Origin of the sequence: Paenibacillus sp. FSL H7-689 (assembly GCF_000517905.1) — a bacterium.
GTDB classification, from domain to species: Bacteria; Bacillota; Bacilli; order Paenibacillales; family Paenibacillaceae; genus Paenibacillus; species Paenibacillus amylolyticus.
The window spans coordinates 1-57,671 of record NZ_ASPU01000005.1; the positions used below are offsets into that span (position 1 = coordinate 1).

The 57,671-nt window shown below is 47.4% G+C and carries 43 protein-coding genes and 1 riboswitch; of the genes, 27 read left to right on the top strand and 16 right to left on the bottom strand.

Going from position 1 to position 57,671, the window contains the following annotated elements; translation table 11 throughout:
• The 6 genes from thiE to C170_RS02795 form a co-directional block, all read right to left on the bottom strand.
• On the bottom strand, positions 1-592 hold a 592-nt coding region (thiE, locus tag C170_RS02770; RefSeq protein ID WP_036606145.1), incomplete at its 3' end, for a thiamine phosphate synthase.
• A complete protein-coding gene (gene thiD / locus C170_RS02775; protein WP_036606146.1) occupies positions 592-1,404 on the bottom strand; it encodes a bifunctional hydroxymethylpyrimidine kinase/phosphomethylpyrimidine kinase in 813 nt (270 codons plus the stop codon). The genes thiE and thiD, both read right to left, overlap by 1 nt.
• Positions 1,401-2,213 carry a hydroxyethylthiazole kinase gene (gene thiM, locus C170_RS02780; protein ID WP_036606147.1) on the bottom strand — a complete coding sequence of 271 codons (813 nt, stop codon included), beginning with the start codon at positions 2,211-2,213 and terminating at the stop codon, positions 1,401-1,403. Before thiM ends, thiD begins: the two co-directional genes overlap by 4 nt.
• A gap of 926 nt (positions 2,214-3,139) precedes the next feature.
• On the bottom strand, positions 3,140-4,213 hold the full coding sequence (locus C170_RS02785; protein WP_036606148.1) for an ABC transporter substrate-binding protein: 1,074 nt from the start codon (positions 4,211-4,213) through the stop codon (positions 3,140-3,142).
• A 167-nt stretch (positions 4,214-4,380) separates the two neighbouring features.
• Entirely contained in the window at positions 4,381-5,208 is an 828-nt protein-coding gene (locus C170_RS02790; protein WP_235200704.1) for an ABC transporter permease, read from the bottom strand.
• Positions 5,198-5,962, bottom strand: a complete 765-nt coding sequence (locus C170_RS02795; protein WP_036606149.1) for an ABC transporter ATP-binding protein — start codon at positions 5,960-5,962, stop codon at positions 5,198-5,200. The genes C170_RS02790 and C170_RS02795 overlap by 11 nt, the downstream gene beginning before the upstream one ends.
• Before the next feature lie 158 nt (positions 5,963-6,120).
• A riboswitch (TPP riboswitch) is annotated at positions 6,121-6,223 on the bottom strand.
• Between the two features lie 217 nt (positions 6,224-6,440).
• Between C170_RS02795 and C170_RS02800 the strand changes: the two genes are divergently transcribed.
• Together C170_RS02800 and C170_RS02805 are read left to right on the top strand one after the other, a co-directional pair.
• Positions 6,441-7,316 carry a radical SAM/SPASM domain-containing protein gene (locus C170_RS02800; protein WP_036606150.1) on the top strand — a complete coding sequence of 292 codons (876 nt, stop codon included), beginning with the start codon at positions 6,441-6,443 and terminating at the stop codon, positions 7,314-7,316.
• 347 nt (positions 7,317-7,663) lie between these two features.
• Positions 7,664-8,332, top strand: a complete 669-nt coding sequence (locus C170_RS02805; RefSeq protein ID WP_036606151.1) for a pectate lyase — start codon at positions 7,664-7,666, stop codon at positions 8,330-8,332.
• A gap of 181 nt (positions 8,333-8,513) precedes the next feature.
• Here C170_RS02805 and C170_RS02810 read toward each other — a convergent pair whose 3' ends face one another.
• Complete coding sequence (locus C170_RS02810) at positions 8,514-9,467, bottom strand: copper amine oxidase N-terminal domain-containing protein (protein ID WP_051446960.1); 954 nt, start codon at positions 9,465-9,467, stop codon at positions 8,514-8,516.
• 506 nt (positions 9,468-9,973) lie between these two features.
• On the opposite strand from C170_RS02810, the gene C170_RS02815 reads away from it, so the two are divergent.
• The 10 genes from C170_RS02815 (at position 9,974) to C170_RS29910 (ending at position 24,046) form a co-directional block, all read left to right on the top strand.
• Entirely contained in the window at positions 9,974-10,567 is a 594-nt protein-coding gene (locus C170_RS02815) for an ECF transporter S component (protein WP_036606152.1), read from the top strand.
• Positions 10,568-12,139 (top strand): ABC transporter ATP-binding protein, encoded by a 1,572-nt coding sequence (locus tag C170_RS02820; RefSeq protein WP_036606153.1) that lies wholly within the window; start codon positions 10,568-10,570, stop codon positions 12,137-12,139.
• Positions 12,114-12,908 (top strand): energy-coupling factor transporter transmembrane component T family protein, encoded by a 795-nt coding sequence (locus tag C170_RS02825; RefSeq protein WP_036606154.1) that lies wholly within the window; start codon positions 12,114-12,116, stop codon positions 12,906-12,908. Before C170_RS02820 ends, C170_RS02825 begins: the two co-directional genes overlap by 26 nt.
• A gap of 101 nt (positions 12,909-13,009) precedes the next feature.
• The gene (locus C170_RS02830; RefSeq protein WP_036606155.1) at positions 13,010-15,313 is read left to right on the top strand and encodes an outer membrane protein assembly factor BamB family protein; all 2,304 of its coding nucleotides are present in this window, start codon (positions 13,010-13,012) and stop codon (positions 15,311-15,313) included.
• Between the two features lie 131 nt (positions 15,314-15,444).
• Positions 15,445-16,254: a methionine ABC transporter ATP-binding protein gene (locus C170_RS02835; RefSeq protein ID WP_051446961.1), complete on the top strand. Its 810-nt coding sequence runs from the start codon at positions 15,445-15,447 to the stop codon at positions 16,252-16,254.
• Positions 16,251-16,922: a methionine ABC transporter permease gene (locus C170_RS02840; RefSeq protein ID WP_036606156.1), complete on the top strand. Its 672-nt coding sequence runs from the start codon at positions 16,251-16,253 to the stop codon at positions 16,920-16,922. Before C170_RS02835 ends, C170_RS02840 begins: the two co-directional genes overlap by 4 nt.
• A gap of 46 nt (positions 16,923-16,968) precedes the next feature.
• On the top strand, positions 16,969-17,826 hold the full coding sequence (locus C170_RS02845; RefSeq protein ID WP_081745836.1) for a MetQ/NlpA family ABC transporter substrate-binding protein: 858 nt from the start codon (positions 16,969-16,971) through the stop codon (positions 17,824-17,826).
• Positions 17,827-18,250: 424 nt separating this feature from the next.
• Positions 18,251-20,248, top strand: a complete 1,998-nt coding sequence (locus tag C170_RS02850) for a methyl-accepting chemotaxis protein (protein ID WP_081745825.1) — start codon at positions 18,251-18,253, stop codon at positions 20,246-20,248.
• Between the two features lie 71 nt (positions 20,249-20,319).
• Positions 20,320-20,625 (top strand): PAS domain-containing protein, encoded by a 306-nt coding sequence (locus C170_RS02855; RefSeq protein ID WP_036606158.1) that lies wholly within the window; start codon positions 20,320-20,322, stop codon positions 20,623-20,625.
• Between the two features lie 178 nt (positions 20,626-20,803).
• Complete coding sequence (locus tag C170_RS29910; protein ID WP_051446962.1) at positions 20,804-24,046, top strand: hybrid sensor histidine kinase/response regulator; 3,243 nt, start codon at positions 20,804-20,806, stop codon at positions 24,044-24,046.
• Between the two features lie 21 nt (positions 24,047-24,067).
• On the opposite strand, the gene C170_RS02865 is transcribed toward C170_RS29910, so the two are convergent.
• Together C170_RS02865 and C170_RS02870 are read right to left on the bottom strand one after the other, a co-directional pair.
• Complete coding sequence (locus C170_RS02865; RefSeq protein WP_036606159.1) at positions 24,068-24,742, bottom strand: response regulator transcription factor; 675 nt, start codon at positions 24,740-24,742, stop codon at positions 24,068-24,070.
• A gap of 134 nt (positions 24,743-24,876) precedes the next feature.
• Complete coding sequence (locus tag C170_RS02870; RefSeq protein ID WP_036606160.1) at positions 24,877-25,740, bottom strand: helix-turn-helix transcriptional regulator; 864 nt, start codon at positions 25,738-25,740, stop codon at positions 24,877-24,879.
• A gap of 137 nt (positions 25,741-25,877) precedes the next feature.
• On the opposite strand from C170_RS02870, the gene fabF reads away from it, so the two are divergent.
• On the top strand, positions 25,878-27,116 hold the full coding sequence (gene fabF, locus C170_RS02875; protein WP_036606161.1) for a beta-ketoacyl-ACP synthase II: 1,239 nt from the start codon (positions 25,878-25,880) through the stop codon (positions 27,114-27,116).
• 110 nt (positions 27,117-27,226) lie between these two features.
• Here fabF and C170_RS02880 read toward each other — a convergent pair whose 3' ends face one another.
• Complete coding sequence (locus C170_RS02880; protein ID WP_036606491.1) at positions 27,227-28,456, bottom strand: nitrate/nitrite transporter; 1,230 nt, start codon at positions 28,454-28,456, stop codon at positions 27,227-27,229.
• Between the two features lie 425 nt (positions 28,457-28,881).
• On the opposite strand from C170_RS02880, the gene nirB reads away from it, so the two are divergent.
• The 8 genes from nirB (at position 28,882) to C170_RS02920 (ending at position 45,635) form a co-directional block, all read left to right on the top strand.
• Positions 28,882-30,996: a nitrite reductase large subunit NirB gene (gene nirB, locus C170_RS02885; RefSeq protein ID WP_036606162.1), complete on the top strand. Its 2,115-nt coding sequence runs from the start codon at positions 28,882-28,884 to the stop codon at positions 30,994-30,996.
• Between the two features lie 21 nt (positions 30,997-31,017).
• Positions 31,018-33,150: an assimilatory nitrate reductase catalytic subunit NasC gene (nasC, locus tag C170_RS02890; RefSeq protein ID WP_051446991.1), complete on the top strand. Its 2,133-nt coding sequence runs from the start codon at positions 31,018-31,020 to the stop codon at positions 33,148-33,150.
• A gap of 331 nt (positions 33,151-33,481) precedes the next feature.
• Entirely contained in the window at positions 33,482-33,901 is a 420-nt protein-coding gene (locus tag C170_RS02895) for a hypothetical protein (protein WP_036606163.1), read from the top strand.
• Positions 33,902-33,925: 24 nt separating this feature from the next.
• Entirely contained in the window at positions 33,926-38,896 is a 4,971-nt protein-coding gene (locus tag C170_RS02900; protein WP_036606164.1) for a DUF4132 domain-containing protein, read from the top strand.
• 661 nt (positions 38,897-39,557) lie between these two features.
• Positions 39,558-42,269 carry a beta-glucosidase gene (locus tag C170_RS02905; RefSeq protein ID WP_036606165.1) on the top strand — a complete coding sequence of 904 codons (2,712 nt, stop codon included), beginning with the start codon at positions 39,558-39,560 and terminating at the stop codon, positions 42,267-42,269.
• A gap of 142 nt (positions 42,270-42,411) precedes the next feature.
• Positions 42,412-43,983 carry a glycoside hydrolase family 30 protein gene (locus tag C170_RS02910; protein WP_036606166.1) on the top strand — a complete coding sequence of 524 codons (1,572 nt, stop codon included), beginning with the start codon at positions 42,412-42,414 and terminating at the stop codon, positions 43,981-43,983.
• A gap of 154 nt (positions 43,984-44,137) precedes the next feature.
• Entirely contained in the window at positions 44,138-44,602 is a 465-nt protein-coding gene (locus C170_RS02915) for an acetyltransferase (RefSeq protein WP_036606167.1), read from the top strand.
• Positions 44,603-44,648: 46 nt separating this feature from the next.
• On the top strand, positions 44,649-45,635 hold the full coding sequence (locus C170_RS02920) for a WXG100 family type VII secretion target (RefSeq protein ID WP_036606168.1): 987 nt from the start codon (positions 44,649-44,651) through the stop codon (positions 45,633-45,635).
• Positions 45,636-45,899: 264 nt separating this feature from the next.
• On the opposite strand, the gene C170_RS02925 is transcribed toward C170_RS02920, so the two are convergent.
• The 4 genes from C170_RS02925 to C170_RS02945 all read right to left on the bottom strand — a co-directional run bounded on the left by C170_RS02925 (position 45,900) and on the right by C170_RS02945 (position 48,624).
• Positions 45,900-46,688 carry a formate/nitrite transporter family protein gene (locus tag C170_RS02925; RefSeq protein ID WP_036606169.1) on the bottom strand — a complete coding sequence of 263 codons (789 nt, stop codon included), beginning with the start codon at positions 46,686-46,688 and terminating at the stop codon, positions 45,900-45,902.
• A gap of 75 nt (positions 46,689-46,763) precedes the next feature.
• Positions 46,764-46,985 carry a hypothetical protein gene (locus C170_RS02930; RefSeq protein ID WP_155985012.1) on the bottom strand — a complete coding sequence of 74 codons (222 nt, stop codon included), beginning with the start codon at positions 46,983-46,985 and terminating at the stop codon, positions 46,764-46,766.
• 36 nt (positions 46,986-47,021) lie between these two features.
• Complete coding sequence (locus C170_RS02935; protein ID WP_081745826.1) at positions 47,022-47,240, bottom strand: bacteriocin immunity protein; 219 nt, start codon at positions 47,238-47,240, stop codon at positions 47,022-47,024.
• A gap of 394 nt (positions 47,241-47,634) precedes the next feature.
• Positions 47,635-48,624: a quinone oxidoreductase family protein gene (locus C170_RS02945; protein ID WP_036606173.1), complete on the bottom strand. Its 990-nt coding sequence runs from the start codon at positions 48,622-48,624 to the stop codon at positions 47,635-47,637.
• Positions 48,625-48,805: 181 nt separating this feature from the next.
• On the opposite strand from C170_RS02945, the gene C170_RS02950 reads away from it, so the two are divergent.
• From C170_RS02950 to C170_RS02965, 4 genes are all read left to right on the top strand, one after another.
• Complete coding sequence (locus C170_RS02950; RefSeq protein WP_036606174.1) at positions 48,806-49,666, top strand: LysR family transcriptional regulator; 861 nt, start codon at positions 48,806-48,808, stop codon at positions 49,664-49,666.
• Between the two features lie 53 nt (positions 49,667-49,719).
• Positions 49,720-50,820 carry a threonine aldolase family protein gene (locus tag C170_RS02955; protein WP_036606175.1) on the top strand — a complete coding sequence of 367 codons (1,101 nt, stop codon included), beginning with the start codon at positions 49,720-49,722 and terminating at the stop codon, positions 50,818-50,820.
• Between the two features lie 113 nt (positions 50,821-50,933).
• Entirely contained in the window at positions 50,934-51,404 is a 471-nt protein-coding gene (locus C170_RS02960; protein ID WP_036606176.1) for an SMI1/KNR4 family protein, read from the top strand.
• A gap of 31 nt (positions 51,405-51,435) precedes the next feature.
• Complete coding sequence (locus tag C170_RS02965; RefSeq protein ID WP_036606496.1) at positions 51,436-52,314, top strand: LysR substrate-binding domain-containing protein; 879 nt, start codon at positions 51,436-51,438, stop codon at positions 52,312-52,314.
• Here the strand turns inward: C170_RS02965 and C170_RS02970 are convergent.
• Both C170_RS02970 and C170_RS02975 read right to left on the bottom strand, forming a co-directional pair.
• Positions 52,311-53,300, bottom strand: a complete 990-nt coding sequence (locus tag C170_RS02970) for an aldo/keto reductase family protein (protein ID WP_036606177.1) — start codon at positions 53,298-53,300, stop codon at positions 52,311-52,313. The two genes, C170_RS02965 and C170_RS02970, sit on opposite strands and share 4 nt — an antisense overlap.
• Before the next feature lie 105 nt (positions 53,301-53,405).
• Positions 53,406-54,440, bottom strand: a complete 1,035-nt coding sequence (locus tag C170_RS02975; protein WP_036606178.1) for a PocR ligand-binding domain-containing protein — start codon at positions 54,438-54,440, stop codon at positions 53,406-53,408.
• 305 nt (positions 54,441-54,745) lie between these two features.
• Here C170_RS02975 and C170_RS02980 point away from each other — a divergent pair, with 305 nt between their 5' ends.
• Positions 54,746-55,888, top strand: coding sequence for a glycerol dehydrogenase (locus tag C170_RS02980; RefSeq protein ID WP_036606179.1), 1,143 nt, complete (start codon positions 54,746-54,748; stop codon positions 55,886-55,888).
• Entirely contained in the window at positions 55,888-57,657 is a 1,770-nt protein-coding gene (gene dhaK / locus C170_RS30340) for a dihydroxyacetone kinase subunit DhaK (RefSeq protein WP_036606180.1), read from the top strand. Before C170_RS02980 ends, dhaK begins: the two co-directional genes overlap by 1 nt.
• Positions 57,658-57,671 lie beyond the last annotated feature (14 nt).

A 57,671-nucleotide genomic window follows, 5' to 3' on the forward strand; every position in this document is an offset into this window, starting at 1 on the left:
CGGAGATGACGGCTACTCCGTCGGCTCCAGCCGCCATCACGGCGGCCGTGGTATCGGGCGTAATGCCGCCGATACCCACAATCGGAACTGCGATGCCTGCGGCGCGCAGTTCCGCCACCACTGCGGGGCCCAGCACAGCGTGGGCATCCGCTTTGGAGGGCGTCGGGTACATGGGCCCGACGCCAAGGTAGTTGGCGCCCGCCTGCAACGCACGGCGCGCCTCATCCACGGAGTGGGCGGATACGCCAAGCATCCGCCCATCTCCAATGCGGGCGCGTACTAGCGCCGCGTCCGCATCATCCTGGCCGACATGCACGCCGTCGGCCTCCACCGCTACAGCCAGCTCCACATCATCGTTCACGATGAACGGGACCCCGTGCTGGCTGCACACCTCGCGAAGCCGCATCGCAAGTGTGATGCGAGCTTCGCCAACCAGGGCGCCAGTTCCCTTTTCACGGAACTGGAACAGCGTGATGCCGCCAGCAATGGCCTGGCGCAATACTTCCATAGGGTCTTGCTTTGTATTGACGCTGCCCATCACTAAATACACCTGCATCGCGCGTTGTACCGCTTCTGCATTCCAAGGGTGCATCACTGCTCACCCCGCTGTCTGCGCTGATACGCAAAATGATTTGTCGGCCCATGTCCGGCCCCAATCCCCAGCTCATCTTCGATGGCTGCCTGAATGAATGCTCGCGCGGTCGTAACGGCAGCCAGAACAGGTGAACCCTTGGCTAACTCTGCGGTGATGGCAGCAGAGTATGTGCACCCCGTTCCATGTGTATGACGTGTTACCACACGAACATTTTCCAGGTAATGAAAAGACTGCCCATCGTAGAGCACATCCACGATCATGCCACTTCCTTCATCATGACCACCTTTGACCAAAGCATACGTTGAGCCCATCTGTACAATCCGTCTTGCGGCTTCTTCCCGCTGGCTCAGATTGGTGATAGACATCCCGGTAAGCAGTTCCGCTTCCGGAATATTGGGTGTTGTGATCAGGGCATGGGGCAACAGATCCGTAACCAACGCCTTTACAGCTTCCTGCTGGAGAAGGGGGGCGCCACCTTTGGCTACCATCACAGGGTCGATGACCAGATTCGACCAACGGTATTGCTGCCATTTCTCAGCGACTAGCCGAATAATCTCAGCACTATATAACATGCCAGTCTTCGTTGCGGTTGGTTGAAAGTCTTCGCCGGTCGAGTCCAATTGCTGGGCAATGCCATCGTAAGGGATGGGAAAAACGCCCTGCACACCTGTTGTATTTTGGGCAGCAATAGCGGTGATAACGGTCATGCCGTATGCGCCAAGCTCCTGGAATGTTTTTAGATCGGCCTGAATTCCTGCGCCGCCCCCGTTATCGGAGCCTGCAATGGTTAGCGCTTGAGCAATACTCATACTGCACCTCCACGGATCTGACAGATCTGTGAGCGTTCTGCCAAGAGGTCGGGTGTTACTTGTGCCAATTGATTCAACAATTCAATCTGGAAGCTGCCCGGCCCCTGATGAGTTGTCCGCTCTGCCGCCAGTTCAGCTGCTACACCATAAAACGCGAGCGCTTCAACAACACTGCCTAGAAGATCGGCTCCTGATTCCGCTATGGCTGTAAAAGCACCAATCACCGAACTGAGTAGACAGCCAGCACCTGTGACCTGAGTGAGCAGGGCATGACCATTACTCGTGAGGAATGTGGATTGTCCATCAGTAATAATATCTTCTTTTCCGGTAATGACCACGATACAGCCAAGTTTATGCGCTGCCCGCTCCGCAATGCCGATTCGGTCGCCCTCACCTGACCCTGCGTCCACACCTTTAATACTCCAACTCTCACCGATGACATTGGCGACCTCCGCCACATTGCCGCGCAGTACCGTGAGACGAAGTTCACGAACGAGCATTTGCACGGTTTCCGTGCGATAAGTGGTTGCGCCAGCTCCAACCGGATCAAGCACCACAGGCACGTGATGCGCATTAGCCGATTGGCCTGCCAGACGGATTGCCTGAACGACTTTGTCATCGAGTGTACCGATGTTGAGTACCACGGCTCCTGACATCTTGGCGACATCAGCGACCTCTTCATGAGCATAGGCCATAAAAGGGGACGCACCGAGTGCAAGCAGACCATTGGCTGTGAAGGGAGCCACGACAAGGTTAGTGATATTGTGTACCAGCGGATTTTGCGTACGAACACGTTCCAGATAAGACATATAATTTCCTCCTTGTTTTGAAGTAACCCGATCGGCGGAAGTCCGATATCTGGAGTCACTCAACAGAATAATAGGATATGAGTTGCCTTGTTGAGTTGGGGCGCAGAGTCTAACAACAGCCAGATGCATTAATGCGGGAAAAGCAGAAACGTAAAATCTAAATCAATTTCATAACTCACTAAAATGGATTTTTGGAACTGGATATAGACAAATTGAATCATTCTGATCGATATCTAGCGAAACAATAAAAAACGAAACGATACAAAATACAGAAAGTGAACAGAGTGAATTTCTCCAAACTCAGGCAAGAGATAGTGTGATGGATGTTAGCATCCAACCGGTGTCTTGAAGAGGTCCAGGCTGGTCGATACCCAACTGATTGGGGCATGATCGGGCACGACTGGTCAGACGATGTTTCTAAAGAACACAGGACGTCTTATTTGGCTGTCAGGTCCTCCTTTTGAAATGTAAGGAACATCAGACACGTTATTCCCAGAATCTCCTGACCAAAACGCTGCAAACAGCTATTTATTCTGATATAACATGTTTCAGGTTCTTTAGATTTCTGCAACCGCTCCAAATCCCTGAATAGGACGCCTCAGATTCGTTAGCGGTCGTAGCATGCTCTGTTTCGATCAAGTTAAGGAGCGTTTCAGCTCCCAGTAGGCTTGAAGATAAGCGCTAATTACATTACCAAATACATATCAACAAGCCACCCAAACGCATATCAAGCTGCCCAATTGCACATCAAGCCACTTAGGATTGTTATAAATTCTGATCCTCCGATGCTTGCTTCAGGCCAATTCCATTCCACAAACCTTTATGCATCCGATCCTCACGTTCTTGCTAACTTTACTTTTAATCACATTGCTTTCATTCCCTTTATGTTCAATCACTTTTCCTTTATTCGCGTTGCTCTCCTTTATTTACTCTCCTTGCAGAGTAATAAAAGCATCCTCGGCTTTCACCGATTCAGGAATCAAATCCTGTTCAACGAGCCATGCACGTACATTTTCCCACGATTCCATTTCCTGCCGACCAAATGGTTGGCCTTCTTCATTCATGAGTGGTAGCAGAATTGCCAGGCTTTTGGTTTCGATCTCCGGGTCAAGCGGTGATGTTTCATTCTCATGAGCGAGCAGAATACTCAAGGCTTCTTCTGGATGCTCAGTCACATATTTCTGTCCTTCCTGGACCGCTTTGACGAACCGGGTAAGTTGGTCTTTTTTTGCTTCAATGCCAGCTTCACTTGCAGTCAGGACCAATTCATAATAATCAGGCACACCATAATCGACGGGGTTAATCGATTTCATGGCATGTCCTTCTTTCTCCAAAATCAATTGTTCATGGTTAATAAAACCACCCATAATCGCATCCGCCTGTCCGGAAGCCAGCGAAGGAATCAGATCGAACCCAACGTCGACCAGATTTATGTTGTCGGGATTGCCGCCATCCTTACTGATCATCGTGCGTACCATCGCTTCGTACAGAGGAATGGAGGAATAACCAACAGTCTTTTCTTCAAGATCTTTGGGTGAACTTACGTTGCCATTCGCTTCGGTCAACAGATGCACAAGCGGGTGCCGAACAACAGCAGCAATGGAACGTACAGGAATGTTCTCGCCACGCGCGAGCAAGATTTGGGGCTGGTAGCTTAGGGCCAGATCAATTTTTCCGGCAGCAACAAGTTTGAGCGAATCATTGGTATCCGCAGGCATCTGAATTTCGACATCCAGACCTTGGTCTGCAAAGTATCCTTTTTCCTGAGCCACATAGATGAAGGAGTGTACTGCATTCGGGTACCAGTCGAGCATGATAGACAGTTTATCTTTGGCCTCTGATGTTGGTTCGGTTGCAGACGGATCTGTTTGCTGTGCATTAGTTGCAGAGTCTGTTGTTGGCGTGTTTTTGCTAGTATTCGTGGTGCTGCATCCGCTAATGATCAGGAAAAGGCTAATTAGCATGATGGGAAGCAAGGAGTATATACCTTTGTTATTCATAAATGAAGTTCCTCATTTCATCGTTTTGATTTGTAGAAAATGGACAGCAGCATGTTAACGATAATGTGACAGTGAACTGATTGAAGATGCTGCTGAAATTGTGCATAAGATATGTTTTGTTTTGAAGATTGTAACTACTGTATTTACATCTAATTTCTGTCTAAGTATTATCCAACCTTTCTTTTGCCTCCATGACGATGACGCCGTATGCTAAATCGTTTCTCCAGCCAGGTAATCAGTACAAACAAAACGATCCCAAGCAGGGATAACAGCAAAATGGCGGCAAACATCGCATCCGTGTTCATGTTGCTGGACATACGACGGCTGAAGTACCCTAGACCTTTGCTACCACCGAGCCATTCGCCAATCGTTGCCCCAACCACGCAGTACACCACAGACATCTTTAGCCCCGAGAAAAAAGAGGGAAGTGCCAGCGGAACCTGGAGTTTGCAAAAAATATCCCACTTGTTGGCGCCCATGGTGAGCAGTAGTTCACGCTGCTCCGGATCGCCTTGGCGGAGTCCATCGTAGGTACTGACCACAATGGGGAAGAATGCGATTAAAAATACCACCGCGACTTTGCTCCACAACGTGTAACCAAACCACAAGATAAATACGGGGGACAAGGCGATCAGCGGGATGGTCTGACTAATTACAATGAAGGGATACAATGCCTTTTCAATCGATCGGTTCATATGCATGCCTGTTGCCAGCGTAATTCCAGTCACTATGGACAAGACAAAACCAACAACAACCTCCATAAAGGTAGCAGGCAGATGGATGGTCAACAGCAGACGGCGATGCTTAACCAGTGAGCTTACGATGGCCGTGGGTGCAGGAATGATGAAGGAGGGCACCCATCCCATACGCACAATCACTTCCCAGATCGCCAGTAATAAGAACATGAGCATAATGAACAGACCATATTGGGAAAACGACCTCGAGAGCCACTTTGAACACCACGTCCAGACGCTAACCTCAGCTCTATCGTGCATGCAATTGTTCCTCCAGTTGTTGCCTCATCTGCACGAGAGCCGGTTCGTAGATCATGTCCGAATGCCTTGGGCGTGGTAAAGGAACCGTCATCTCCTGCAACTGCTGACCTTGCCCTCCTGGAGTTAACAGAATGATACGGTCACTTAACAGCAGGGCTTCTTCGATGTCATGTGTAATGAACATCACGGTTTGGCCAAAGCTCTCCCACAGCTCCAGCAACCAGCGATGCATTTCTCGTTTGGTTAATGCGTCGAGTGCACCGAAGGGTTCATCCAGCAACATGAGCTGCCCGCCTGTAAGCAAGGTACGAAGCAATGCCACCCGCTGCCGCATGCCGCCGGACAATTCATCTGGATAGGCCTGTTCATAACCCGACAGGCCGAACCTTGCCAATCCAGCTAGGATGTTGGCACGTAACTTGTCCTTGTCCTGTCGGCCTGGTGCAAACTCGGAAGGAAGCATGCAGTTCTCCATGACGGTTCGCCAGGATAACAGCAGATCTTTCTGTGGCATATAGGCGACTCGTCCGAGCCGTTGTCCTTGCGGGACATCAGCTATATCGATGGTGCCAACCGTTGGTTCATGCAAGCCTGCGAGCAGCTTGAAGAGCGTGCTTTTACCTGATCCGCTGGAGCCGATGAGCGAGACAAATTCTCCTTGTTGAACCTGAAGCGACACATTGGAGAGCACAGGGGAATCCTTTTTTTCGGGAAAAGCAAAGCTTACGTTGTGAATGGTTACATGGTTATACATCTGATCCTCACCCCCTTGATGTCAGACTGCTGCAATAACAACGGCATCCTATACTCTGCAAAAGGAACAAAAAAGACCCACCCATTTCCGGAGAAATGAGTGGGTCTGTAAGTTAAATCCGCAATTTATCTTCACATACATGAAAAAATTCCGCTTACTAAAAGGCCGCTCCACTTCCCTCCGCTGGTATGATCCAGATCAGGTTCAAAGGGTCCGAATAGTCATATTCGTCTCAGCCGCAAGGCTCCCCTAGTGCAAAAGTTCAAGATATGCAGTTGTGTGTTCAGCATATATCACTTGAACATGAACTGTAAAGAGGCAGCGTGATAGAATTCTTGAGATGAACTTGGAGTCAGACCCGAACAACTGAACAATTTACCTGGGCTCCCTAACCCGATATAATAGTGGTGGCGCATATTGGCCGGATCACAAATGCAGGCGGGATTGTTCTCCCTCCGAAGCAGAATGGGGACCCGAGTTGAAAACGTTCAAAAAAGTATATATTGAGATCACGAGTATCTGCAATCTGGCATGCAGCTTCTGTCCGCAGACACAGCGTGCCAAAGGATTCATTGATCCTGAAGTCTTCAACAATATACTGGATCAAGTTAAACCACACACCAATCATATTTATCTACATGTCAAAGGTGAACCCTTGTTGCATCCCAAAATAGATCTGTTGCTCGATTCCGCACATGAGAAGGGACTCAAGGTGAACATTACAACGAATGGTACACTGCTGCCCAAGACTCAGCATAAATTGCTTGGCAAACCGGCGCTGCGGCAGATGAATTTCTCCCTGCACAGCTTCGATGGGCATGAAGGTTCAACAGATCGTGACGGATACCTGCGTCATATTTTGTCCTTTGTACACGAGGCCGTTAAGCACAATGTCATCATCTCATTCCGACTTTGGAATCTGACGCAGGATAACTTCACAAATGCTCAGATGAATCGAAATCGGGAGACCCTTGAAGTATTGGAACGTGAATTCAATCTCGACTTCCGCATTGAGGAAAAAGTAGTTCCAGGCAGTGGGGTCAAAATTGCCCCGAATGTATACCTGAATCAGGACCATGAGTTCCAGTGGCCAAGTCTGGATGCGCCTGAAGATGACGGTAAAGGCTTTTGCCATGCACTTCGCGGTCAGGCAGCTGTGCTTGTAGATGGAACGGTGGTTCCATGCTGTCTCGATGGCGAGGGTGTGATTAACCTGGGTAATGTGCACGAGAAGTCATTCTCGGAGATTATTGAGGGTGAGCGAGCGAACAATCTGGTATATGGCTTCTCCAAACGCGAAGCTGTAGAAGAGTTGTGTAGAAAGTGCGGTTATCGTCAGAGATTTGGAGCCTGATATTTTATATCAGCAAGCCAGAAGACATTCAAGATCACACATTTGGAGACAAATGTAGTGGTCTTTTTTTGTTATTGGGGATTAAGTGAGGGGTACATACGTTACAAATGAGCATACCAGAGGTTGATATCAGCATATTGTTTGAGAAACCTGATATGCAAAAAATGCCGATATGACAGGGATTGTGCGTTGTCATGATATATCTGATCTAATGATTATTCTAGTTACCTCCCTTATTTGGTAAGATTAGGTTGTAGATCGGACAGAGGTGCACCTCTGACGATCTTCCAGTACAAGCCCAGGCTGTACACTACCAAAAAACGAGAGAATAAGGGAGGAATAAAGTTATGAAAAAAATGTTGACGTTGTTACTGTCCGCTGGTTTGGTTGCTTCTATATTTGGTGCAGTTCCGGCTGCGGCTGCGCCTACGGTTGTAAATTCAACCATTGTGGTTCCAAAGGGCACGACCTATGATGGTCAAGGCAAAACATTTGTAGCTAATCCTTCCACACTGGGCGACGGATCTCAAGCAGAAAATCAGAAGCCAGTCTTCCGTCTGGAGGCAGGGGCCACGCTCAAAAACGTAAACATTGGATCACCAGCTGCTGATGGTGTTCACTGTTATGGCAACTGTAATATATCGAATGTGGTCTGGCAGGACGTGGGCGAGGATGCACTGACATTGAAGTCTGCCGGAACGGTTAACATTACCGGTGGGGCAGCGTATAAGGCTTATGATAAAGTGTTCCAGATGAATGCAGCTGGAACAATTAACATCAAAAATTTCCGTGCAGATGATATTGGCAAACTGGTTCGCCAAAATGGTGGAACTTCCTTCGCAGTTAACATGACGCTGGATAACTCCAACATTTCCAATGTGAAAGATTCGATTATGCGTACAGACAGCAGCACATCACAAGGGAAAATTACGAATACCCGTTATTCCAAAGTACCAACGTTGTTCAAGGGGTTTGCTTCAGGGAAAACGAGCCAGTCTGGGAACACGCAATATTAGACAGAAGATTGAATCGCTGGAGTTGGTAAAAGTTTAAGCTCTGCTTGTAATTTGAAGTTAAAATATAACGCCAAAAAGAGCGTTCCAAGGTCATTGTTACAATGACTTTGTGGGACGCTCTTTGTAATGCAGATGTCATAGTATAGTTCTGCTGAGCAATGTTTTATAGAGGATGCTCAAATTATTGCTCTCCCGGAACTTCAACGATGACTTTGCCTTTCTCGGGGACAACAGAACCGGTATCAATAGAGCCCAATTTGTTCATGATTTCGTAAGAGGTTTCTTCAAGCATGCGAGAGTACTTAAATGATACGAGTGTTTGACCTGCTACGGAAGGACGAGTCCCTGCTTCAGCAACGGCTTTGTTTTTAATAAAGAACAGGTCACCGATGGTTCCGGCATTTTTGCTGATGTTAGCCTGCCATTGTAGCAGTGCACTTCCATTTTTAAGGATATAATAACTGATCAGATCGTTATCCTCAACAACGAAGAAACGATCTTTTTTACCTTGCTCAAAGATGTATTCAATGGATGAATCCACCGGACCCAAAGGATTGCGAATGTCCAGACTTGCTTGTCCCAGTTCAGAGAAGCGTGGCAGATGCAGTGCGGCTTCACGCGCCACAGTCAGATCGGAACTGTTATATTCTTTTACAATCGTAGCGTCGGTAGTGTAAATGTAGGCTTCCTTGGCCTTCTGGTTCCACTGCACCTTGGCACCAAAAGCTTCACCGATGGCACGGAGCGGAAGCATCGCTTTACCATTCACCAGAATCGGCGCTGAGGATAATGTCGCATTCTGACCGTTTTTCTTCATTGTTTTGCTGTTAGGTGTAAGGACATACTTATCGCTGCCTGTGCTAATGCTGATCTCTTTTGTTTTGTTATTGTAACCAAACGTATAGTTGCCGAGGAATTGAAGCTCCGTCAATGCCACGTACGTAATACCCTGCCGTATGACAACATCATATTGAGCTTGAACATTGTTAATATAAGCTGTCGGTTTAGGTTTAGTTGTTGCGGCTTCCGCCACAGTGGATGAGAGTAAGGCAGGTGCCGTGCCTGCGGTGAGTATCGAAGCGGCAAGGACCATTTTCCATGTTTTAAGTTGCCAAACAGAATTGTAATCTTTCATCACTATCAATCTCCCTTCTAAATGTTTAAGACGGACTACATAACCTAAATGTTTCATATTATGGAAAGTGAACCATCAGATTCTTTCCCCTGTTACCCCAAATGAAGTATGATGCTTTTTCTAGGGATTGCCACAAATACCCATCTGATGTACATTAGAAGCAATGAAATAAGTGAACCGGGAGCTCAATGAAGTTGGGCTGAGAGAGTGGCCTTGTGCCGCTGACCGTACATCTGATCTGGGTAATGCCAGCGTAGAGAACATGGATTTGCGATATGTAAGGGTGAATTGTGGGAATGAACGTGGATGAACAACAGACCTCTTTGAACTGTGGTGGTGTATCTGCCAGGGCGGAGGGGTGCTGGTTGATATTCCGTATTTCCGACATCCATCCAATACATCATTGTGAAGATTGTCCACTGTACGTAAGGCCTGCCCGGAACCGGGGAGGCTTTTTCGTTTAATTTGATAACCCCCACAGGGAACAAAGGAAGGACGTAGAGAACATGGCAACAACAGCAGGCAACAAGCGATTGAAACTAACGGATATTCTGGTAACCATCGTGATCGCAGTAGTGTTTGGGGTAATTTACAAGATATGGGGACCTACATATGACTTGATGAAACCATTTGGTGTTCATGCGGAGCAGATGATCTACGGCATGTGGTTTATGGCGGGCACGTTTGCTTTTGTTATCATTCGTAAACCAGGCGTGGCTATTCTTGCCGAAGTTGCGGCATCAACGGTAAGTGCTTTTCTGGGTAGTGAATGGGGCATGTCCACACTTGTATACGGTCTGTTGCAAGGATTGGGAGCCGAGATATTCTTCGCCGCATTTTTGTATCGCAAAACCAATCTGTTTGTCACCTGTCTTGCAGCCATAGGAGCCGCAGCGACTTCGCTTTTGCTGGATTACCAGTACGGGTATATTGATTCACTCTCGGCCTGGAACTACACGTTATTTATCGGATTCCGCTTCATTGGAAGCATCTTGATTGCTGGAGTGTTCGCTTATTATCTCGCCAAAGCATTGGAACTGACTGGTGTAACGCGTTCGCTCAGACCGGTATCCAAACAAGATTATGAGGCGCTGGATTAGATGAACGGGGAAGAGAATTCGCAAGCGGTAAGTGTGACTAATCTAAGATGCAAGTTCCCGGGAGAGAAAGCCTTGGTATTTCAAGGCTTGTCTCTTTCTGTGCGTCAAGGAGAGAAAGTGCTGTTGCTTGGCCCGAGTGGCTCCGGTAAATCAACGTTATTGCAAATTCTGAGCGGTCTGATACCACGTTCGGTTGAGATTCCGATGAAATGTGATGATATTCAGGTTCCCGCCAAAGCAGGAGTGGTCTTTCAAGATCCGGATACCCAGTTCTGTATGTCCTTTACGGATGAAGAGATCGCATTTGTTCTGGAAAACCGAAATATTCCGCGTGAAGAGATGCCTGCTCTGATTGAATATTATCTGAAACAAGTGGGGTTATCCTTTGAACAGAATCGTGTATTGATCCAGTCCATGTCTCAGGGGATGAAGCAGCGTCTTGCGATTGCTTCGATGCTTGCCATGGACCCGGAGGTATTGTTTTTGGATGAACCCACTGCACTGCTGGATGATGAGGGGACTTCCCAGGTGTGGGATACCGTCAAACGAATCGCCAGTGACAAAACGACCATCATCGTTGAACACAAAATAAACGAGATTGTGGATATGGTCGACCGCATCATTGTGTTATCACCTGAAGGAAAGATTGTGGCGGATGGGCCAGCACAGCAGGTATTTACGGATGAACGGGGCAAGCTGAAGGCTTATGGAATCTGGTATCCAGGCATATGGGAGGAGCAAGAGCAGGCAGCTAGGCAAGAAGAGGGAAGTGCTTCTGGAGAGATTCAAGTGTGTGTGGATCACGGCATCTCAAGTTTGGAAGCACAGCGATCGTCTGGCTTATCCGATACACCGGGTATATCCCTCATATCTCACGTCTCATCCTTATCGCCTTTATCACCCGCCTACCAGCCTGCACTGGACTTGCAACAGTTCACCGGATGGCGTGGGAAAACACCTTTCATTCAGGTGGAGCAGGCCAAGGTATGGCATGGAGACTGGATTGGTATTGTCGGAGCTAATGGAGCTGGCAAGAGTTCATTGTTGTTATCTCTGATGAATATCCTGAAAACAACAGGTCATTATGAGGTGGAAGGTCAGCCTTCTGGCAAAACGGAGCAGCTTGCAGATCGAATTGCGTTTGTATTTCAGAACCCGGAGTTTCAATTTGTGACCAACACGGTCGCGGAAGAAGTAGAATTCTCATTGCTGGGGGGCAGGCTGACAACGGAAGAAAGACTTGTCAGGACTGATCATATGTTGAATCAATTTGGGCTAATAGACCTGTCCGAGCGCCATCCCTACCAATTATCGATGGGGCAGAAACGACGCTTGAGCGTTGCCTCTGCACTGGTGAGAGAGCAGCGAATATTGCTGTTGGATGAACCTACTTTTGGACAGGATGCACGCAATACGTTTGCCATGTTAGCACAGCTGGAGCAATTGCGGAGAGAGGGAACAGCTATTGTTATGGTTACCCATGATCGTGAAATTGTAAAAAGATATTGCACCCGAATCTGGACGGTAGATGAGGGGAGGTTATCTGATGCAACTGTCGTTTCCTCACCGTGAAACCTGGCTTCATAACGTCAATGCGGGATTAAAGATGATCATTCTGACGATGATGTTTGTCATCGTTATCCTCATTCACAATCTGAATGTAATGGCCAACGTTGCGTTGGCGATGATACTGTTACTGTGCTGGACAGGTCATCCGTGGTACAGATTGATGCTGTACGCATCACCATTCATTCTGGTGTTTATCTCCACGTCTACAGGCATGATGATGTTTGGTAAGGGCGAGACCACATGGTATAAGTGGGGACTGATCCATATAACCGAAGAGAGTTTCTATCGCGGTCTGCACTTGGGTTTTCGCTCGCTGACTATGGCCGCGGCTGGGTTGCTTTTTGGTCTTACGACAAAACCAGTACGGCTGTTTTATTCCCTGATGCAGCAATGGAAGCTTCCCGCAAAATATGCCTATAGCTTTCTGGCCGCGATGCGCATGATCCCCATTTTGCTGGATGAATTCCAGACGCTCCGTTATGCGATTCGTATTCGTGGAACACAGCAACGCGGCTCTCGCTGGAATGTGTATCGTACACTCAAGCGTTACGCTATTCCGCTGCTGGCACAGAGTATTCGCCGTGCACAGCGAATGGCGGTAGCGATGGAAGCGAAAGGGTTCACAGATGGCGCGAGCCGAACGTATTACATTCAGATTGGCTATTCGAGAGCTGATCTGTGGTTTGTATTTTATTATATGCTCACCTTAACAGCTGCTTATTACATCGGGGTTACCTTTCCTTATCATGCTACGATGGTGGATGTAAGGTAATACGGGCAGATAGATAGAAATATATTGAGGTAAACGGTAACTTTTTCCTTTTTACTGCGTCTCTATTGGAAATAACTTCTAATGAATGGGGATGAACGAGAGTGAAGACGGGTCCTGACTGGCAGAGAACGGGGTACAAATGGATTACCATGACTGGATTATCAGCTGTGCTGTTGACGGGCTGGATGCTGCTGGATTCCAAAATGGTCGCCCTTGAAGGACAAGCTTTGGCTACAACGCCACAAGCATTGGGGGCAAGTTCCCAAGTCTTAACTGCAAAGTTAGCTTACAAACAAGGAGACACCGTTACGCTTATGAATGACATCCCTCTGTTCAAAAACAGAAGGGACGGCAGTGTGGCTGCTGACAAGCTGGGGATTGAATACTATACAACAAAAAACGAAAAGTATACGTTGGCCTCGGTTCGAGGTGAGTGGGTGCAGCTTAAGTCAACCGAGCATGGAGACTTTTGGCTGCCAAGTTGGTATGCCCTGAAGGAGAGCAGAAGCATGACGGAAACAGCTCCCCAAAGCTTCACACTCCAATCAGGCAGCAAGCTGTATCTGGCTCCGGATAGTTCTACAACTTGGTCTTTTGAGAAAGCGCTAACAGATAAGGCTGTTATTGTTGCAAAGTGGAAAGGCTGGTATGGGGTCTCCATTGCCCCACGAGTCTGGAATAAAGAATCCTCCACGTATCGGCCAGGACTCTTCTGGATCAAGGCACAGGCTATAGAACAGCGGATGAATGTGGCGGATGGTTGGTTCCAACAGGATGCATCGCTGCCAACTTCGGTTATACGCCATCTGACAGATATTAAGCTGAACAAGGCAACCACCTCCAAACAAGTGGCTGGGTGGTTAGGCGAGCCGGATTGGAAAGAGAGTTCAAGCAATCTAAATTTCACGGGTTATTCAATGAGTATTGGACAGACCTGGAGATATGAGCGGGAAGATGCGCAATTTCTGGTCACATTCAACAAGAATGGCAGACTGGTCAGAACACGCTGGAATTTAGCACAGGATAATCGAAATGCTGTCGTTTCCGATTGGAACATCAGTCGGGCGGATGAATATGGGTTCACAACAAAAATCTATGGCACAACACTGCCAACGACAATCCCTTGGAAACCGGTATGGACCAACCAGGGGGATATTAACTACACTTTTTTACAAGCAGCCACGGATGATGTACTCCTGATGAAAGGGGATGACGGTGGATTTAGCGGGGATTACTACGAAGGTTCCATATATGCTCTTGACCGACATTCGGGCCAGAAATTATGGGGGATTAATGGGGGCTTTGGAAGACAGCAGGCAGAGGTGGATGCAGAGCGCAAATACGTTACAATCTACACCGATTATGACCCTGATAAGAAAAAATACGTGGATCGTATTCGTCATCTGAACTTGAAGAACGGAAAGGTCATGTGGACGTACACTCCTAAGCAAAATTTTAGACTAAATGGCATCACCGCTGCTAAGAACGTTGTGGTTGTGGATAACCCGGTTGTTGAGAGCTCAAGCAACAGTTGGTTAACGGTTCTGGACAGTGCAAACGGAAAAACATTGTGGACGCGAAAACTGGCTACGGGTTATGAAATATTGAACAAGAGTGCAGATGACCCCTATGTGTTGTATTGGGAAAAGAATAAGCTGGTTGCAGTCGATCCGCAATCGGGCCGAACCGTATGGAGCTTGAAGGGCAAACGATCCACCATAGAACAATTTTGGAATGATCCATATACTGGTGGAATTGAACGTCTTGATCCCTTTGCAACCACGAATGCTGAAAGATGGCTATCACTAGATAATCAGTGGCTTCTGCTTGATCTGAACACGGGGAAAAAGCTTGCCCAATTCCCTGCTCGGGTAGGACAGAGATTTGAGGAGCTGAATGATGGCATGCTGTTGATCCGTGAGAACAAGAATGGCAATCATTACGGAGAATATGAAGATTTTACAACCACCCTGTATGATGCCAAGACAGGCACAACACGCTGGACGCACAAGGGCAAGATTGAACGAGGACTGGTGGAAGAGGATCAGATGTATGTGATTAAGAATGGCTACCTGGCGGCTGTGGATTATAAAACGGGGGAGACGCGTTGGAATGCCAAAGATACGATTGCAACACTAAGGCATCCGACGAATCAGGGAAGTTATCTGGTCATTGATGATCAGTTGCTGTTGCCCATGGACGAGAATCTGCTCGTAATGAACAAAAAGAATGGAGCACTGTTAGGTCGTGTACATGACGTTGTGATGGGAAACCCGGAGCACCGGGACCGGGATGCGAAGAATGGAATGATTAACCGGATCGGTAATGAAGTCTATGTGGGTTCGTCCAACGGACGTTTTCGTGTATATGAAGCCAGCCGCCTGCAGGAGGCAATCTCACCTTAAAAGCTTGTCTCGTAAGGGATGTTGATTTATTATAAATGAACAGGCTTGCTCGCGCTCCGGTTATCGGCTGTGCGGGCTTTCTTCATGTGTTCTTGAAGAACCATGCATGATCATTCACGGGAGGACTCTCCATGATCTCATTATATGGTGTAAGCAAACGTTATATCGAGCGCGGTTCCCGTGCAGATCAGGGATTCGAAGCATTAAGCTCGGTGTCCCTCGAAGTGGGACAAGGAGAAATACATGGCATCATCGGATCAAGTGGTGCAGGCAAATCCACACTTCTGCGGATGCTCAACGGATTGGAAAAGCCGGATGATGGTGAGGTTGTTGTGAATGGGCAGCACCTGACCCAGATGAATGAACAGAGTCTGCGTCAGGCACGAAGATCCATTGGCATGATCTTTCAACACTTCAATCTTGTCAGTAACCGAACGGTGAGTGGCAATGTCTGCATGCCATTGGAGCTTGCGGGTACGCCCCGTGCGCAGCGAGTTGAACGTGGACTTGAGGTGTTGCGGTTTGTTGGACTGGAAGACAAGGCGGGTCAATATCCTGCTCAGCTTAGCGGAGGACAGAAGCAGCGTGTGGCGATTGCACGAGCGCTGGCCAGTCGTCCGGATGTGCTGCTCTGTGATGAACCGACCTCTTCGCTTGATCCACAGACCACGAACGGTATCCTGGATGTGCTGCGTCATATCAATGAAACGCTGGGCGTGACCATTGTTGTAGTGACGCATGAGATGGAAGTGGCTCGCAGACTATGTCACAGGATATCCGTCATGAAGGATGGGCGACTCGTTCGTACGTTGTCTAAAGCGGAAGTGAGCAGTATCCCTGCTCCGCAGCCTGATCTGCTGACCTCCTTGCTTGCGGGGGACGAATACGGGATGACAGGTTCGTCTCTGTTCCGTCAGGCAGAACAGGAGGACAAGTCATGAAGTTACCTGAGTCTGTGCTGAAATATCAGCATGAGATATGGCAGGCGATCGGAGAGACTTTTGTCATGGTGGGCATCTCCATTGCGGCAGCTGTTCTGATTGGGTTACCTCTGGGTACTCTGTTGTACTTATTTCGGAGAGGACAACGGTATCAGAACCAAACGCTGTCCTTTGTACTCGGAAGTATCGTTAACATCGTTCGTTCGTTTCCATTCTTACTACTGGTTGTATTCATGATTCCATTCACTCGGATTGTTGTGGGAACATCCATAGGTACACTGGCGGCAACCGTGCCACTCTCGGTTATTGCGATTGCCTACTACGCCAGACTGGTGGAACAAGCGTTGCTGGATGTACCGAGGGGAGTGGTTGAAGCTGCTGCTTCCATGGGGGCATCAACGATGCAACTTGTGGTGAAATTCTTGTACGTGGAGGCACGATCTGGTCTTGTACTGGGACTCACGACAGCTACGATTAGCTTCATCTCTTACTCGACGGTGATGGGTATTGTAGGTGGCGGCGGGGTTGGCGATTTTGCCATTCGCTACGGTTATCAGCGCTTCGAAACGGAGATTATGGTATTTACGATCATCATTATGATTATCCTGGTACAGATGATCCAATTCACAGGTAGCAGACTGTCCCACTGGCTGGATCGCAGATCCTGAACGGTTGGACCGTGCATTATTACGAATAACCAATACAGATTATACGATGAGGGGTAGACATGAAATGAAAGTGAAAATGATGCTTATGTTGCTTGCAGTAATGCTGGTTGTAGCTGCTTGTGGCAAAAAAGAAGAAACACCTGCGGCTGAAGGAACAAAAGAAGATACACAAGCTGCACAAGAAGTTACGCTGAAGGTAGCCACGTTGATTCCACCGATGACAGATGTGCTCGATATTGTTAAACCGCTATTGAAGGAAGATGGCGTTAACCTGGAAGTTGTTGTGTTATCAGATAACGTACAGCCGAATACGGCACTGGCGAACAAGGAAGTGGATGCAAATTTCTTCCAACACGTGCCTTACATGACCCAGTATAATGAAGCGAACAATGCTAATCTGGTGGCTGTACAGCCTATCTATAATGCCATTTATGGCGGCTACTCCAAAAAGTACAAAACGATTGAGGAATTGCCAGAAGGTGCAACGATTGCAATTGCAAACGATCCTTCCAACATTGGTCGCTCTCTTGTGATGCTGGAGCAGAACGGATTGATTAAGCTGAAAGAGGGCGTAGGTTTTAACGCCACACAGGCAGACATCACCGAGAATACAAAGAACTTCAAGTTTGAGGAAGTGGATTTGTTGATGCTGGCTCGCATGATGGATGATGCTGATCTGGTAGCCATGACTCCGGCATATGCCAGTCCGCTTGGTCTTACACCGAAAAAGGATGCATTGTTAACCGAGAAGGATGATTCCCATTTTGCGATCACCATGGTTGCCCGTGAGGATAACAAGGACTCCGAAGCGATCCAGAAGCTGGCCAAACGCATGGCGGGTCCAGAGGTCAAAGCCTTCTTCGAAGAGAAATATGCAGATATCGCGATCCCGGCATTTAAATAGAGAATACGTTGGTCCAATGTAAATAACCTTTAGATCTGAGCGATAACGCTTGGATCTTTTTTTTGTCGTCCGCGTGCTTATTAACAAGTATTTAGAAAGTTAACAATTTGGTCATATCCCCGGAACACTTTATTTAATAGTTTTTTCGTATAATTTGTTTGAAAATAGTTCTTTTGGATTATAAATTAAGAGATTTGTTCGAGTTTTGTAGTGTAAAGAGTGTTTTTCACAAGAAGTGAGACCTAGTTTTTTGAAAAGATGGTTTACAATCTATGAGAGCTATACAAGAGCTATATAAGTTGTATGAATCATTCAGCGATTGGAAGGTTGTTCTGTCATCGGAGTGGCAAGTGTAAATAATCACTAGTTCAACTTATAAGTAGATCAAGTAAAACTAAAATTAATCTGGAAGAGGTAGAGAAATTTGTCCCGAAAAAATAGCAAATCGACCTGGTTCAACAAGATGCATAAGAACTTTAAGACCAAGCTGGTGGTGTCCTTTATTGCTTTCCTGGCCATTCCTTCGTTCAGTATTGGAGTTTTATCGTATAACAGTGCAAAAGATGAAGTGGAGAAGCAAATTTTACATAGTGCGATGGAAAATGTGAACCTTGCCAGTGCAACGATAGATCTTTCAGTCAATGCCAAGCGGAATCACATTGAATATTATGCGAATACACTTGCAGAGCAATTACGACAAGAAGATGCCGAGGTTCGGGTTGTGAACGAATTGAAGGGGTATGCTGCGCAGAACACAGATATCATCACCATAGGTGTAGGCACAGAGGCAGGAGTGTATCTGATGTCCTCTGATGCGGAGATGCCTGAAGATTACGATCCGCGAACAAGACCATGGTACACAGAAGCGATGGGTACTCCAGAGCAGGTCATTGTTACAGACCCTTATATTTCCGCCGAGACAAACGAAATCACCATCACCATCGCCAAGGCATTGAATGGCCGATCTGGTGTAGTCCAGCTGGATCTGAATCTGTCGAATATCAGTACCTTGGTAAGTGGAATTAACGTGGGAGAACAGGGATATCTGATCCTATTGGATGCCAGCGAAAAGTATATCTACCATCCCACGGTAGAACCCGGAACAGATGCAACAGAGGATTTTTGGAAACCGGTGTATGCGAATGAATCGGGCAATTTCAAATATACCGTTGATCAAACGGATAAAGTGATGTATTACGCCACGAATGCATCCACGGGATGGAAGGTCGCTGGCACCATGTTCTCTTCTGAGGTAGACGATGCGGCAGCACCAATTCTAAAACGAATGATTATTGTTATTGTCTCCTGCCTCGTCGTTGGTATTGTGATTATCTGGCTTGTGATGCGATCCATCATTAGACCCATTCGTCAGTTGAAGGATCAGGCGATCCAGGTGAGTGAAGGGGATCTAACCCAAACCATTACTAGCACAAGCCATGATGAGATTGGTGAACTGAGTGATGCCTTTGGCAAAATGCAGCACAATCTGCGTGTGCTGATTCAAAATGTGGAGAACAGCGCTAGTCAGGTAGTCATCTCATCGGATGAAATGACTCAGAGTGCGGAATCAACCAGTGCAGCCAGTGAGCAGGTAGCGCTAGCCATTCAGGAAATTGCGAGTGGTGCGGAGAAACAGACCGAAGGTATTGAACATAACCATCAGGCCATGAATGAAATTACAATTGGGATAACACGAATCGCCGAACGTTCCATACAAGTTGCTGATTTGGCGAAACATACAACCGTACAAGCAGAAGAAGGCGGCAACACCGTCAAGCAGACGGTGAGTCAGATGCAATCGATTCAAGAGACGGTAGCACAGACAAACCAATTGATTCAAGCGTTATATGAACGATCACACCAAATTTCAGCGATCACGGAGTTAATCGGAAATATAGCCAAACAGACAAACCTGCTCGCGCTGAACGCATCCATTGAAGCTGCTCGTGCAGGTACACATGGCAATGGATTCGCTGTTGTAGCAGCAGAGGTTCGCAAGTTGGCAGAGCAATCCGGGCAGTCCGTCAATGAAATCACCGTGCTGACTACGGCGGTACAGGAAGATATGGCTGCTTCCGTTCGCATGATGGAGAAGGTGACTTCAGAGGTTGGAGAGGGCATGGACATCTCTACAGAAGCGATTCGGAAGTTTGAACGTATTCTGGATAGCATGCGGGAAACGACACCTCAGATTGAAGAGATTGCTGCCACGTCGCAAGAGATCACAGCAGGTGTACAGGAAGTATCTGCTGTATCCAATGAGTTGGCAGGAATTGCGTCAGGCAACGCCGCAACTTCCGAAGAAGTGGCCGCTTCCTCAGAGGAGCAACTGGCAGCGATGGAGCAGATTTCTTCCTCGGCTCGTGGCTTGTCTACCCTGGCTGAAGAGCTGCAGCGCCTGATTAGACAGTTTAAGTATTAAACGGGATCGTAGAAGAGATTATCACACAGGGACAGCATCACATCATGTTTCATTAGAGGGAGTGGACAACCATGCAACTGGAACTCAAAGCCTTCTTACTGCTAACGGATGCGGTCATGATTACAGATGAGGAGGGTGTGATTCTGGATGTGAATTCCGTTTATGTAACCAAAACAGGATTCTCACGGGAGAGCACCATAGGTCAGCCTGCCCGATTGCTAATGGATACCCACTGGAGAGGCAATCAGACCTGGTCCGGCGTTGCCAAACTGATGAAGGTTGATCAGGAAGTGTGGGAAGCCCAAGTTACAATTACATCGGTTCATTTGGATGATTCTCTTTTTTATATCAGCATATTTAATGATGAATTTTCATGAAAAAAAACGTTGTTTGGTGATAAGGGGATGTTAGCTGAAAGCAGTAATTATTTTCAAAAAAATGGTCAATATCGTCAATTGAATAAGGGAGCACGGCATACTATGATTTGTGTACTGAGGAACTGCGACCATGAATCTGACAACATTCATTGAATGCATGAAATCCTGAAGTCGTAATGTGGACGGTGACCATTTGCTACGCGATCTTGTATTAAATTTCACGCTAATTTTGATCTTTGTTTTCCTAATTCATCACTATTTGAACCATACAAATGCTACCCGTTCAACATCCATCACGACTCGGATCATTATTGGTATTACGCTGAGCATGTTGGGCACGGCGCTCTATTATTTCTCTATTGTGCTTGAGGATGGTACATTGTTGAATTTCCGGGCCATTGTGTATCTGCTTGCTGCTTATTTTGGTGGGAGTGGCTCTGCTTTCGTTACTTTTGCATTCATGTGGATGTTTCGGATTAATATGGGGCGTAATCCCTTGTTGGAGAACTGGCAGTATGCGTTGACAGAGTTATTATTTGTTGTAGCCATATGTCTGATCTTTAAGTATATCAGGGGATTTATACAGAAGTGGTTGTCCGGAGCGTTGCTGTTGATTACTGTGTATGAGTTTTCTGCACTAAAGACCAATTCCCCTTCTCTGCTAATGATGGGGCAGATTCTCTTTTTTCAATGTATCTGCCTGCTCTCCGTTATATTATTCCTGTATTATCTGAACCAAAATCATCGATATAGGAGATTGGTCATTCAGAGGGATCAGGAAATGCTAGAGATGCTTCGTATGCAGCCGGGTTTTACTTTTAAAATCCGAAAACAGAACGGAAAATTCGAGTATCTTGTGCTTGAGGGAGAGATGCTCTCCCGACTGGGCTTGGATATGAGTAGTCTGAAGCAAGATTACAAACTGGGCACATTGGATATTTTACCTCAGGAAAAGGTAGAATTTCTGCGAAAGCAGTTTAACCGGGCATGGGAAGGGGAATCTTTTTTTTACGAGATTGAGCATGGAGGTTACTATTCGCTGGTGAACGTTCGCCCTCTGCGAGAAGAGGGTGTGGTGAAATATGTCGTGGGATATGGACTTGATATTACGGAGCACAGAGCGGTTAAACGAAGGATTCAAGAAAGTGAAGAGCGATATCGAACACTTGAGCGAGTGTCGGCAGACTGGTTTGTCGGTTTGGATAACAACAGATGTATTGTGTCAGTGAATCAGAAATTTCTGGATGTTCTCGGTCTCGGCAGGCAGGAAGTGATTGGGCGTCAGCTTGAAGAATTGTTGTTCATTGAGCAGCTGGAGACCTGGTTGTTCGTTTTCCAAAAAGCCTTACATCACAAAATAGCACAGGATACGGAACTGAGTTTTATTGTTGGAGAAGGTCATGAGCAGCATGTTCGGGTTCACCTATCCCCTGTTAAAGTATTAAACTCGAGTGAGAAAATTAAGGCAGTTATTCATGACATTTCGGATCACTATAGACGTGTTAAGGCTGACAAAGCAAGCCAGGCAAAGAGTGAGTTTCTCGCATTCATGAGCCACGAGATTCGTACCCCACTGAGCGGTATTATCAACTTTTCGTTGTTGCTTCAACGGACAGATCTATCTCCACAACAAAAGGATTATTTGAGTAAAATCAATGCGTCCTCCCAAACCTTGCTTGCCCTCGTAAATGATATTCTTGATTTTTCGAAAATTGAGGCAGGCAAGCTGATGTTGGAGAAGGTCTCTTTTTCACCAGAGGATGTGATCAAACGTGTGGCAGATCAGATCGGTGTGGCCATCGGGCACAAAGATATCGAAGTGATTTTTACAACCGATCCCGATCTGCCATTAACGGTGATTGGTGATCCGTTCCGACTTGAACAGGTCTTATTGAATCTGCTCAGTAATGCGATTAAATTTACGGAGCATGGATATGTAACGTTGCAGGCAGAGGTTCTTTCATTGGAGGCGGAGCGAGTTCATGTCCGTTTTGAGGTACAGGACACGGGAATCGGAATGTCACCCGAACAATTGGAACGGCTCTTTGTCCCGTTTACTCAAGCGGAACCCTCGACGTATCGAACATATGGTGGCTCTGGTCTTGGGCTGGTCATCTGTTACCTTCTGGTCACCTCTTTGGGAGGAAGCTTGCGGGTGGATAGCGTGCTGGGAGAGTACAGTCTGTTTTCATTCGACTTGATATTTGAACTTGCAGATTCGGAAGAAGAAGAGAGTTTCTCCCTGCAGACACACCCTCTCCTATATGGTGCGAATGATGTGGTTATCATTGAAGATGATGAACGGATGGGCGCAAATCTGAAGCAGCTGCTCTATTCATTCGGGATGAATCCGACGCTGTATACTTCCTTGAACCAGATGATGGAAAGTGATTGGTATGTCCATCATGTAGATGGGACAAGTTCGATGTTGATCATGTTGGATATGGATATAGAAGACACAGTCAACGGTTCGTTATGGGACAGTTTCATGAAGCGAATAAATCGAACCAAATTTCAAATGGTGGGTTATACCCATGCTTTTAGTGAAAATGCCCTGTGGAGTGAGGAGAGATCCTTTCGCCCGGATCTCATGATGATCAAACCGATTACGCGTCTGGGATTGTTCGAAGTATTACTTGCACTTCAGGGTGAAGGGCCATTGGAGAAAAAGCGGATGATAGAAGGTGATGAATCCTACTTGCTTAAATCCAAAGGGCACATTCTGATCGCTGAAGATCATGAAATCAATCAACTGGTCATTCGGGCCATGCTGGAACATACCGGATTCAAGGTGACATTGGCAGACAGTGGCACAGAGGTTTTGAAGAAATTGGACGAACAAACATGGGAACTGATTCTGATGGATCTCTATATGCCAGATATGAACGGAATTGATGCAGCGCGACACATTCGCAAGATGAGGAAATATGATCGTACACCCATTATCGCGCTTACAGCGAATAGTTTAAAAAGCGACCATGAATTATATCTTGAAGCAGGCATGAATGCCATACTGACTAAGCCCATACATGAACAGCAGCTCGCAGACATTTTGGAGATATGGATTGATCTAAAAGGCATAAGAGAAATCAATGGAATTGATGCAGATAAGGCGATTAGACAGATGGACGGCAAGCCACATATTCTGCAATATGCGCTCACGAAATTCAGAATGGAGTATGGCTCGTTTCACAAAAAACTGGCGATTCAGCTTCAGCAACAGCAGATTGCTGATGTAATTCGTAGTGTTCATTCTCTTCGAGGCGTAGCTGCGAATCTGCATGCAGTGGACCTGATGTGTGCGGTTCTCCAATTGGAATCGCTCTTGTCCCGTCCGTTATTTAAAGATGAGGAACAGCGTTCAGTATTGGAGAAGGTACAACAGGAAATTGATAAAATTACCGAGTCTCTTCCATGGTGATCGGAATGAAGCTGTGTTGTTTTAAGGTGTGAACTTATATCCGACCCCCCAAATGGTTTGAATGTATTGGGGGTTTTTTGGATTGACCTCAATTTTTTTGCGAAGTTTGGTAATGTGCACATCGATGGTGCGATCATTAATGTAGGCATCAATACCACGAATGGCTTCAATTAGGGCATACCGACTGTAGACTTTGCCAGGATTGAGAATAAACAGCTTCATGATCTCAAATTCGGAGAACGTCATCTCCACGCGCTGGTTATTTAACAGAACAGTTCTTCGGGCCAGATCGAGAGATATTCCGAATTCCTGTTCAGTGACAACAGAGCTGTTCAATATAGAGTAACGACGCAATACGGCCTCAATACGTGCCTTCAGCTCCTGCATACTGAAAGGCTTACATACATAGTCATCAGCCCCGTCTGTTAATGATCGAATCCGCTCAGAAACCTCGGTTAAGGAAGAGATGACAATGATGGGGATTGCTGTATGTTGGCGCATGAGAGAACTAGGATTCTTATTACCCGAATCAGGGAGCATCAAGTCAAGAAGCAGGATATCAGGCCGCGCTTGAAGCTGTAGAAGACCATCTCTTGCGTTATCGACACGGATAACATCATACCCTTCACCTTGCAAATACAAGGATAATGTATCGCCTAACATGTTGTCGTCCTCTATGATAAGCACTTTCGTCATGATATTCCTTTCTGAACCCCCTTCTTGTAGAAGGACTAAGATCCATGGATTACTTAATATACCTGATATTTAAAACATGCAACATGAGGATGTCAAGACTCTAACATGACTCCAAGAAGGTGAGAGACTCCGATTTAATGTTTACCAAGATGTGAATCGGTTTCACGCTCGATCAGGCGCATCAGTTTGCGCTCGGTAGCGCTCTCTGGCGCAGGGGTGTAGACACTGCATCGCAGATCGGAACTACCCTGAACCTGCAACGAAGTCAGATCAAACAACATTTTGCCTGCTTTGGAATGCCTGAACTCGATTAATACGTCCGGGGCACTGCTGACGCTGCTTTGTTTCCAAAGGGTATGAAAATCGGGATGTCTGTTCATCATGTCATCCAAAAATAAATTATACCATTCATCATCAACATACTGGCCATAGTAAGCACGAAAAATCGCCAGAAATCCGCTAACAAAATCCTCCCAGTTTACCGCGAGCCTGCGAAACTCCTTTCGATCAAATAACAGACTGATCATATTCCGCTGTTCGGGGGCAATCTGTTCAAAATCCATAAAAACATGCCGGGCTGCATCATTCCAGCCGACAATGTAACAACGCCGATCCGAGATCACGGTAGGGCAGTGATGAAGTTCTTGCAAAATTTTCTGCAAGGAAGGGGGAAGTTGAACCGGTTCTTCTTCCAGTGTGGGCAGCTCTGTATGATGCTCCATGGCGAGCGAAAACAGATACTTTCGTTCATCCGCAGTAAGCCTCAGTGCTGAAGCAATGTTATCCAACACGGAATGGGATACCTGAATATCCCGACCTTGTTCAAGCCAGGTATACCATGTTGTACTCACTCCTGCCAGTTGGGAAACCTCTTCTCTTCTCAGCCCAGGTGTTCTTCTCCGACTTCCAGTGGGTAAACCGACCGATTCGGGAGAAAGTTTGGAACGCTGTGTTTTCAGAAAAGTAGACAATGCCTGTAACCTGACATCGTAGTTCAATCCATCACCTTCGATCCTCGTTATCATGGTAGTCATTATACTATTATAATTGACAACTTGTAATAGGATATTCAAAAGTGCACTATTAGTGGCAGAGCGTAAGGTAAGGTAGATAACAGCGCTGAAGGAGGATGGACATGGAACGAGTCGTGATTACAGGTATGGGAGTTATCTCTCCTTTGGGAAATGATGTAGATACATTCTGGAATGGATTGATTGAGGGTAGATCAGGGATATCACCTATAGAACATTTTGATACAGCTTCGTACAAAACCAGAATCGCAGGAGTGGTCCGTGATTTTGATGGTGAAGAGCGTTTTGGACGCAAGGAAGCAAGGCGTATGGATCGATTCGTTCAATTTGCTGTTGCTGCTGCGGATCAGGCTGTATCACAATCGGGTCTTGTGATGGATGAACTGGACCGTGAACGGGTAGGTGTATATATTGGTTCAGGCATAGGCGGCATCCAGACATTGATGGAACAAGGCAAGGTCCTGTCAGAACGGGGACCTGCGCGCGTCAGCCCAACACTGGTACCGATGATGATATCCAATATGGCGGCAGCTATGGTCAGTATGAGGTTTGGTTGCTGGGGACCGACATTGTCACCAGTAACGGCTTGTTCCATTGGCAATACAGCCATTGGAGAGGCTTTCCGGTTAATTCGTCATGGCGGAGCCGATGTTATTATTGCTGGTGGAACAGAAGCGGCTGTAACCGAAGTGTCCCTGGCAAGCTTCGGTAATGCGACAGCGTTGTCTACACGAAATGAAGCGTTCCAAGCAGCCAGCCGTCCATTTGATGCAGGGAGAGACGGTTTTGTCATGGCAGAGGGCGCCGGAATTCTGGTCGTGGAATCACTGTCTCATGCACTGGGAAGAGGGGCGAATATTCTTGCCGAAGTGATAGGATATGGTGCCAGTTCAGATGCGTATCATATGGTAGCTACCCACCCGGAAGGACGGGGTGCATATCTGGCGATGAAAGCATCACTGAAAGAAGCTCAGATTGGACCTGAGAACATTGATGTAATTAACGCTCATGCCACCAGTACGGAAGCAGGTGATCTGTCTGAGACAAGAGCGATTAAGCAACTTTTCGGGGCAGGTGCCTATGATATTCCGGTCACAGCGAATAAGTCCATGACGGGACATATGCTTGGTGCAGCAGGTGGAGCAGAGGCGATCTCACTTATTCAAAGTCTGCGGCATGGCATCATTCCTCCAACCATCAATCAGGAGCAGAGGGACCCCGAATGTGATCTGGATTATGTACCAAACGAGGCAAGAAAAGCAGAGCTGCGGATTGGGATGTCTAATTCATTTGGTTTTGGCGGTCATAATGCGGTTATTGTCCTTCAAAAATATTCATCTTAAGCAGAAAGAACAGCGTAGCCCCATCAGGCTGCGCTGTTCTTTGCTTACTTCGACTTCGGGATCATCCACATACACCGTACCATTGGTTAACGGCCGAGTGGTTGTACGCCTCAGGAAGAGAGAGATGTTGATTCCGCCATGCCTTTGCTGCCCCGATTCAACCAGCTCACACGCCAGCGGGATTGCATGAAGAGAACCAGGAACAGGGAAGCTGCTGCAATCAGGCTAAGAATGACAAAACCTGGTGTATAAGATTGATAGCTGCTGTACAGTTGACCGAGAATCAGTGGCAGTGCATACCCGCCCAATCCGCCAGCGGCACCTACAATACCTGTCATCAGGCCAATTTCATTGCCGAAACGTTGGGGAACCAGTTGGAACACGGAGCCATTTCCGGCTCCCAGACACATCATGCCGAGGAACAACATGACTACCACTACAGGAAGTGGTGGCATGAAGGATACACCGATCAACATGATACAGGCTCCTGTATACAGGAAAGTCAACATGCGGGTTCCGCCAATTTTGTCCGCCAGATAACCCCCAACAGGCCGGAAGAAACTGCCTGCGATTACACAGAAGGTAGTAATGTCTGCGGCACGAACAGGAGAGAGCCCATACTGGGTGTTGAAGAAGATGGTGAGATAGTTACATAATCCAACGAAACCACCAAAGGTTACACAATAGAAGGCACAGAATACCCAAGCATCTTTTTGTTTAAGCAGACTTCCGTATTGGGATAATTTCTTGGGTTCAGGCCGGTTAGGGCTATTCTTGGCAAAGATAGAAAAGAGAATGAATACAATAACAATCGGTATAATAGCAAGTCCGAACACAACTTCCCAACTGCCAAAATGCGTAGCCAAGCGATTGGCAAACAACGTCGCAAGTACGGTTCCGCTGTTACCCGCCCCGGCAATACCCATGGCCAGACCCTGATGCTCCTTGCCATACCATTGGCCTGCCAGAGGTAGCGCAGCAGCAAAGGAGGCGCCTGCGACACCAAGCAAGAGTGCCACCACGTACAGTTGGCTTAAAGAGTCAACCCATAACCAGCCGAGTAACAAAGGAACTAAGGTGACGAGCATCCCGATCTGTGCGGTCAGTTTCGGACCAATATAATCAGACATGAAGCCAAGCACAAGGCGCAGGATGGAACCGCCGAGAATAGGCAATGCGACCAGATTGGCCTTTTCCAGCGGAGTCATCGGATAATCCAACGCTATGACAACTGCGAGTGGACCAAGCATCCCCCATATCATAAAACTGATGTCAAAATACATAAACGCCCCGAAGAGGGTGGGCTTATGCCCGCTTTTCCAAAAACTTTTGCTCTCCATCATCCATCATCGCTCCTCATCCAATTGAGATCTTCGTGATTTGTCTATGTGCTTGTTGAGGCAGAAAAAGGCCGCAATTCGTCCAGATCTGAACGATTTGCGGCCCCGTTGCCGACAGGCGGTACACGTCATTGTGTTCCCGCATCTGAGTTGATCACAGCACTGTGATTTTGATTCAAATTATAATCAAGAGAAAATATATATGTCAATAAAAATTACATGAAATTTTAAATGATTCGTTTTTTAATCGTTATTCGCATTTTTAATGTTAATTTAGTTGACATTAGATTGAGATTCCCTTAATCTGAATCTAATATGAATCCACACAAAGGCGTGTGGATTCCGGAGGCAACGGTGCCCTTTTCCGAATCATGGAGAAGGGATTTTTCTGTTTATTTTCAGGTGAGAGAGATAGGGGGCAGCCCATGAGCAGAAGTAAACTGGTGATTATCGGGAATGGCATGGCTGGAGTGAAGTGTGTTGAAGAGATTATCGCACTGGAGCCTGATACGTATGAGATTGTAATCTACGGCAATGAACCCCGTCCCAACTACAATCGGATCATGTTATCAAAAGTATTGCAGGGTGAGCATTCGTTACAGGATATCATTATCAATGATTGGACTTGGTACGCCGAGCATCATATACGGCTATGTACAGGTGAAACGGTACACCGCATTGATACCCGTGGAAAATATATAGAGACGGAATCCGGACTAAAAGAAACCTATGATGTCCTGATTCTGGCGACAGGGTCTTCACCTTTTATCCCACCGATTCCGGGAATTGATAAAGAGCGGGTCATGTCCTTCCGAACGATTGACGATTGTACGCGCATGTCTGATTATTCTAAAACCTATCGCAAGGCCGCCGTCATTGGTGGTGGATTGCTTGGGCTGGAGGCTGCGCGCGGGTTACTGCATCTGGGCATGGAAGCTGTGGTGGTACATAACGCACCTTACATTATGAACCGGCAGTTGGATCAGAAGGCTGCCACGATGCTTCAGGAGGAACTTGAAAGGCAGGGTATGTCCTTTCTTTTGACCAGAAATACGCAAAAAATCACCGGACGATCGCAGGCGCAGGGGCTGCTCTTCACAGATGGTTCCAAGCTTGAAGCTCAGGTTGTCATTGTCGCTGTAGGGATTCGGCCAAATGTGGATCTGGCCAGACGAAGTGGAATCGCAACCAATCGGGCAATTATGGTAGATGACTATATGTGCACCAGTGTACCGGATATCTACGCAGTTGGGGAATGTGCTGAACATCGGGGAATTAGTTATGGTCTGGTGGCCCCCTTATACGAACAGGGGAAGGTGCTCGCACGTACGCTCTGTGGACAGGAAACGCCTGAATACAAAGGATCAATTCCCTACTCACAGTTGAAGGTATCGGGGGTTGATGTTTTCTCAGCGGGTGAGATCAGTGGGGAAGGCATGCAGACTGCAATTCAACATCTGGATGGCATTCAAGGCACATATAAAAAAGTGCTGATGCAGGCTGGCAAAGTGCGTGGAGCCATTTTATTTGGAGATACAACCGAAGGAACGGCATTGCTTGGACTTGTGCAACGAGGCGCAGATGTGGCGGAATTGGCTCCGCGTGAAGGGGCTCCGGACCCGGCTGAGATGGCTGCGGCGGCATTACCGGCTCAGGAGACCGTATGTGCCTGCAACAATGTGACCAAGGCTGCCATTATGAAAGCTATTCAGGAACAGGGTCTGGAAACGGCAGATCAGGTGAAGGAGCAGACCAAAGCGTCAGGTTCATGCGGTGGCTGTCGCCCGATGGTGGCTGCTCTGTTGAAACATACGCACAACCTGAAAAATAACGGGGGTACTGGCGTGGTAGCCACACCAGATAAACCTGCTCCAATGCCTGTTTGCAGTTGTACGGATCTTGGGCATGCAGAGTTGAAGGGAATCCTGGCTGACATCGATGTTCTGGAGACAGGGCTACCAGAGATATCTTTGATCTTGCAGAAGCTGGGTTGGGGTTCGGAACATGGTTGCTCGGTATGTCGTTCGGTGATCCACTATTACATGCAGGTATCCGGTGGAACGGTGGTTGTTCGAGAGATCGAAGGTCACTCAGAGGTCCAGATACGTTGGGATGATCAGATCCCGATATCATCCTATGCGAGGGATGCGGGTGGCTTGGCTGCACAACTTCGTGAGAGTTGGATCGGCGCTGCGATGCCGTCGCCGGTGAATATGGGAGTTGCACCAGGGCCCGGTTCGTTGGTGAGCGCACTGGTGCAGGATATTGGCTTGCTGGCTTCACCAGCTGGATGGGAGATCTACGCAGGCGGTCATGCAGAGCATCCGGTCAAACAAGGTGGCTTGATTGGGGTGGCTGAAACAGAGGTGCAAGCGGCCATACTCGCATCAGCCTGTCTTCAATGGTATCGCCAAACCGCTTGGTATGATGAGCCGTTATGGGCATGGACGGAACGATTGGGATTCATGTCGATTCGGGAAACGCTACTGGATGACCAGTTACAGAAGGAACTTGCAGCTACACTTCAAGCTGATATATAGATGAAAGGCGGGGATGGAAAGATGGGATTATCCGTGAGTTCAGAACCAACAGCCTCCAAGCTGTATGTAAAGGAAACCCAGTGTCCGTATTGCAGTGTGCAGTGCAAGATGACTGTTGAAGAACTGGCTGCACCTGTTGCAGGCCAGCGTCGTGGTGAGTATACGGTTCAGGGTGTTCCGAATGAAGCCTCTCAGGGCAGGTTGTGTGTGAAGGGCATGAATGCTCATCAACATGCGCTCAGTGGTCAACGATTAATGCATCCGCTCATTCGTCGTAATGGCGAGCTTGAACCCTGTTCCTGGAAGGAGGCCATTCAGACCATCGCAGAGCGGTTTCAGGACTTGAGGGATTTATACGGAGCAGATACGGTCGGAGTATACGGAGGCGGATCTCTGACCAATGAAACAGCCTATCTGCTCGGTAAGTTCGCCAGAGTTGCATTGGGGACAAAATATATCGACTATAATGGACGGTTCTGTATGTCAGCTGCGGCTTCAGCTGGAAGTAAAGTGTTCGGGATGGATCGTGGGTTGACGTTCCGACTGTCTGATATTCCCAAGGCGGGCTGTATTGTACTCGCAGGCACCAATATTGCAGAATGCCAACCTACCCTGTTGCCCTACTTCAATCAGGCCAAGGAGAACGGGGCGTTCATTATCGTTATTGATCCACGCAAGACGGCAACCGCTGCCATTGCCGACCTTCATTTACAGGTGAAGCCTGGCATGGATGCTCTGCTGGCGGACAGCATGTTGAAGGTGATTATGGATGCCGGATTGGTGAAGCCTCATTTTATAGACAAACGAACGCATGGTTACGATCAATTGATACAAGGGTTGGCTGATCTGCAACTCGAACAGGCGGCACAAGCGTGCGGGGTTGATCTGGCGCTGATTCGTCAGGCGGCGATGGCATACGGTGAGGCAGAGACAGGCATGATCATGACAGCACGTGGTGTGGAGCAGCAGACGGATGGACATATGGCAGTGAGACACTTTTTGAACCTGGTGCTGGCAACTGGCAAAATTGGTAGAGAAGGCTGCGGATATGGTGCCATCACAGGTCAAGGCAATGGGCAGGGCGGACGGGAGCATGGTCAGAAGGCTGACCAGTTACCGGGTTATCGATCCATTGAAAATGAAGCCGATCGTGCCTATGTGGCATCCGTCTGGGGTGTGGACCCTGCAAGTTTGCCAGGCAAAGGGGTATCCGCCTACGAGATGATGGAGAAGGCCCATGATCAGGAGATTCGGGCGTTGCTTGTAATGGGCTCCAACCCGGTCGTATCCAACCCCAATGTGCGTTTGGTGGAAGAAGGTCTGCGCAAGCTGGACTTTCTGATCGTGGCAGACATGTTTCTGTCCGAGACAGCGCGAATGGCTGATCTGGTTCTGCCGGTTACATCTTATATGGAGAATGAAGGTACATTGACCAATCTGGAGGGGCGTGTTCTGCTCCGTGAACAGGGGCGGCCTGCGCCGGGAGAAACGCTTGATGATTGGGATATATTATGCCGGATTGCCGCGCAATTGGGTGGAGCTTCTTATTTTGAATATGACACTGCTGAGGATATCTTTAATGAGCTTCGGGTGGCGAGTCGTGGCGGAGTGGCTGATTACTATGGCATTACCTATGAGCGTTTGCGTAACGAGAAAGGGGTATACTGGCCGTGTTCTGCCCTGGAGGATCAGGGAGAAGGGCTGCTGTTCGGTGAACGATTCGCTCACCCGGACGGCAAAGCGGCATTCACATTTGAATCCAGCCCGGGCTGGAATGATATATCTTCCGAGTTCCCCTTAATTCTCACCAATGGGCGTGTGCTACCTCATTATCTTACAGGGGTGCAGACACATCGAAGTCCGGCACTGGCAGCTCGTGAATTGGAGAACTTTGTTGAACTTCACCCGGCTACCGCTGCCCGTTATCGTATTCACGATGGAGAGTGGGTAGAGATTCAATCGACGTACGGAAGCTTCACGGTTCGTTCGCGCATCAAGGATTCCATTCGGGAGGATACCTTGTTCGTGCCGATGCATTGGGGCGGCATTCAGAATGTGAATCGGGCCACCAGACCAGAGCTAGATCCGTTCTGTCGGATGCCTGGCTTCAAGACAGCAGCTGTAACCATTCGACCGTTGCGTCTGGCGAGATGACTCATAAAATTACAGGTTACCGGCGACATAAACTGTTCTAATGGTAGCTTAGCGGCTGCGCAGTCCATATTTATATGACACTGTGCGGCTTTTTTTGCGTATATGTACGCAAGTAGGCCCTAGTTCCGTGGTTCCACGTAAACATGAGGATTGGCTCATGAATATGGATTGAATTTTAGTTATGATGTTCATTAGGGGTACATATGTACGTATTTTATATTTTATTTAGAGACTGATAATCATTTCGAGTTTAGGTTATTCCGCATCGTGGTATAGATATCGGGGCTTATGGAAGCTTCTTCAAATAGAGCAGGATAAGGGAGGGAATGCAGTGAACGTATGGATAACGGTAAAAAGTCTGGGAAAGCGCAAGCCGGTACTTGCCAAGCAAGCTGCCGAACTTCCGGAAACAACTCATACGTTAAGGCAGCTCATTGAGAACATGGTGGCTGTACAAGTAAAAGCGCTTCAGGAAAAGAAACAACAGGCAGAATTGTTCGCCTACCTGATGCCGGATGATATTGACGCGCAAGGAGCGGTGGGGAAAGTCGGGTTTGGCGCAGTATACAATGAGGGTGTTCCTGATCTGGAAGTTGCGATGGAGACAGCTATAACCGCATATGAGGATGGGTTGTACAAAGTGTTTCTCAACGATGAAGAATTGCAGGAACTGGATGAGTCACTTGTTGTAAAAGACGGAGATAACGTGGTGTTTATTCGTTTTACAATGCTAGCCGGACGTCTGTGGTAGAGAACGATGAAGGAGGAGAACAGGATGAATCAGGAAGAGCAAGTACAGGTGTATATGGATGGATTGCAGGAAAGAGCCAAGTCGTTAACAGGGGTACAGCTTGAGCTGGCAGGCTATGTTGTGGAGATCGCCGGGTCTACGTATTTACGTGGAGACGAAAAGATGTTTTTGAATACTGATAAGTTGCTTGGAAGGTTGGCTGCAGAAACACAGAAACCATTATTCGAGCCACTACTGGATGTGCTCCAGCATCTGGCGAGCGAGTCATTGGTTGCACGATTCCGTTATATCGCAGAGCGTGCGACTCGTTTCCCATACAGTAACAACTATGAACGCCGCCCTTTCCGCACATCCGATCCGGAGCAGCATGTAGAACAAGTCATCCGTAAACTGATGGGATTGTTCCGTATGGAAATGAAAAATTTCTCGCTGGAAGAATATGTGTCACTTCGTGAGTACAAGCTGGATTATTTGCATGAGATCCGTTGGGTCCTGGCGGATTGTATCGCTTATGAACTGGATCATCAGGGCGGAGATATGAAGCAGGCGCTACATGATATTATCTATGGTGACAATCAGACGGCGCTGTTAACCCATGAAATGATCAAAGGTATATTCATGAGCGATCAGGCGGATGCCTATCAGATGGTGGGTGAGCTACTCGTTGCAGCAAGGTTGCAGGAAGGGCTTCGCCAAAGCATTGTGGAGCGGATGGATGAAGGGACACTGGAAGCCTATATTTACATATTAAAAATCATTATCGACAACAACCTGATTCGTTTCAGTTCCGTGGTAAGAGCGCTTGCCGTATGGACGGGGATCGGTATAGAAGCAGCCAACCAGCGTGTTGCGGCACAGTTGATTGAACAGGCCTATCAGGCGCTTGTGCAACCAGAAGTACGCGAGGCCTGGCAGCAGGAAGCTAACGCCAACAAACTCTTTATCAGTCTTTGGGCGACAGCGGTCATTGAAGAGAATGAATTGAAGAGCAAGATAATCGAGATTATGGATCAAGGTCAGTTATATCAGAAGATTGTTGCTCAATATGTACTGGCTAACAGCCAGAACAGGGAGCTTCGTTTGGACATTGCACGTCGTTATCTGGAGGCGCAGGATACCGAGTTGATGCACTGGATTGTGACCAACTATGATGCGATGTATATGTACAACTGGAGTTTCGAGAATGGAGAGAATCAGCGTAGCGTCTACGTGTGGCCATTGCCTGCTCTTGGAGATAAGGGCTTGCGGCGTCAGGATTTTGATCGGTTCAAACAGATGCTGGCTGCCATTCCAAAAGGCGGGTCAGGTGGACCATCGGGTGTACTTGAGTATGTTCACTACCGGATTGATACGGATGATGTAGTCAAGAAAATGTTATATTTGGCCGCTTATGATATGGACCCGGAATGGATCGGGGAGGTCATCGCAATCAAGGACCGTTTAAGCCCGGAACTGCGCGGAGAACTGTTGTCCCAGTTTGTTCAGCATCCCAATAATGAGGTGCAAAGACAGTTTGTGTTTGAGAGTTTGTCTGATAAAAGCATCAGTAATCGGGAGAGTGCACTCGCCAAAGCGAAGCTGCTCACGTTGACGGTTGATGAGATGAAACAGATGGAGGCGTTGATGAAGCTCAAAACAGGCTCACTTCGTCAGAAGGTCATCCATGTATTGTTACTGCAACCCGTGGACCAATTGGAGGTCTCGCTGAAGCGACTTTTGCAGGCCAAGAGTGAACTGCAGCGCTTGGGTGCGCTAGAATTATTGACCGAGATTGCGGCAGATCCAGAGCGGATAGATCAGCAGGAGCAATTGCAGCCATTGGCGCAGCTGATTGAGACACCCACTGCCAAGGAACAGAAACTACTGGATAAGCTGACTGATCAGGGGAGTCGTTTCACAGTTTCTAATGGATTTGGTTTATTTGATCCGAAGCGACGTGAGCCATTGCTGGATGAGAAGCGTGATCTCAAGGGCCATAATCCGAAGGATATCTTTACACTCTCTCTGGATAAGACCAGACCATTTCTGGAGGGACTTAGTGAATTAGTGCATGAACACAGGGATTATGAGTATCAAGTGGAATACTACGCTGGCTATAAAGACACATTGTTAGTCGGAGCGAGTCTTCGCTCCAAGGTTCCGTATGGAGAGCGGAATGAAATGAAGCAGATGGAACAGTTCCCGCTTCATGACGTATGGGAGAACTATATTCAACATGCCGAGTTCAACAGTGTGGAACTGATGCAACTATACATGGCTATACAGCTCGGGGAGTTCAATGGCAATTTGAGCGACCATTACAGTTATTTCCGTGAGCAGTATGACTATGACGAATTGCAGAAGATTCCGTTATTGGAAGGCTGGCGCAAGTCGTTTGCCGAACGGATCTATCCTCTAGATGACATCGAAAAGCTACAGCAGATGCTGGATTCGTTAACGTATAAGGATCAGGTAGTGGCACTGATATCGGCGGCATTTCAGGATAGCGATCCGATCGACACGTTTGAAATAGCTGAGAAAACCTGGGCCTCCATCATCGCAAGTATGCCTGCTGATCGACTCGAAAAAGAGTCAGGCATGCTTCATATTCTGACTGGACCTTGGAATTATGTAGTTCGTGGCAAAATCCATGACGATAACAGCTTCAAACGTTTCTTCCAGACAGCTTACCAGTTCACCAGTCTTGTAGAGAGTAGTCAACCGCTGTCTTTACTGTCACTTGAAGATTTCCTGCGTGCGTACCAGTTGAACCTGATTGATGATCAAGAGATATATCGACAGGTGCTGGTCGGTGGGAATCGTCTGTTGTTTATTCGGGACTTAACATCCACTCGTACAGAAATGATCGCGAGTGATCCGAAGCTTGTTCAATTGCGAGATGCGGTGGTCGATCGCATTCTGGAGATTGAGCTGACCCGGGGAGAACTCTCTACAGAAGTAAGCACACTTGCCATGAAATTGGATCGAATTGAAGGCATGGAACACTGGGTACATCTGGTCTCGGCGATGGATCAGGATACATTTGTCCGTGGATATATCTATAGTTATGGAGACAACACAACACGTAAAGAGACGTTTAGCTATTTAATTCAGAATTGTCATCCACGGGATGGAGAAGATGAGAAGCGTCTTGGGGAGTTGCTCCATAAGTATCCGGTGAATGAGAAAAAATTGCTGGAAGCAGCCATGTACGCCCCGCAGTGGATGGAGATTGTAGCGAAACATCTGGGATGGGAAGGTCTACGCAGTGCAGCCTGGTACTTCCATGCCCATATTAATGAACGCTTTACTGCCGAGAAAGAAACCATCGTGGCCCACTATTCTCCAATCTCACCACAGGACTTTAATGAAGGTGCGTTTGATATCGCATGGTTTGAAGAAGCCTATGCTGCTGTCGGAGAGGAACGATTCAATCTGTTATACGATTGTGCCAAGTACATTTCCGGGGGATCTAACCACCGCAGATCCCAATTGTTCGCAGATGCTGCACTGGGCAAGCTTCGATTGGACGATATGCGTGAGTCCGTGTCAGACAAGCGAAACAAGGATCATTTGTTAACCTACAGTTTGATTCCATTCGCTGTAAATCGCGAACAGGATCTGCGTGAGCGATACGACTTCATTCAGAAGTTCCTGATGCAGAGCAAACAATTCGGTGCGCAACGCCGTGCCAGTGAAGGTGTGGCATCGCAGATTGCACTGGGCAATCTTGCTCGTAATGCAGGTTATGCCGATGTTACGCGGCTGATGTGGGACATGGAAGCACGTAAGTTGGATGAGATGAAATCTTTCTTTGAACCTCATGCATTGGATGCTGACACGACAGCGCAATTGGTCATTGATGAGGAAGGCCAACCCGAGATGGTTATCGTTAGCAAAGGGAAGACACTCAAATCTGTACCTGCCCGGTTCAAAAAAGATGGATATATCGCTGAACTGAAAGAGCTGAAAGCGGATCTGGTGGATCAGTATCGCCGGGCACGACAGGAGCTGGAACGTTCGATGACTGCCGGAACGTCCTTTACACGTAAGGAAATTGCCAGTCTGATGCAAAATCCGGTTATACAACCGCTGGTAAGAACACTTGTCTTCCAGTCAGGTGACAAGACGGGAAGATTCGATGTATCATCCAATGGTTTGGTTGCACCAGGACTGGAGGGTACGATCCATGCACTAGCGGAACAGGATCAACTGTTGATTGCTCATCCGCTTCATCTGTATCAGAGCGGAAGCTGGAGTGAATTCCAGCGGGATCTGTTCACCCGTCAGGAGCGTCAGCCGTTTAAGCAGGTATTCCGTGAGCTATATCTTCCTAACGAGGACGAATTGGCTAATGGTACGGTGTCTCGCCGATACGCCGGGTATCAGATTCAACCGAAAAAAGCAGTAGCTCTGCTTAAAGGACGCCAATGGACTGTCAGTTATGAGGAAGGTCTGCAGAAGGTAAGTTATGAGCATAATCTGATTGCGAATCTCTATGCTATGGCAGATTGGTTCTCACCAGCAGATACCGAGGCACCTACCTTGGAGACGGTGCAGTTCTACGATCGCAAGAGTTACAAACCTGTAGCGCTGCAAGATGTGCCGCTGACGTTCTTCTCCGAAGTTATGCGTGATATCGATCTGGTGGTCAGCGTTGCACATGTGGGAGGCGTAGATCCAGAAGCTAGCCTGACAACAATCGAGATGCGCCACGTCATTGTGAACGAGTCGTTACGTCTGCTGAAGATCGACAATGTACGTTTGGACGGGAATTACGCACGAATTGATGGTGAATTAGGTGAGTATGCTGTTCATCTGGGGAGTGGTAATGTGTTCAAACAAGCCACAGGTGCACTTCATATCGTACCGGTGCACAGTCAGCATCGGGGTCGAATCTTCCTGCCATTCCTCGATGAAGATCCGAGAACAGCTGAGATTCTGTCCAAGGTGATGTTGCTCGCCGAAGATAAAAAGATCAAGGACCCGCAGATTCTTGCACAGTTACAGAATTAGAAGTGAACGAACTAGAATTGAACCGCCCTGTGGGGCGGTTTTATTATTTGCTACTCCGATTTTCAAAGTAACTTCAAATCTCAATATAACGAGTGTAGAACAAGAATCATGGACGGAGTGAACAATATGGAGCAATTCCAACATAAAGGCAGCTGAAGAACCTGTTAAAAGGGACCTCAGTTGCTTTTATATTTTTGGATATTTCAATGGACCGGATTGGTTCCGTTTTCAAATAGACTTAGGACCCAGAGTGTGTCGATATATTCCTTAATCTGATAATTAATTGCATTAATTGGTTGATCGGGAGTGGGTCGAACCGACTGTTTTTAAAAGTAAAGAATTTGTTCGAAAGTAGTTACGGAAATGTAAATAATTCGTTTTCTTGTTTTGTTATCTGAATTGTTAACATGGTGATTCCAAAGAACTAGGCTTGTTCTAATCGGTCATTTACCAAATTTAAGGGGATGTAATTCATGATCATGTCGGCTATCGTTAGGAAGCGAAATCTGCTGACTTGCTTGCAGGCTGCAGTTTCAGAAGCCATGTGCAGGACGACCTGAATGCTTGAAAGACTGGGATCAAGCCAGTTCGCATTCCCTTGTATACATGTATTCAATATGTGCACAAGAAAAATGATCAAGAGAGAAGGAGAACTTACAACATGAACAGAAGACTCAATCTGATTTTCCTCAAACGATGGTTTATGTTATTAATCATCGTGGCGGTTGCGGCTATGCCGCTGCACGCCTTCGCCGCGGAGGCGGAATCTGGGGCCAATCGGCCTTGGATGAACAAATCTCTATCAGCGGAGGAACGTACCGAGCTGCTACTCAAGGAGATGACGCTGGAGGAGAAAGTTGGATTCGTAACCGGTAAAGTAAATAACTATTATGGTTTCTATAATGATGGATTGGAGCGCCTCGGCATTCCGGCATTACAGATGGCAGATGGACCCGCAGGAGTACGTGTGGCTAACCCGGATGTGCAGGACAAAAAGTCCACGGCATTGCCTGCACCCATCGCGCTTGCGGCTTCCTGGGATACCAATCTGGCCAAGAAATATGGCGATCTGATCGGTCAGGAAGCACATGATACAACACATAATGTAGTGCTCGGCCCTGGGCTGGATATTGCACGTACACCATGGGGTTCCCGGAACTTCGAATCTCTCGGGGAAGATCCGCTACTGGCTTCCGGCATGGGTGCAGCGTATGTGAACGGGATTCAAAGTAATCCAGTTATCGCTACAGCGAAACACTATATCCTGAACAACCAGGAGACGGAACGTTTCACGACCAATGCAACAGCCAGCGAACGTGCCATTCAGGAAGTCTATGCACGTCCGTTCCAGGCGATGGTCGAAAAAGCGGATCTTGGTTCAGCAATGTGTTCATTTAACCAGGTGAACGGTACATATGCTTGTGAGAACAAGGAGATGCTGACCAATGTCCTTCGGGATCAGTTTGGCTTCGAAGGTTTTGTCATGAGTGACTACGGTGCAAACTTCAGCACAACCAAGTCCGCCAATGCGGGTCTGGATCTGGAGACACCGGGAGAGCCTTACGGCAAATGGGGAGACAAATTGCTGGAAGCCGTAAACAATGGCGAAGTCAGCGAGCAAACCATTGATAAGAAGGTTAGACGCATTTTGCTTCAAATGTTCGATAAAGGGCTGTTTGATAACCCTGTAACGAATACACAAATCAATGCCAAGAAAGACGGCAAACAGGCACGTGAAATTGCAGAAGAGAGCATGGTTCTTTTGCAAAACAACGATAATGTGCTGCCGCTGTCCAAGAAAAACGTGAAATCCATCGCTGTCATCGGTCCGGATGCAGATAACGCATCTGCTGCTGGTGGAGGTAGCAGTCTGGTTAATCCGACTTATACCGTAAGTCCACTTCAAGGCATTCGTAACCGTGCCGGTAACGGTGTGGATGTAAAATATGCTGCAGGAACGGATCCTATCTCCGCAGGAGATGCATTTAATGGACCATCCGCCGTACCTTCTACTCTTTTATCACCAGCGGATGCTCAGGAAAGTGAAAGAGACTATGGTACAGATCGTGCGGAATACGGTCTGCGTGCTGAATACTGGACGAATAAAGATATGGAGGGTAATCCTTCTTTGGTCCGTACAGATCATCAGGTCAACATGAATCTTGGATTCTACAACTATGAAGGTTTTAACGCACAGTCTTCCAAGCTTCCAGTGACACCTACGAAATTCAATGCCAAAATGTCTGCTCGTTGGACAGGGGCGATCACAGCACCTCAAACGGGTGAATATAAACTGTCCCTGACCAGTCTAGGTTCTGCGAAACTGTATGTGGATGATAAATTACTCGTAGACAATCAAGGTGAAACATTGAGTACAACGAAGAAAGAAATCACATTCAAAGAAGGCGAGTTCCACATTATTCGAATTGAGTATCGTACGGATTTCCCGGTACAGACCAATCATGATATGGGTGCACAGGTTCGTTTCGGCTGGGAAGCTCCAGACGACGCTGTGGATATTAAAATGCAAAAAGCAGTTGAGCTGGCGAAAAAATCCGATGTTGCCGTCGTGGTAACTCGTACGTATGACAGTGAAGGTTACGTCGACCGTTCCGACCTGGAGCTGCCGAATAACCAGGAGCAGCTGATCCGCAAGGTAGCAGCAGCCAATCCCAAAACGATCGTGGTGCAAATGAGTGGTCGCGCTGTTGAAATGGATTCCTGGCAAAAAGAAGTGCCATCCATCGTTCAGGCTTGGTATGCAGGTCAGGAACAAGGTAATGCAGTGGCACGTGTGCTGTTTGGTGATGTGAATCCATCCGGTAAGTTGCCGGTGACGTTCCCATCAGATGATTCCCAGACCCCGGTATCCACTGGGGAACAATTCCCGGGTGTGAACGGGGTGGGCAACTATTCCGAGGGTATCTTTGTAGGGTATAAAGGATATGACAAAGAAGGCATGACACCGGCGTTTGCTTTTGGACACGGACTGTCGTATACCGATTTTAATTATCGTAATCTACATGTGAAGAACACTGGTAAAGGCGATAAGGAAACCGTAGAAGTATCCCTCAACCTGCGTAATACCGGTAAAGTTGACGGTGCAGAAGTTGTACAGGTCTATGTTGGCAATCTGCCAACCAAAGTCGAGACCCCGGAGAAACAACTTGCTGGCTGGGCGAAGGTTGATCTGAAAGCAGGCAAGCAACAACGGGTCAACATTCAACTGGATCGCAGCGCATTGTCCTACTGGGATGAAACATCCCATGAATGGGTAATGCCTAAGGGTAAAGTCCAAGTGTATGTTGGCAGTGCATCGGATGATATCCGTCTGACAGGCAGTGTGAATATCGGAAGCAAGTCCGGTAAATAAAAGTTCAATAAGGGAGATTGGAAGGTTGTTCTCCCAGTGAAGTTATTTCGTTAAATGCAGTTTGTTCTACTTCATATAGATTAGGAAAATGAGTCGTGGCCTAGTGGCCGCGGCTTTTTCCACAATGGAAGGAGAGTGAAGCATGATAAACATAGGTTGGCGAGAATATCCCAAACGATGGATGATCCTGTTGATCGCTGCTGTTTGTTTTGTCGGTATAGGAATCTGGCTTATCTTCAACCGAAGTGAACAACCCGCTCCGCCACCGGTTGTGGACAAACAGAGAACGGCCGAAGTCTGGTTAACCACGGGAGATCAGCAAAATCTGCTTGCACGACAGAAGCCCATTCCAATTACCGATCACCATGATGCAGACACAAGTTCTTCAGTTTCTTCAACGCAGGGGCCAGACATTTCTTCGTCGGCGTTCACCATACAGATTGACCCGGACAAGACGTATCAGACCATGGATGGTTTTGGCGCAGCGATGACGGGTTCATCGGCACATCTGATCAACGAGCTCCCAGAGGAACAACAAGAGCAACTGCTGAAGGAACTGTTTACAACAGAAGGGCTGAACATGGATATGGTGCGTCATACGATTGGTGCCTCCGATTATTCGGTAGATGAAACAGGTGTGGCTTCGAGTTATACCTATGATGATATCGAGTCTGGCAAGGACTATGACATGGAATCCTTTTCGATCGAAAAGGATCAGGAAGTTGTGAACATGCTGGAGCGTGTAGCTGATTTGAAACCGGATCTTAACGTACTGGGCACACCGTGGACGGCCCCGGGCTGGATGAAGTATGGGGAGAAGACCACTAACGGTTGGTATCTGGATTACAACGATCCTCAGGTGTACGAAGCGTACGCAAGATATTTTGTGAAATATATCAAAGCTTATCAGACAAAGGGCATTCCCATCTACGGGATCACGTTGCAAAATGAACCGGAGTTCACCTCGGACAAATATCCGAGTATGAGTATGGGTGCCGATGAACAAGCGATGTTCATACGGGATTATCTAGGCCCTGCGCTACAGGATGCGGGACTGGGTACGCGAATCATCGCGTATGATCATAACTGGGATCAGGCGGTTGAATATACCAGCAAGGTGCTTGGTGATGAGCAGGCTGCTGCTTATATCGATGGATCTGCTTTCCACTGTTATGCAGGTGATCCATCTGCCATGTCGGAAGTGCATGAGCGCTTCCCGGACAAGAATATCTATTTTACCGAATGTAGTGGTGGGGAGTGGAGTCCTGATTTTGGCGAGAATCTGAGCTGGCAGATGTCCAATCTCATCATTGGTGCACCTCGCAACTGGGCAAAAAATGTGCTGCTCTGGAACATCGCACTCGATCCGCAAGGTGGACCCACGAACGGTGGCTGTGAGAACTGTCGTGGGGTTGTGACGATTGACCCGGACAGTGATGAAATCACTAGAAATGTCGAGTATTATGTGTTAGGCCACATCAGCCGTTATGTACGTCCGGGAGCTGTGAGAGTTGATTCCACGCAAGAACAGGGCAAGATCGAGAACGTAACCTTCCGCAATCCGGATGGAACGATGGTGCTGGTTGCAGCTAACACGGGTGAGGCAGAAGTTTCCTTTGATGTAGTCATGAGCGGAGATTCGTTTCGATATATACTGCCTTCCCAATCGGCAGCAACCTTCCGTTGGAAGCCAAAAACGGAGGTAGAACGTTGACTCAAGATTGGAAATTATGGGTACAGATTGAATGATGGACATGGTAAAATAAACGTAGAGTTATTTCAAATTTGATGTATTAAACAAGTCCGATCCCAGGATCGGGCTTTTACATAACCTTTTACTTTTAATAGAAAAGGAGCATAAGTTGGACATGTTAGTCGTTGAATATCGGGAACAGGATCATGACAAGTTGGTCGAGATCTGGGAGAGTGCTGTTCGGGCAACCCATACGTTTTTGGAAGAGCATCACATTCAGTTCTACAAAAAAGTGGTGAGTGATGTGTTGCAACAAAGACAAGTCGAGGTTTGGGAAGTGCTCAATACGAAGCAACAACCCGTGGGTTTTATTGGTGTGGATGATAACTTTATCGAGATGCTGTTTGTAGATCCGAGCCAACACGGGCAGGGTCTGGGACGTCTGCTAATAGACCATGCCTTCAAAATCAAAGGCCGTCACCTCAAGGTAGATGTTAATGAGCAGAATACTGGAGCAGCCCGATTCTATGAAAAGATGGGATTTGTACAGACAGGTCGTTCCGAATTGGATAGTTCCGGTAATCCGTTTCCGCTGTTGCATCTGGAGATCAGACAGGAAGAGGCCGAGAGATTGTCGTAATGGATAGACCATGAGTTATAAATGACCAGGATGAGGAGTGTGCAGGATGACACAGATCAAGGTGACACCGGAACAACTGGAGACGGTCAGTGGGCAGTTCGCTCAGGCACATCAGCAATTATCGGGATTCATGTCCACATTGGACGGTAAGATGAGTGTCATGCGCAGCAACTGGGATGGCATGGAGCGTGAGCGTTTTTATAACGATTATTCAACGGCTCAAGGCACGATGAAATCTGTTCTGGAACTGGTTCTGTCCATTCAGTCGGAGCTTAAGAAGATTGCCGAGCGTTTCCGCACGACAGATGAAGAGGCGGTGAGCCAGGCAATCATGACGGCGCTGACCGCAGCGCGGGCGCTATCAACCATGGGCAAAAATAAAGGCGATGATCTGGACAAAACGCCAGGTCCACCAAAGAACATGGATGAATGGGATGAGAAGGATGCCGAGAAATACCAGAACTATGAGGAAATGCTGAAGAAAGCCAAAGAGATGGGTGACGAAGAACTGGCGCAGCAGATTCAGGCCAGTATGAACATCATTCGGCTTCAGTACGAAGATGTAATCTATCAGACTGACCCCAATACTGGCAAGACGGTAAAAATAACCGAGGATTCCATCGTAGGTACGTATCAGGTGAAAAGCGACAAGGGCGAAACGACCACCATCAGTCTGGATAAACAGGGCAATGTGGTGGACTATAGCAAGGATACGGAAAAATATAGGTATTCGGAGCAAACGCACACGACCAGTCAAGGCGAGCATCTCTTTGGCAAAGCAGCACAAACGGCTACAGCCTACGGGATTGGTCTGCTGCTCACAAGCAAGACGGGCTCTGCCTTTACAGAACATGCCACTGGACTTGGTTCTTCGTTCGTTGCGGACAAGTTCCTGTTCTCTGTGCCGGAAGAAGGCGAGACACGTACGATGATCTACCGTACCAATAAGGACACGGGTAAAATCGAGAATATGATCGTGGTCACGCGCGGCGACAACGATATTGAATATACTCCGTGGCGGGAGTACTTCTAAGCCACGGAGGGGGTTGGCAAGCGGGCAACACAGGGCTACCTGATTGCGGCCTGCTTGCCGACCCACCGCATGGAGCCATGTGGTTGTGTATCACATGGCTATGCGTGTGGAGGGCAGGCGGCTTATCCGTGAGCCTGCCCGTAGAGAAACACCCCGGCAACCTTCTCCCTGAGATGGGAAGGTTGCCGGGGTGTTTTGGTTTTTCCTTACCGATTAGCCAAGGTCGAAGGACAGGGCCGGAAGGGAGTCTTTTTTTGCCAGAGATTAATGCGTCTCTTCATCCAGAAACGGTTTGTTCACCGCATAATACATGAAGCCCATCAGCAACACACCGCCCACGAGATTACCCAAAGTCACGGGAACCAGGTTGTGGATCACACCTTCAATTGAGATCGTCCCCGGATGGTTCAGCACCAGTGCAATCGCGAACGTACACATATTGGCGATGCTGTGCTCGTATCCCGAGATGAAGAAGCAGAACACAAAGAGCATCATGGCAAACATTTTGGCTCCATTCTCCTTCATGAACATCGGAACAAAGAACGCCATACACACAAGCCAGTTACACAGGATTCCCCGGAAAAAGAGCTGCATGGTTGGAACTTCCATCTTGTGTTCTACCACGCTTAACAGAAAACCATTCACCTGAGACGAATCGAACAATCCGGTCAGGTAGATTAACAAGGCAAACACGGCTGCACCCATCAGGTTACCGCTATAACTCGCAATCCACAGTTTGATCACTTCGAACCAGCGCAGTTTCTTGCGCAGCGCCGCATACGTGTAATAAAACGTATTGCCCGTGAACAGGTCACCCCCGCCATAGGCGATCAGAATGATGGCCGCGCCAAACGTAATTGCCGCCATCGGATAGGTAAACGGGGACTGCTCCATATAAAAGAAGTTACCTGTCTTAAACGCCACGATGACGCCGAATCCGATAAACATACTGGCCAGCATGGAGCGTGCAAGGTACCTGATTAAACTTTGTTTGTAAATCTTGTGTTTCTTCAGAGCTAGTTGTTCCACGTTGCGTAAAGCTTCCGTTTCCATAATTCTCCTCCAATAGCATGGTGTCTTGCTTACCATTATAACGAAATTATGGAAATTGGGGAGGGTAAACTTGGTTTATTGATTATTACTTCCTTGTTTCAATTGCAGTACCCGCATTGCAGAAGAACCAAAATCAGGATCGGATTGAAGTGATTCTAGCGCGGATGCTGCACCATTAACTTGTTGATGTGCAACAAGAATAGCAAAGGCCGCTCCTTTAACTAATATGTTTTCTTCACCACTGATTTCGTTAAAATCAGGGTGTTCATTGTTGTTATTATGATTCATATCAGACATGTCAGACATATCCTATCGTTCATCTCCTGAAGAATATTAAGATTGGGGTGGAAGAATGATTGGACGGGAAGCCAAGGCTTCTTCCACAATCTGTTCAGGCGTCAGGTCTCGATCATCCCAGAAAATCAGATTACTGATCTCCGCATGTGGTACCTGCTGCTGTAGCTCCGTCAACATGTCATCCAACTCGGCTTCCGTTCCTTCAGAGTCCATCAGTTTGCGGACCAATTCTACCAAATGTAATCTATTGTCCATATCGATACCTCCTGAATGATTCATAGCGTGAACAAATTAGTCATTTCATGGGTTGATTCAATGGATCATACGTAATGAGCGCCGGAAAAAAATTGGGCTCAAGCATCAGACTAATGCGTTGTTCGTCTTGATCAGTATAAGAAATGATATAGTTTCCGAAATGAGACTCGTAGATGAAGTCTTGGAATTGAAAGGAATGTTCGGGATACTTTATCTTCACATATAACGTAGTAACTCCTCGGGCTAAGGTTTCTTTTAACATAGGAATTTGGGCCACAATGATAATAGTAATAAGAACAATTAGTATACGTTTAGCGAGACCGGTCAGATGGATTCACCCCATTATCGTTAATCAATTTTCAACAATTCATGAAGGCCCATCTCAAAATAGATGTCACTCCATAAGGATAGCCAGATTACCAAACTGCTCGCCTTTTTCCATGCGTTCGAATGCTTTTGCTACGTCTTGCAACGGATATACGCCATCAATTACAGGATGTATGTCATGTTGCTCCACGAATTGCAGCATCTGGATAAACTCCTCACGGCTGCCCATAGAGGTGCCGATCAGACTGATCTGCGGGAAGAAGATAGAGCGAATGGGTACAGTCAGATCATCCCCCGAGCTTGCACCATACATCACGATACGTCCACCTGGTCTGATTATATCAAAATATTTTGGGAACATGGCTTGTCCGATGCTATCCAAGATGATGTCCACAGCTTCCATATCGTTCTGCGTACTCCAATCGGCATGACTATCCAATGCATGGGTAGCACCCAAGCGCAGTGCCTCATTTCTTTTGGCTTCACTTCTGGAGGTGACGGTCACCTTGGCACCTGCCGCAACCGCCATGAGCAGGGCATAGGTTGCTACACCACCGCCAATACCGGGAATGAGCACATGTTCACCTTTCTTCAATACACCGCGAGTGAATAAGGCGCGATAGGCCGTCAGGGCTGAAAGGGACAGCACACCTGCTTCCTCCCAGGATAGGTGGGCTGGCTTAGGCAGGGCATTTTCAGCAGGCAACGTTATATATTGAGCCAGTGTTCCATCCATAGGGCCACCAACAATATCGGGTACGGTGGGCACTTCAGATGCATGTTCCCAACCGAGTGTAGGATGGATAATGACTTCATCTCCTATCGCGAACCCTCTTACGCTTTCGCCAATCGCTACGATAATACCTGCTCCATCGGAACCGGGAACGAGTGGGATGTCCTGAGGGCCGCGTCCTGCCATGATGAATAGATCCCGATGATTGATACCAGCGGATTTTAATTGAATCTGCACTTCCCCGGCTTCTGGTGCCCGAGAGATTGACTCTGTATATTGAAGACCTGCAAGGCCGCTCTGGGCCGAATGGACAATAGCTTTCATGTTCAATATTCCTCCTGTCTGTGTAGCTAGATTTCACTACTGAGCCTCATTGTACAGACGGAGCAGATTCACGTAAAATGAACAAAAATGATTGTCAGTATCATTAAAAATAATAGATAAGCACTTTGCATGAATCGGATGATGCAGAATGCCGATATAACGACGAGCAGGTGATCAGAGTATGGATGCAGGTGATTTGAAAATATTTCAGGCGGTTGCCCGCGAAGGTAGTATCAGTAAAGCTGCGCTCTCACTTAATTATGTGCAGTCCAATGTAACAGCACGGATTAAACAGTTGGAGACCCAACTGCAAGTACCGCTATTTCATCGTTCCAATCGGGGGATGTCGCTTACACCAGCAGGCGAGAACCTGCTTGGGTATGCGGATAGAATATTAGAATTATTATATGAAGCAGAGCAGGCCACGCAAGTGGGTAACCCACCAGCTGGCATGCTTCGTCTGGGTGCCATAGAGACAGCAGCTTCTACTTTTCTGACGCCGCTCTTGGCTGAATATACTTCATGCTACCCGGAAGTACAGCATTCGCTTGTCACGGGTGGGACCCATGAACTGAACCAGAAGGTTATCCAACATGAATTGCATGGAGCCTTAATATATGGGCCGATTGATCATCCTGAGCTGAATTATATGAAGATGTATGACGAGGAATTGGTGTTGATCGCTGAACCTGGAGTACATGAGATGTACACGTTATTGTCCAGGCCGATGTTGTTTTTTGAGATCGGATGCACTCATCGCACTCAGGCGGAATCCTTTTTGAACGATCAGGGTATCCACACGCTTAACATCATGGAATATGGAACACTGGACACCATTCTGAATGGTGTATCTGCCGGGCTTGGTGTATCATTGCTGCCACGTTCCTCGGTTACCAAAGCAGAATCAAGAGGTGAGATTACAGTGTTATCTTTGCCCGATCCTTATTGCCGGTTGGAAGTAGGATTTGTGTATCCCCGTGGTGAACATATATCTAGTGCGCTCAGCGCTTTGGTTGAGATTATTACAGAACCAGACCTATAAGAGGTTGTTCAAAAGTCCGTTTATGAACATGCACTATAAAGGAGTGAGTGATCTTGAAAGAAACTGCGTTAACGTTGGGTGATGCATTTAATCAGGCAGACTTTATTGTAGGTGGTCATGGCAGTCGCCAAGTGAAGGTACTTCAGAACGTACTGGACCAGATCGATGGGGAGTTGTTCAGTGACCACTACGGGAACGGCCCACTCATTGAAGAATTTCAGCAACAGATGGCTGACGTTCTTGGCAAGGAATCGGCGGTATTTTTTCCAAGTGGAACGATGGCGCAACAGATAGCATTACGAATCTGGTGTGACCGCAAAGGTGTAAAACGAGTAGCTTACCACCCTCTGTGTCATCTTGAAATCCATGAGGAAGACGGACTGAAAGAGTTGCATCAGATTGAATCAATTTTACTGGCGGACAAGGATCGTTTGATTCGTTTGGAAGATGTACAAGCGCTTGATCAGGACATTGCCTGTCTGCTGTTGGAACTTCCGCAACGCGAGATTGGTGGGCAATTACCGGCGTATGAAGAACTGGAAGCGATCTCGGCCTATTGCCGTGAACGCGGGATTAAGCTGCATCTGGACGGGGCACGCCTGTTTGAGATTACTCCCTATTATCAGAAAACGTCTGCGGAGATTTGCAGTTTGTTTGATACGGTGTATGTATCCTTTTATAAAGGCATTGGAGGTATTGCGGGGGCTATATTGGCGGGTGATCCGGATGTGATGCAAGAATCGAAAGTATGGAAACGTCGGCACGGCGGAGATCTGATCGGCCTGTATCCGTATATTCTGAGTTCTCAGTATTATTTCAATGAACGGATTGGCAAAATGGAGTTGTATTACGAGCAGGCTCAAGAACTAGCCTTCTTACTGAATGCGTGTCACGGAATACAAACCTTACCCGAGGTGCCGGTATCCAATATGTTCCATGTGCACTTTGCGCTCGCTGCTGCCGAAGTTGAACCAATTCTCGTGCAAATGGCTCAGCAGTATGGCATAGGAATGACTTCATATCTGAACAAAACAAGTGGGAACAGCTGTGCCTTTGAATTGTCTACGGGTGATCGTTATGAGAAAGTTCCTCAGGACAAGCTGCGTGCAGCACTGGAATGGCTGGATCAAGAGTTGCGTAAACAGGTGAGATAAGAAGTTGATTTTAATGCTCGACTCTTGTTTGGGTAAGGTGTTGCGCTTCAAGGATAACTATTGAATTCACAACGGCTGATCAGTGGAGAAAAGTACCTTAAGGGGGAGTTCAAGTGACGTCAATAGAATTGGAACCGATTCGTGATCTTTTGGTGAAGGCTTACGATACAACAATGGGAGAAGGGTGTACTCCTGAAACGCAACAGAGCATTGAGGATTTTGAACAAAAGCATAATGCAAAACTGCCCGCAGCATATCGCGCACTTTTGCTTGAATTCGGTGCATGTAATTTCGGCGACCCTGCCTTGTATTCGGTGAAAGAACTGAGCTGGGCTTATCCGGATTTTTTGGAAGTATACCGTGAATATGAGAAAGAATACGAGCTGCCAGCTGACCTCCAGCCTTTCCCGATTGGTGGATTTGGTGAAGGAAGTACGGCTATACTGGATCAAAATTCAGGCAAGGTGCTGATGTTGATCCACGATGCAGGGGAAACTCCTCTGCGGGAGATTGCTGTGGACTTTAATGAATTGATGACGATGCTGGCTGAGTCGGCAATCTGGGTTCAGGAACAGATGAATTAACAAGGTAGACGGAAGGATGCGCAATTGGCTTATGGATATTCGGAAGTTAAGATACTTTATCACCGTGGCAGAAGAACTTCATTTTCACCGTGCAGCGGAAAAATTAAATATGACGCAACCACCGCTGAGCCAGCAGATTCAGAATTTAGAGGATGAGCTTGGCGTGAAGCTGTTGGAGCGCACCAGAAAAATGGTTCGTCTCACCCCGGCAGGTGCCGTATTTCTGGAACAGGCCAGACTGATCATGGCCCAACTTGATCGATCCATTCAGCTTACACAAAAGGCAGATCAGGGTATCATCGGGCATATAACCATAGCCTTTGTGGATTCGGCTTCGGGGAGCATTATGGTGGATGTTCTTAGGAAATTTCGCGCTGCGTATCCTCAGATTGAATTGACGCTGCGTGAGATGACTTCATCCCAACAATTGAAGGCACTGGAAGACGGACAGATGCATATTGGATTTTTGAGATATCAGGAAGATACTCGTCATGTCTCGTTCCGCTCCTGCCAGATGGAAACGTTGATTGCTGTATTGCCAGATCATCACCCGAAGGCTTCTCAGACTCAAGTTTCAATTCGAGAACTGGCGGATGAAGATTTTATTTTATTCCCAAGGCATCTGGGTTCTCCGTTCCATCGTCTCGTTCTGGATTATTGCAGGGAGCATGGCGTAGATCCTCGAATTACACAGGAAGCGATCCAGATGTATACGATTGTGAATCTCGTTGCGGCAGGCATGGGCATTTCTATTGTTCCTTCATCGGTGGATGTGTTCCAGCGAAAGGGAGTAGTCTTTCTTCCATTACAAGAAAATCCGCCCTCCGTACCGTTGTACACGGCATGGCGGACGGATATGAATCAGGAAGTAGTGTCCCGCTTTATGGGCATTGTTGATGAATGTGTTTAACCCGTCTTGGTTGGATCACGCTCAATCCATGGATTCAATATTTCATCAATACGAGACATGATCGCAGAGTCCAGTTTCACACCAGAAGCTTTTACATTTTCCAATACCTGCTCCGGCCGGGATGCACCGATAATGACGGAACTAACATACGTATGCTGAAGAACCCACGCCACAGCGAGTTGGGGGAGCGTTAGACCAATCTCTTTAGCGAGTGGAACAAGCTGTTGTACAGCGGTAAGAACATCTTCACGTAACCACTGACCAGCCAGTTTATTGAAAAAGGGTGCTCCTGCCTCAGCAGCTGCACGTGATCCGGTGGGCAATGCTGCGTTAGGCGCATATTTTCCTGATAGTATACCCTGAGCCAGAGGAGACCATGTAATCTGTCCAAGTCCTGCTTGGTCGCTTGCAGGCACCACTTCTTGCTCAATCACACGCCATAACATTGAATATTGCGGCTGACTTGCAATGAAGGGGACATGAAGTTCCCGCGCCAAAGCGGCTCCTCTTGCAATCTGATCTGCGTTCCATTCACTTACGCCAATGTAATGGACTTTGCCCTGACGCACCAAATCGGAGAATGCCAGAAACGTCTCTTCCAGCGGAGTGTTGTAATCATAACGGTGAGCGTAATAGACATCGATATAATCCGTCTGTAACCGCCGTAATGAACCATTGCAGGCTTCCATGATGTGTTTACGTGAAAGTCCGCGGTCATTATGACCTGTGCCGGTTGGGTGACAGACTTTGGTGCATAGTTCAATACTTTCTCTTCGTACATCCTTAAGAGCCTGTCCTAACACGGATTCTGCCTTGGTATTGGAGTACACATCTGCGGTATCAAATGTGGTAATACCTGCATCCAATGCGGTTCGCACACAAGCTTCTGCTATTCCATCCTCGACTTGCGCTCCATGCGTAATCCAGTTGCCGAGTGAAATCTCACTGACGGTTAATCCACTGTTTCCTAATTTGCGATATTCCATTCATGTCGCCTCCCTAAGTCATCTGGACTCCATTGTAACAATGGCAGATTAATAGGTGAAATATCTTTTAACCTCATCTTTGATACGAAAAAAGTATCAGTGAATCTACATTTTCTCTTGGAGGTATTTGCGATAGAGAGCAGGCGTAATTTCCTCGAACTTTTTGAATATTTTGATAAAATATCCCGATTCATTAAATCCCAGCTCATCACTGATCTGTGAGACAGGCATGTCGGTGACCTCCAGCAATTGCTTGGCCCACTTTATCTTGAGTTTTGCCAGATAGGTGGTGAAGTTCTCGCCCGTTTCCTTGGCAAACAGTCTGCTGAAATAACTCGGACTCAGGTGGCATAGATCGGCCATTTGTTTGAGTGAAACCTGCTCACTCTTGTGACTGTGAATGTATTCAAAAGCAGGCTGAAGCACCGGGCTGGAGCTTTCCGTATCACTTGGGCTGTTCTTCAGATAAGCATCCGCTATCGCATTGGTCATCTCTTTTTTGATCGACTCGATATTACGAATGGAGTAACCCGGCAGAATGGTGGAGAGGTTTAGAGTCTCCTGATTGCCTGAAGCTTTTTCGAACATTTCAACTAACAGATTTTTGTTTAGCGCTTCTTCCACAATGTAGTTGCAGAGCAGGGATAACATGTTAGAGATTTTCACAATCTCTTCATAGGTCATCACAGGTAGCTGGGCGTAATCATCCTTTAATTCCTCCAGCTTGGCTGCATGCATGGGTACGTTTTTGGACGTGACAATTTGCTCCAAGTCGCTACCCTTTTCAGGATCGGCGAGTTTTACTTGTCCTGCCATGACGGCGCCGATATATTTGCCATCAATCGTGATCGGAATCGCGATATCTATAATATTGAAATGGCATAAATACACATAAGGTTCATTCAATCGGACCGCTTCCAGACCACCGCGTGAATCACATTTTTGACAGTAGGGGAGAAGCTCCGGGTCTTTACGGACATTCTGGCAGAAAGCCTGACAGCTACTGTGACTGGTTACGGGAATGCCTTTATAATCAACGGTGAGGATCGCCAGTTTGGTTACTGTTGCGAGAGAATCTTGTAGACGCTTCCATTTATTAAGGTCCAGAATTTTATTGATATGCAGATATTCTTTGATCATTGGTGCAACCTCCATAGGCTAACCAGATTCATAATTTAGGCCGTTAAAAGTTAGCAAGTTGTACATATTAAGATGTAATGATGACGGGTAATGTATAATGGGAGGTCAAAATTCAACCATCTCATGACAATAAGATACCATGATTGTGCCAAAAAGCAAAAAAATACGATTGTAAATTATAATAATTTGTTATCAAAGTCCACTGCAAACCTGTTGCTCATGCGTTATATTAAGGTCAATTGTAAGAAATTAAAATTTGATGTAATCACTACACTATTTCATATCCTTAGGAGGCATATAATATTATGAGAAAAGCATTTATCAGCCCAACTAAATATGTACAAGGCGAAGACGAGTTGTTGAACCTGGGGTACTTTGTTAAATCCTTCGGAGAATCTGCTTTGCTGATTGCACATCCCGATGATGTACAGCGTGTCAAAGCTAAGCTGGATGCAACAGCCGAGAAATTTAATATTACGTTTGTTGAAAGCGGTTTTAAAGGGGAATGTTCCCGTGAGGAAGTTGCTCGTCTGCAAGCGATCGCGAAGGAAAAAGGATGTGACTCTACCATCGGTCTTGGTGGTGGTAAAGCCATTGATGCGGCTAAATGTGTAGCTGAAGGCGAAGCACTGATCATCTGCCCAACGATTGCGGCAACAGACGCACCGACAAGTCACTCCGCTGTATTGTACACACCGGATGGTTCTTTTGATGACTATGCTTACTTCAAACAAAGCCCAAGTGTGGTACTCGTTGATACAACGGTAATTGCTAATGCACCAACCCGTTTCCTCGTATCCGGTATGGGAGATGCGCTCTCTACATACTTCGAAGCAAGAGCAACAGCGAAATCTTATTCCCGTGTAAACGCAAGTCTGCCAATGGGTTCCCGCGAAGGATATACACCTTCTGCTGTGGGTACCAATGCGGCGCTTGCACTGGCAAAATTGTGTTATGAAATGCTGCTGACTGATGGTGCAAAAGCAAAAGTAGCGAGTGACAGCAACGTTGTGACACAAGCGCTGGAAAATATCGTTGAGACCAACATTCTGTTATCTGGTCTTGGATTCGAAAGTGGCGGACTGGCCGCAGCACATGCAATTCACAACGGTTTGACTGTTCTGGAAGGCACACATCATTTCTTCCATGGTGAAAAAGTATCCTTCGGTACAATCGCACAGCTCGTCCTTGAAAATGCACCAACTGAAGAGCTGCATGAAGTCATGGACTTCTGTCTCGAAGTGGGACTGCCGATCAGCTTGGCGGATATCGGTGTAGATACGATTAGTCAGGAAGAACTGTTGAAAGTGGCAGAGATCGCTTGTATTCCGGAAGAATCCATTCACGCCATGCCGTTCCCAATCACCGTTCCTGAAGTAGCTGCTGCCATTGCAGCGGCTGACCGCATGGGCCGTGAGTACAAATCAGCTCGCCGGGAGGTAAAATAATGAAGAAAATTATTAACCAGGCCGAACATGTTGTTATGGAAATGTGCAACGGGATTGCGCTTGCACACCCGGAGCTTGAATTTCTGAAAAAATATAAAGTCATCAAACGCAGAGAGATTCAGGCCGATAAAGTCAGCCTGATCAGTGGCGGAGGCAGCGGACATGAACCGGCTCACGCTGGTTATGTGGGTAAAGGCATGCTGGATGCAGCGGTGTGTGGAGATGTATTCGCATCTCCTTCCCAAATCCAGGTGTATCAAGCGATCAAGGCAACAGCCAGCAACAAGGGTACACTCTTGATCATCAAGAACTACAGCGGCGACATGATGAATTTCAAGAATGCAGCACATCTGGCTGAAGAAGATGGCATCAACGTACAGTATGTACGTGTTGAGGATGACATCGCTGTACAAGACAGTTTGTATACCGTTGGGCGTCGCGGCGTTGCCGGAACTGTACTGGTTCACAAGATCGCCGGAGCAGCAGCCGAAGAAGGCCGCAGTCTGGCTGATGTGAAATCCGTTGCTGAGAAAGCAGCTCAGAACGTGCGCAGTATTGGTTTTGGATTCACATCCTGTACGGTGCCCGCCAAAGGCACGCCTACATTCGAAATTGCTGAAGATGAGATGGAATTCGGCGTAGGGATTCATGGTGAGCCAGGGATTCGCCGGGAGAAATTGGTATCGGCTGATGAATTGGCAGGACGTATGGTCGAAGCATTGCTCGCAGACATGAAGCTGGATAAGGATGCATCCGCTGAGATTGCGGTGCTCGTGAATGGTTTTGGTGCAACACCACTGCAAGAACTGTATCTGCTCAACAATTCCGTTCAGCGTGAGCTTGCTGGACATGCAGGTCTGAAGGTCGCTACTACGTTTGTAGGCAACTACATGACAAGTATCGATATGGCGGGTGCGTCGGTTACGATCCTGAAACTGGATGATGAACTAAAAACGCTGTTGTTCAAGGAAAGTGATACACCTGCATTTAAAGTATCCGGCCCTCCAGCAGCACAAGTGGCGTATTCCGAAGCGCTGGAAGCTGTTGTGGGTGAAGATACTCCCGTATCTTACGAAGTGGAGACGGATGCATCAGCTGCGGTCATCAAAGGCAATCAATTTTCACTGAACAATGTCGTCTATCTGATCGATAAAATGGGCGAGATCATCATCAAGAATGAAGTACCATTCTGTGAACTGGATTCCCATGCCGGTGATGGCGATTTCGGTATGAGTGTGGCAAAAGGCTTCCGCCAGTTGAAACGCGAATGGAATCACATCATTAACGAAGATAAAAAAGACATCGGATCATTCCTCGATGCATGTTCCTTGGTCATCATGGAATATTGTGGCGGCGCATCCGGCCCAATCTGGGGTTCGGCATTCCGTGCGGCTGGCAAAGCAGTAGGGGATAAACAGCAATTAAACGTTGCTGAATTTGCTGAGATGATTCATGCAGCCGTACAAGGGATTCAGTCTACAGGAGAACGTTCCTTCGGACGTGGCGCCGTTGTAGGTGATAAAACCTTGATCGATGCACTCGTTCCGTGTGCCGATTCCTGGACACAAAGCGCGGAGTCTGGCGATGACTTCAAAACAGCATTTGCCAAAGGTGCAGCAGCAGCCGTTGAAGGTGCGAAGAAAACGGAAGACATCGTGGCACGTATGGGACGTGCAGGTGCCGTCGGCGATCGTAGTCTGGGCTACCCGGATGCTGGTGCGTATGCGCTGGGTGTTATTTTCACAGAATTATCTGAGTCGATGAAATAAGATTGGTCACGGGT

Excerpts from the sequence above, each read along its gene's own strand:
- thiD (WP_036606146.1), bottom strand. The coding sequence starts at position 1,404 with ATGAGTATTGCTCAAGCGCTAACCATTGCAGGCTCCGATAACGGGGGC.
- thiM (WP_036606147.1), bottom strand. The coding sequence starts at position 2,213 with ATGTCTTATCTGGAACGTGTTCGTACGCAAAATCCGCTGGTACACAAT.
- C170_RS02785 (WP_036606148.1), bottom strand. The coding sequence starts at position 4,213 with ATGAATAACAAAGGTATATACTCCTTGCTTCCCATCATGCTAATTAGC.
- C170_RS02790 (WP_235200704.1), bottom strand. The coding sequence starts at position 5,208 with ATGCACGATAGAGCTGAGGTTAGCGTCTGGACGTGGTGTTCAAAGTGG.
- C170_RS02795 (WP_036606149.1), bottom strand. The coding sequence starts at position 5,962 with ATGTATAACCATGTAACCATTCACAACGTAAGCTTTGCTTTTCCCGAA.
- C170_RS02805 (WP_036606151.1), top strand. The coding sequence starts at position 7,664 with ATGAAAAAAATGTTGACGTTGTTACTGTCCGCTGGTTTGGTTGCTTCT.
- C170_RS02810 (WP_051446960.1), bottom strand. The coding sequence starts at position 9,467 with ATGAAAGATTACAATTCTGTTTGGCAACTTAAAACATGGAAAATGGTC.
- C170_RS02815 (WP_036606152.1), top strand. The coding sequence starts at position 9,974 with ATGGCAACAACAGCAGGCAACAAGCGATTGAAACTAACGGATATTCTG.
- C170_RS02820 (WP_036606153.1), top strand. The coding sequence starts at position 10,568 with ATGAACGGGGAAGAGAATTCGCAAGCGGTAAGTGTGACTAATCTAAGA.
- C170_RS02825 (WP_036606154.1), top strand. The coding sequence starts at position 12,114 with ATGCAACTGTCGTTTCCTCACCGTGAAACCTGGCTTCATAACGTCAAT.
- C170_RS02835 (WP_051446961.1), top strand. The coding sequence starts at position 15,445 with ATGATCTCATTATATGGTGTAAGCAAACGTTATATCGAGCGCGGTTCC.
- C170_RS02840 (WP_036606156.1), top strand. The coding sequence starts at position 16,251 with ATGAAGTTACCTGAGTCTGTGCTGAAATATCAGCATGAGATATGGCAG.
- C170_RS02845 (WP_081745836.1), top strand. The coding sequence starts at position 16,969 with ATGAGGGGTAGACATGAAATGAAAGTGAAAATGATGCTTATGTTGCTT.
- C170_RS02855 (WP_036606158.1), top strand. The coding sequence starts at position 20,320 with ATGCAACTGGAACTCAAAGCCTTCTTACTGCTAACGGATGCGGTCATG.
- C170_RS02865 (WP_036606159.1), bottom strand. The coding sequence starts at position 24,742 with ATGACGAAAGTGCTTATCATAGAGGACGACAACATGTTAGGCGATACA.
- fabF (WP_036606161.1), top strand. The coding sequence starts at position 25,878 with ATGGAACGAGTCGTGATTACAGGTATGGGAGTTATCTCTCCTTTGGGA.
- C170_RS02880 (WP_036606491.1), bottom strand. The coding sequence starts at position 28,456 with ATGGAGAGCAAAAGTTTTTGGAAAAGCGGGCATAAGCCCACCCTCTTC.
- nirB (WP_036606162.1), top strand. The coding sequence starts at position 28,882 with ATGAGCAGAAGTAAACTGGTGATTATCGGGAATGGCATGGCTGGAGTG.
- nasC (WP_051446991.1), top strand. The coding sequence starts at position 31,018 with ATGGGATTATCCGTGAGTTCAGAACCAACAGCCTCCAAGCTGTATGTA.
- C170_RS02900 (WP_036606164.1), top strand. The coding sequence starts at position 33,926 with ATGAATCAGGAAGAGCAAGTACAGGTGTATATGGATGGATTGCAGGAA.
- C170_RS02905 (WP_036606165.1), top strand. The coding sequence starts at position 39,558 with ATGAACAGAAGACTCAATCTGATTTTCCTCAAACGATGGTTTATGTTA.
- C170_RS02910 (WP_036606166.1), top strand. The coding sequence starts at position 42,412 with ATGATAAACATAGGTTGGCGAGAATATCCCAAACGATGGATGATCCTG.
- C170_RS02915 (WP_036606167.1), top strand. The coding sequence starts at position 44,138 with ATGTTAGTCGTTGAATATCGGGAACAGGATCATGACAAGTTGGTCGAG.
- C170_RS02920 (WP_036606168.1), top strand. The coding sequence starts at position 44,649 with ATGACACAGATCAAGGTGACACCGGAACAACTGGAGACGGTCAGTGGG.
- C170_RS02925 (WP_036606169.1), bottom strand. The coding sequence starts at position 46,688 with ATGGAAACGGAAGCTTTACGCAACGTGGAACAACTAGCTCTGAAGAAA.
- C170_RS02930 (WP_155985012.1), bottom strand. The coding sequence starts at position 46,985 with ATGTCTGATATGAATCATAATAACAACAATGAACACCCTGATTTTAAC.
- C170_RS02935 (WP_081745826.1), bottom strand. The coding sequence starts at position 47,240 with ATGGACAATAGATTACATTTGGTAGAATTGGTCCGCAAACTGATGGAC.
- C170_RS02945 (WP_036606173.1), bottom strand. The coding sequence starts at position 48,624 with ATGAAAGCTATTGTCCATTCGGCCCAGAGCGGCCTTGCAGGTCTTCAA.
- C170_RS02950 (WP_036606174.1), top strand. The coding sequence starts at position 48,806 with ATGGATGCAGGTGATTTGAAAATATTTCAGGCGGTTGCCCGCGAAGGT.
- C170_RS02965 (WP_036606496.1), top strand. The coding sequence starts at position 51,436 with ATGGATATTCGGAAGTTAAGATACTTTATCACCGTGGCAGAAGAACTT.
- C170_RS02970 (WP_036606177.1), bottom strand. The coding sequence starts at position 53,300 with ATGGAATATCGCAAATTAGGAAACAGTGGATTAACCGTCAGTGAGATT.
- C170_RS02975 (WP_036606178.1), bottom strand. The coding sequence starts at position 54,440 with ATGATCAAAGAATATCTGCATATCAATAAAATTCTGGACCTTAATAAA.
- C170_RS02980 (WP_036606179.1), top strand. The coding sequence starts at position 54,746 with ATGAGAAAAGCATTTATCAGCCCAACTAAATATGTACAAGGCGAAGAC.
- dhaK (WP_036606180.1), top strand. The coding sequence starts at position 55,888 with ATGAAGAAAATTATTAACCAGGCCGAACATGTTGTTATGGAAATGTGC.